54 protein-coding genes and 1 pseudogene (1 of these 55 running past the window's edge) are annotated in these 57,671 nt (G+C 43.0%); 40 read left to right on the plus strand and 15 right to left on the minus strand.

The window, feature by feature from the left end; translation table 11 throughout:
- The 3 genes from FWE23_02475 to FWE23_02485 form a co-directional block, all read right to left on the minus strand.
- On the minus strand, positions 1-812 hold an 812-nt coding region (locus FWE23_02475; GenBank protein ID MCL2844301.1), incomplete at its 3' end, for a DUF5683 domain-containing protein.
- A 19-nt stretch (positions 813-831) separates the two neighbouring features.
- The gene (aroB, locus tag FWE23_02480; GenBank protein ID MCL2844302.1) at positions 832-1,929 is read right to left on the minus strand and encodes a 3-dehydroquinate synthase; all 1,098 of its coding nucleotides are present in this window, start codon (positions 1,927-1,929) and stop codon (positions 832-834) included.
- Complete coding sequence (locus FWE23_02485; protein MCL2844303.1) at positions 1,926-2,873, minus strand: hypothetical protein; 948 nt, start codon at positions 2,871-2,873, stop codon at positions 1,926-1,928. The genes aroB and FWE23_02485 overlap by 4 nt, the downstream gene beginning before the upstream one ends.
- Positions 2,874-3,031: 158 nt before the next feature.
- On the opposite strand from FWE23_02485, the gene FWE23_02490 reads away from it, so the two are divergent.
- Positions 3,032-3,742, plus strand: a complete 711-nt coding sequence (locus FWE23_02490) for a YebC/PmpR family DNA-binding transcriptional regulator (GenBank protein ID MCL2844304.1) — start codon at positions 3,032-3,034, stop codon at positions 3,740-3,742.
- On the opposite strand, the gene FWE23_02495 is transcribed toward FWE23_02490, so the two are convergent.
- A complete protein-coding gene (locus tag FWE23_02495; GenBank protein ID MCL2844305.1) occupies positions 3,726-5,309 on the minus strand; it encodes a hypothetical protein in 1,584 nt (527 codons plus the stop codon). The two genes, FWE23_02490 and FWE23_02495, sit on opposite strands and share 17 nt — an antisense overlap.
- A gap of 183 nt (positions 5,310-5,492) precedes the next feature.
- Between FWE23_02495 and FWE23_02500 the strand changes: the two genes are divergently transcribed.
- The 5 genes from FWE23_02500 (at position 5,493) to FWE23_02520 (ending at position 11,286) form a co-directional block, all read left to right on the plus strand.
- Positions 5,493-6,512 (plus strand): InlB B-repeat-containing protein, encoded by a 1,020-nt coding sequence (locus tag FWE23_02500; protein ID MCL2844306.1) that lies wholly within the window; start codon positions 5,493-5,495, stop codon positions 6,510-6,512.
- Entirely contained in the window at positions 6,513-7,619 is a 1,107-nt protein-coding gene (locus tag FWE23_02505; GenBank protein ID MCL2844307.1) for an OmpA family protein, read from the plus strand. It begins immediately after the preceding gene.
- A gap of 133 nt (positions 7,620-7,752) precedes the next feature.
- Complete coding sequence (locus FWE23_02510; GenBank protein MCL2844308.1) at positions 7,753-9,684, plus strand: tetratricopeptide repeat protein; 1,932 nt, start codon at positions 7,753-7,755, stop codon at positions 9,682-9,684.
- A 2-nt stretch (positions 9,685-9,686) separates the two neighbouring features.
- Positions 9,687-10,085, plus strand: a complete 399-nt coding sequence (locus tag FWE23_02515; protein ID MCL2844309.1) for a hypothetical protein — start codon at positions 9,687-9,689, stop codon at positions 10,083-10,085.
- Entirely contained in the window at positions 10,048-11,286 is a 1,239-nt protein-coding gene (locus tag FWE23_02520; GenBank protein MCL2844310.1) for an ATP-binding protein, read from the plus strand. Before FWE23_02515 ends, FWE23_02520 begins: the two co-directional genes overlap by 38 nt.
- A gap of 67 nt (positions 11,287-11,353) precedes the next feature.
- Here FWE23_02520 and FWE23_02525 read toward each other — a convergent pair whose 3' ends face one another.
- Positions 11,354-11,941 (minus strand): hypothetical protein, encoded by a 588-nt coding sequence (locus FWE23_02525; protein MCL2844311.1) that lies wholly within the window; start codon positions 11,939-11,941, stop codon positions 11,354-11,356.
- 322 nt (positions 11,942-12,263) lie between these two features.
- Positions 12,264-13,103 (minus strand): virulence RhuM family protein, encoded by an 840-nt coding sequence (locus FWE23_02530; GenBank protein ID MCL2844312.1) that lies wholly within the window; start codon positions 13,101-13,103, stop codon positions 12,264-12,266.
- 192 nt (positions 13,104-13,295) lie between these two features.
- Between FWE23_02530 and FWE23_02535 the strand changes: the two genes are divergently transcribed.
- The 12 genes from FWE23_02535 to FWE23_02590 all read left to right on the plus strand — a co-directional run bounded on the left by FWE23_02535 (position 13,296) and on the right by FWE23_02590 (position 27,933).
- Complete coding sequence (locus tag FWE23_02535) at positions 13,296-14,072, plus strand: ATP-binding cassette domain-containing protein (GenBank protein MCL2844313.1); 777 nt, start codon at positions 13,296-13,298, stop codon at positions 14,070-14,072.
- On the plus strand, positions 14,072-16,603 hold the full coding sequence (locus FWE23_02540; protein MCL2844314.1) for a hypothetical protein: 2,532 nt from the start codon (positions 14,072-14,074) through the stop codon (positions 16,601-16,603). Before FWE23_02535 ends, FWE23_02540 begins: the two co-directional genes overlap by 1 nt.
- A 60-nt stretch (positions 16,604-16,663) precedes the next feature.
- Positions 16,664-17,842: a hypothetical protein gene (locus FWE23_02545; protein MCL2844315.1), complete on the plus strand. Its 1,179-nt coding sequence runs from the start codon at positions 16,664-16,666 to the stop codon at positions 17,840-17,842.
- Complete coding sequence (locus FWE23_02550; GenBank protein ID MCL2844316.1) at positions 17,826-18,770, plus strand: PfkB family carbohydrate kinase; 945 nt, start codon at positions 17,826-17,828, stop codon at positions 18,768-18,770. Before FWE23_02545 ends, FWE23_02550 begins: the two co-directional genes overlap by 17 nt.
- A 3-nt stretch (positions 18,771-18,773) precedes the next feature.
- Entirely contained in the window at positions 18,774-20,903 is a 2,130-nt protein-coding gene (priA, locus tag FWE23_02555; GenBank protein MCL2844317.1) for a primosomal protein N', read from the plus strand.
- Between the two features lie 335 nt (positions 20,904-21,238).
- Positions 21,239-22,873, plus strand: coding sequence for a hypothetical protein (locus tag FWE23_02560; GenBank protein MCL2844318.1), 1,635 nt, complete (start codon positions 21,239-21,241; stop codon positions 22,871-22,873).
- A gap of 18 nt (positions 22,874-22,891) precedes the next feature.
- Positions 22,892-25,051, plus strand: a complete 2,160-nt coding sequence (locus FWE23_02565; GenBank protein ID MCL2844319.1) for an InlB B-repeat-containing protein — start codon at positions 22,892-22,894, stop codon at positions 25,049-25,051.
- Between the two features lie 54 nt (positions 25,052-25,105).
- Positions 25,106-25,795, plus strand: a complete 690-nt coding sequence (locus FWE23_02570) for a M23 family metallopeptidase (GenBank protein MCL2844320.1) — start codon at positions 25,106-25,108, stop codon at positions 25,793-25,795.
- Positions 25,795-26,208 (plus strand): hypothetical protein, encoded by a 414-nt coding sequence (locus FWE23_02575; GenBank protein MCL2844321.1) that lies wholly within the window; start codon positions 25,795-25,797, stop codon positions 26,206-26,208. The genes FWE23_02570 and FWE23_02575 overlap by 1 nt, the downstream gene beginning before the upstream one ends.
- Before the next feature lie 38 nt (positions 26,209-26,246).
- Positions 26,247-26,852: a zeta toxin family protein gene (locus tag FWE23_02580; GenBank protein ID MCL2844322.1), complete on the plus strand. Its 606-nt coding sequence runs from the start codon at positions 26,247-26,249 to the stop codon at positions 26,850-26,852.
- Positions 26,836-27,027: a hypothetical protein gene (locus FWE23_02585; protein ID MCL2844323.1), complete on the plus strand. Its 192-nt coding sequence runs from the start codon at positions 26,836-26,838 to the stop codon at positions 27,025-27,027. Before FWE23_02580 ends, FWE23_02585 begins: the two co-directional genes overlap by 17 nt.
- Positions 27,028-27,087: 60 nt before the next feature.
- Positions 27,088-27,933, plus strand: coding sequence for a flippase-like domain-containing protein (locus tag FWE23_02590; protein MCL2844324.1), 846 nt, complete (start codon positions 27,088-27,090; stop codon positions 27,931-27,933).
- Here the strand turns inward: FWE23_02590 and FWE23_02595 are convergent.
- The gene (locus FWE23_02595) at positions 27,909-29,192 is read right to left on the minus strand and encodes a TolC family protein (protein MCL2844325.1); all 1,284 of its coding nucleotides are present in this window, start codon (positions 29,190-29,192) and stop codon (positions 27,909-27,911) included. The genes FWE23_02590 and FWE23_02595 overlap by 25 nt on opposite strands.
- 173 nt (positions 29,193-29,365) lie before the next feature.
- Here FWE23_02595 and wecB point away from each other — a divergent pair, with 173 nt between their 5' ends.
- The gene (wecB, locus tag FWE23_02600; GenBank protein ID MCL2844326.1) at positions 29,366-30,505 is read left to right on the plus strand and encodes a UDP-N-acetylglucosamine 2-epimerase (non-hydrolyzing); all 1,140 of its coding nucleotides are present in this window, start codon (positions 29,366-29,368) and stop codon (positions 30,503-30,505) included.
- On the opposite strand, the gene hisG is transcribed toward wecB, so the two are convergent.
- From hisG to FWE23_02615, 3 genes are all read right to left on the minus strand, one after another.
- A complete protein-coding gene (hisG, locus tag FWE23_02605) occupies positions 30,486-31,334 on the minus strand; it encodes an ATP phosphoribosyltransferase (GenBank protein ID MCL2844327.1) in 849 nt (282 codons plus the stop codon). The genes wecB and hisG overlap by 20 nt on opposite strands.
- 16 nt (positions 31,335-31,350) lie before the next feature.
- Entirely contained in the window at positions 31,351-31,614 is a 264-nt protein-coding gene (locus tag FWE23_02610; GenBank protein ID MCL2844328.1) for a phosphoribosyl-ATP diphosphatase, read from the minus strand.
- A 215-nt stretch (positions 31,615-31,829) separates the two neighbouring features.
- A complete protein-coding gene (locus tag FWE23_02615; GenBank protein ID MCL2844329.1) occupies positions 31,830-32,042 on the minus strand; it encodes a hypothetical protein in 213 nt (70 codons plus the stop codon).
- 239 nt (positions 32,043-32,281) lie between these two features.
- Here FWE23_02615 and FWE23_02620 point away from each other — a divergent pair, with 239 nt between their 5' ends.
- The 7 genes from FWE23_02620 (at position 32,282) to FWE23_02650 (ending at position 37,912) form a co-directional block, all read left to right on the plus strand.
- Complete coding sequence (locus FWE23_02620) at positions 32,282-33,046, plus strand: hypothetical protein (protein ID MCL2844330.1); 765 nt, start codon at positions 32,282-32,284, stop codon at positions 33,044-33,046.
- A gap of 176 nt (positions 33,047-33,222) precedes the next feature.
- The gene (locus FWE23_02625) at positions 33,223-34,044 is read left to right on the plus strand and encodes a hypothetical protein (protein MCL2844331.1); all 822 of its coding nucleotides are present in this window, start codon (positions 33,223-33,225) and stop codon (positions 34,042-34,044) included.
- A gap of 123 nt (positions 34,045-34,167) precedes the next feature.
- Positions 34,168-34,356, plus strand: coding sequence for a hypothetical protein (locus FWE23_02630; protein MCL2844332.1), 189 nt, complete (start codon positions 34,168-34,170; stop codon positions 34,354-34,356).
- A gap of 138 nt (positions 34,357-34,494) precedes the next feature.
- Entirely contained in the window at positions 34,495-35,742 is a 1,248-nt protein-coding gene (locus tag FWE23_02635; GenBank protein ID MCL2844333.1) for an NAD(P)/FAD-dependent oxidoreductase, read from the plus strand.
- Between the two features lie 7 nt (positions 35,743-35,749).
- Complete coding sequence (gene lgt, locus FWE23_02640; protein MCL2844334.1) at positions 35,750-36,694, plus strand: prolipoprotein diacylglyceryl transferase; 945 nt, start codon at positions 35,750-35,752, stop codon at positions 36,692-36,694.
- Positions 36,684-37,547, plus strand: a complete 864-nt coding sequence (gene purU, locus FWE23_02645) for a formyltetrahydrofolate deformylase (protein ID MCL2844335.1) — start codon at positions 36,684-36,686, stop codon at positions 37,545-37,547. The genes lgt and purU overlap by 11 nt, the downstream gene beginning before the upstream one ends.
- Before the next feature lie 14 nt (positions 37,548-37,561).
- The gene (locus tag FWE23_02650) at positions 37,562-37,912 is read left to right on the plus strand and encodes a phosphomannose isomerase type II C-terminal cupin domain (GenBank protein MCL2844336.1); all 351 of its coding nucleotides are present in this window, start codon (positions 37,562-37,564) and stop codon (positions 37,910-37,912) included.
- Positions 37,913-37,927: 15 nt separating this feature from the next.
- Here FWE23_02650 and FWE23_02655 read toward each other — a convergent pair whose 3' ends face one another.
- From FWE23_02655 to FWE23_02670, 4 genes are read right to left on the minus strand one after another with little or no spacing between them, the layout of a single operon-like run.
- Positions 37,928-40,123, minus strand: a complete 2,196-nt coding sequence (locus FWE23_02655; GenBank protein MCL2844337.1) for an ATP-dependent RecD-like DNA helicase — start codon at positions 40,121-40,123, stop codon at positions 37,928-37,930.
- Between the two features lie 2 nt (positions 40,124-40,125).
- Positions 40,126-40,584, minus strand: coding sequence for a chemotaxis protein CheX (locus FWE23_02660; protein ID MCL2844338.1), 459 nt, complete (start codon positions 40,582-40,584; stop codon positions 40,126-40,128).
- 47 nt (positions 40,585-40,631) lie between these two features.
- Positions 40,632-41,783, minus strand: coding sequence for a cysteine desulfurase (locus FWE23_02665; GenBank protein ID MCL2844339.1), 1,152 nt, complete (start codon positions 41,781-41,783; stop codon positions 40,632-40,634).
- A gap of 36 nt (positions 41,784-41,819) precedes the next feature.
- Positions 41,820-43,757: an EAL domain-containing protein gene (locus FWE23_02670; protein ID MCL2844340.1), complete on the minus strand. Its 1,938-nt coding sequence runs from the start codon at positions 43,755-43,757 to the stop codon at positions 41,820-41,822.
- A 108-nt stretch (positions 43,758-43,865) separates the two neighbouring features.
- Between FWE23_02670 and FWE23_02675 the strand changes: the two genes are divergently transcribed.
- The 12 genes and pseudogenes from FWE23_02675 to FWE23_02730 all read left to right on the plus strand — a co-directional run bounded on the left by FWE23_02675 (position 43,866) and on the right by FWE23_02730 (position 55,041).
- The gene (locus tag FWE23_02675) at positions 43,866-44,822 is read left to right on the plus strand and encodes a tetratricopeptide repeat protein (protein MCL2844341.1); all 957 of its coding nucleotides are present in this window, start codon (positions 43,866-43,868) and stop codon (positions 44,820-44,822) included.
- A gap of 141 nt (positions 44,823-44,963) precedes the next feature.
- The gene (locus tag FWE23_02680; GenBank protein ID MCL2844342.1) at positions 44,964-46,877 is read left to right on the plus strand and encodes an ABC transporter substrate-binding protein; all 1,914 of its coding nucleotides are present in this window, start codon (positions 44,964-44,966) and stop codon (positions 46,875-46,877) included.
- A gap of 3 nt (positions 46,878-46,880) precedes the next feature.
- Positions 46,881-48,530 carry an ABC transporter permease gene (locus FWE23_02685; GenBank protein ID MCL2844343.1) on the plus strand — a complete coding sequence of 550 codons (1,650 nt, stop codon included), beginning with the start codon at positions 46,881-46,883 and terminating at the stop codon, positions 48,528-48,530.
- A gap of 1 nt (position 48,531) precedes the next feature.
- On the plus strand, positions 48,532-49,365 hold the full coding sequence (locus FWE23_02690; protein MCL2844344.1) for an ABC transporter permease: 834 nt from the start codon (positions 48,532-48,534) through the stop codon (positions 49,363-49,365).
- Positions 49,366-49,374: 9 nt separating this feature from the next.
- Positions 49,375-50,349 carry an ABC transporter ATP-binding protein gene (locus FWE23_02695; GenBank protein MCL2844345.1) on the plus strand — a complete coding sequence of 325 codons (975 nt, stop codon included), beginning with the start codon at positions 49,375-49,377 and terminating at the stop codon, positions 50,347-50,349.
- A complete protein-coding gene (locus tag FWE23_02700) occupies positions 50,339-51,130 on the plus strand; it encodes a dipeptide/oligopeptide/nickel ABC transporter ATP-binding protein (GenBank protein ID MCL2844346.1) in 792 nt (263 codons plus the stop codon). The genes FWE23_02695 and FWE23_02700 overlap by 11 nt, the downstream gene beginning before the upstream one ends.
- 248 nt (positions 51,131-51,378) lie before the next feature.
- Positions 51,379-52,362 (plus strand): MoxR family ATPase, encoded by a 984-nt coding sequence (locus tag FWE23_02705; GenBank protein MCL2844347.1) that lies wholly within the window; start codon positions 51,379-51,381, stop codon positions 52,360-52,362.
- 95 nt (positions 52,363-52,457) lie between these two features.
- Entirely contained in the window at positions 52,458-52,709 is a 252-nt protein-coding gene (gene rpsP / locus FWE23_02710; protein MCL2844348.1) for a 30S ribosomal protein S16, read from the plus strand.
- A 7-nt stretch (positions 52,710-52,716) separates the two neighbouring features.
- Complete coding sequence (rimM, locus tag FWE23_02715; GenBank protein ID MCL2844349.1) at positions 52,717-53,247, plus strand: ribosome maturation factor RimM; 531 nt, start codon at positions 52,717-52,719, stop codon at positions 53,245-53,247.
- Complete coding sequence (trmD, locus tag FWE23_02720; GenBank protein ID MCL2844350.1) at positions 53,247-53,951, plus strand: tRNA (guanosine(37)-N1)-methyltransferase TrmD; 705 nt, start codon at positions 53,247-53,249, stop codon at positions 53,949-53,951. Before rimM ends, trmD begins: the two co-directional genes overlap by 1 nt.
- 21 nt (positions 53,952-53,972) lie before the next feature.
- Positions 53,973-54,320: pseudogene (rplS, locus tag FWE23_02725) on the plus strand (50S ribosomal protein L19).
- 265 nt (positions 54,321-54,585) lie between these two features.
- Positions 54,586-55,041 (plus strand): RNA pyrophosphohydrolase, encoded by a 456-nt coding sequence (locus tag FWE23_02730; protein ID MCL2844351.1) that lies wholly within the window; start codon positions 54,586-54,588, stop codon positions 55,039-55,041.
- Between the two features lie 25 nt (positions 55,042-55,066).
- On the opposite strand, the gene FWE23_02735 is transcribed toward FWE23_02730, so the two are convergent.
- Positions 55,067-56,332, minus strand: a complete 1,266-nt coding sequence (locus FWE23_02735; GenBank protein MCL2844352.1) for a diguanylate cyclase response regulator — start codon at positions 56,330-56,332, stop codon at positions 55,067-55,069.
- 89 nt (positions 56,333-56,421) lie between these two features.
- Between FWE23_02735 and FWE23_02740 the strand changes: the two genes are divergently transcribed.
- Positions 56,422-57,030, plus strand: coding sequence for an outer-membrane lipoprotein carrier protein LolA (locus FWE23_02740; protein MCL2844353.1), 609 nt, complete (start codon positions 56,422-56,424; stop codon positions 57,028-57,030).
- On the plus strand, positions 57,020-57,671 hold the 5' end (the start) of the coding sequence (locus FWE23_02745) for a hypothetical protein (protein MCL2844354.1). It continues 701 nt past the right edge of the window; the window shows 652 of its 1,353 coding nt (coding positions 1-652); the start codon lies at positions 57,020-57,022; its stop codon lies off the right edge, out of view. The genes FWE23_02740 and FWE23_02745 overlap by 11 nt, the downstream gene beginning before the upstream one ends.

Genomic DNA, 57,671 nt, shown 5'->3' on the forward strand with positions numbered 1-57,671 from the left:
ACAAAGGCGTCTGTCATCCCGTAGATGTATGAAATTACGAAATACCAGAAAAACATTGTTCGCCGCTGAGCCGCATTTCTGTGATTACTGCGCCAACGGTCAACTCTTTCGCCTGTCGGAAGTAAGGAAAAACTTTCGTCTTCGCTCAAATCTCGTGGAAATTGTTGCGCTTTGTGCATCAAATGCTGAAAACGAATTCCGCCGAAAACAAACGACGTCTGGGTTGCAAAAACAAGCCCTGCCTTAAACCATTCGCCGTTGTAAAACTGCCCCGCGCCTGTAAATGGAATTGCCGACAAAGCCATAGCGCGCCTCGGGTCGGGATTTTGCGCGCCTTGCATATTGGCAGCCGCGCCGAACGCGTCCAGCAAATTCCAAATTCCGACCGCGCCAAACATAAATGTTGCGTTGTGGTATCGGGCTTTTTCAAATAAATTATCGTATTGGGCAAGCGCGACCCTGTTTGCCAAAAGCATTGTATCGCGAGCAAAAGCGATTGTGTCTTCCTGCTGAATTCCGCGCGTTCGACGGTTGGCAAGCGTATCCTGAAGCGCGTAAATTCTATGATAACTCCTGCGATAATCCACCCACGCCCGATAGGCAATCCAGCCGATAATTCCTTCCGTTGACAAAAAGAAAGTCCCTCTGGCATAATTCCCCATTACCGCTTGCCCAAGCCCCGGAATAAGCGAAAGCGAGGTTATCAGAAACGGGTTATGCCTATCGGAAATTTCGGGCAAGGTATCGGTTTCGGCGGCAAAACTTACCGTCAAAGCGCAAAAAAGCGTGAAGATTATCGCTAATTTTTTCAATTTTTGCTCCGATTTTCAATTAAAATACCCAAGAGCCAAACTCCTCGTCGAGAACGGAAATTATGTTTTTCTTATCGACATTGTTAATTATTTCGGATTTTCCGCAAGCCACGGGAAGCACAAAAACGAGCTTTCCGTCCGCCTTTTTTTTGTCCGAAAACATCGCCCTATAAATAGCGCCCGAAGCGACTTTATGCGGAATGTTCGGTTTTTTCAGTATTTTTAGCGAAGCGCTCAAAACTTTTACGTCTTTCTTCTTCAGCAAACCCAATCTTTCGGCAAGTTTTACTTCGCAATCTATTCCCAGAACTACCGCTTCGCCGTGCAAAAGAGTGCCGAAGCCGTAAACTTTTTCAAAAGCGTGCGCAAAGGTGTGCCCAAAATTCAGCAATGCTCTCTGCCCTGTTTCCGTTTCGTCTTTGCCTACGATTTTCGCCTTTATTTCTATGGATTTTTGGATTGCTTCCACGCACAAATCTTTGTCTCTTGCGCAGATTTTTTCAAAATGGCAATCGTTGCCCCCGGTTATAAATTCAAACATTTTTTTGCCGCCGATATATCCGTATTTTGCAATTTCGCCGCAGCCCGCCAAATATTCGCGTTCGGGCAGGGTTTCCAAAAATTTTGTGTCTATCCAAACCATTTTCGGCTGATAAAAACTGCCGATTAAATTTTTTCCGCTGCTGTGATTTACCGCCGTTTTTCCGCCCACGCTACTGTCCACCATCGACAAAAGCGTTGTCGGCACTTGGATATAGTTTACGCCGCGCAAAAACATAGAAGCCGCAAAGCCCGCAATGTCGCCGACAACTCCGCCGCCAAACGCAATAACCGCCGCTTTTCGGTCGGGATTTTGCTTAAACATTTCGTCCATTATAAAATTGAGCGTTTTCATATTTTTGTATTTTTCGCCGTCGGGAATTACAACGACAGACGCGTCGGGCAGGTTTCGTTTCCAATCCGAAAGATGATTTTCGTAAAGTTTGGCGATTGTGTCGTTCGTTATAATTATGTATTTATTCGCAGGGCAATTACTCTTAACCGTCTCGTAAAAATTGGCGTTTTCGTTTATGAAAATCGGATAACTTCGCTTTGCCAAAGACACTTGCAACTTCATTTTTCTTCTCCTTTTTTGTAGTGTGAAACAGATAATTCAGGCGGGTAATCTTGCGGTTTTCGCTTCCATCTTTTGTGCATCCAAACCCATTGTTCGGGATATTTTTTAATGTATTCTCCGAGCCGCTCGTTATATTTTTCTAAATTCAAGATATAGGTTTCCATTTCGTTTTCGGTTTTAATTATGTCGGTTTTTTCGATATGAAAAACGTATTTATCGCCTTTTTCGCGAATTAAAAACGCCCAAATCATCGGGATTTTACATTTTATCGCCATTTTAACAGGGATAAACGGAGTCCACGCTTCTTCGCCCAAGAAATTCACAAAAACTCCTTCGTCCGTGGCGTCTTGGTCAAGCAGAATTCCAAAAATATAGCCTTCTTTTAAAAGTCGAAAAGCGCTCATTATTCCGCCGTTGCGGTCAAAATATTCCACGCCGTTTCTTTGGCGCATTTTTATGAAAATATCATACACTCTTTTGTCGAAAAGCTTTGTTCCTATCGCCATTGCCTTGTATCCGTATATTGCCAGCGCCTGCGATTTTACTTCAAACGCCGACAAATGGTTGCATAAACCTATCATACCTTTTTGAGAAGCGGAAAAAATCTCGCGCGCCGAGTTTTCGTCGTTGAAACGAACTATTTTGGAGAATTTCTCCTTTGAATATTCGGGCAATTTTATGCCGTCGAAAGCAGATTTTCCCGCATTTATAAAAACGCCGTTGATTATTTTGTTTATTTTTTTGTCGTCGTAGTCCTCAAAGACTCTTTTGAGATTTTGGCGCGCAATATTTCGCTCTTTTTTGAGGGCAAAACCCATAAGCAGTCCAATAATTGCAAAAATCCGTAATCCTAAAAAGCGCGGCGTTTTTTTTGAGACAAAAACTATCGTTAATATAACAATGTATGCTATATCGTGCCGCAGTTTTCTGAATTTTTTCGCCATAAACCGTCCTTTTTGGGCAACGGTTGCCCACCCTTTTTTTATTAAATTCTACGAAAAAATACTATTTGCCAAAATAAAAATGAGTGGAGACCATCGCCCAAATATTATTTTTACTGTGAAAAAACAGAAAATAAACCAAAATAAAAGGATTTTTTACTATGGGAAGAGCGTTTGAGTTTCGTAAAGAAAGAAAAATGAAAAGATGGGGCAAGATGTCAACTGTGTTCCCGAAATTATCGAAAGCAATTACACTTGCCGCAAAAGAGGGCGTTCCCGACCCCGAAATGAACGCAAAATTGCGCGCCGCCATCCTTAACGCCAAAGCGGAAAATATGCCCAAAGACAACATCGACGCCGCAATTAAAAGAGCGCAAGGAAAAGACGCCGACAGCATTACGGAAATTACATTTGAAGGCAAGGGCGCAAACGGCGTTCAGTATTTTATAGAATGCGCAACCGACAACAACACCCGCACGGTAGCAAATATAAAATCGTACTTCAACAAACACGGCGGACAACTTCTGCAAAACGGCGCGTTGGAATTTATGTTCAGCAGAAAAGCCGTCTTCGAAATTGAAAAACGCGCAGGTATCGACGTTGAAGCGATGGAACTGGAACTTATAGACTTCGGCTTGGAAGAATTGGAGCAAACAGACGACACAATTTACATTTACGGAGACTACACAGAATTCGGCAACCTCTCCAAAGGCTTGGAAAAACTCGGAATTGCCCCGAAAACCGCAACTTTGCAAAGAATTTCGACCAATCCCGTAGAGCTGAGCGACGAAGAAATGGAAAAAACCGAAGTCCTGTTAGACAAAATCGACGACGATGAAGACGTGGTGAATGTATTCACAAACATTGCGTGAGTAGCGCTTTAGCGCACTTTACTCCGTCGATACCGCTCGAAACAATGCCGCCTGCATACCCCGCGCCCTCGCCGCAAGGAAAAAGTCCTGCGGCGTTTTCGGATTGCAGAGTGTTGTCGTCTCGCAAAATTCGGACAGGCGACGAACTTCCCGTTTCTGCCGCGAAAATTGCCGCTTGTTCAAATGGGATTTTTCCCATTGAGCCAAGCATTTGAGGCACTGCAACTTTCAGCGTTTTTTGGACAACTTCGGGCAAAATTCCGTTTATGTCGGTCAATTTGTATCTGTGCGGCGATAATTCGTAGTCAAAAACATTATCTTTTTCGTATAAAAACGAGGCAAGATTTTGCGCGGGTAATGCGTAATTTCCACCGCCTTTATTGAATGTTTTCTTTTCGATATTTTCTAAAAAATCAAATGCGTTTTCAAAACTTTTCGGGCTGACGGGCACCAAAAACGCGGCGTTTCCGAAGCGTAAATTTCGCGTAGAATAACTCATTCCGTTCGCCGACACAAGTCCTTTTTGCGCCGAGCAGGCAATAACCCGACCGCCCGGGCACATACAAAAAGTGTAGCAAGGCAATGCTCCATCTTTCGCCTTAAATGTAAGCGAAAAAGAAGCCGCAGGAAGATTTGGAGCGTATTTTCCGTATTGAAGTCGGTTTATCAGTTCCTGCTCAAATTCTATACGAACGCCGACGGCAAACGGCTTTGGCTCTATTGCCAAGTAATTTTTCAGCGTTTTGTAGGTATCGCTAGCGGAATGTCCTATTGCCAAAATTAAATTTTTCGTCTCAAAAAAATCGTTGTTTACATAAATTCCCGCAAGTTTTTTATCGCTGATTTTTACGTCGGTTAATTGCGAGCTAAATTTTATTTCGCCGCCCAATTCCAAGATTTCTTCGCGCACGGATTTAAGAATTTTCGCCAAAATATCCGTGCCGATATGAGCGCGAGTGTCGGTCAAAATTGATTTGTCTGCACCGTGTCTGACAAGCATTTCTAAAAAAACTTGTCGATTTTCGACGTCTTTGCTTCGCGAAGTCAATTTTCCGTCCGAAAAAAGCCCGGCGCCGCCCTCGCCGAAGAGAACATTTGAATTTTCGTCCAAAATTCCGTCGTTCCAGAACGAATTCGCCGTTTTTTGTCGCTCGGAAATCGCTTCTCCCCTCTCGAAAATTATCGGTTTTGCGCCGTTTTTTGCCAAGATATACGCCGCTGAAATTCCCGCGGGACCAAATCCGACAACTGTGGGGCGGCTGATATTTTTTGAAATGGAAACGTTGCTGTTTTGAGACAAGGCGTGCCTTGTCTCAACTACGGTGGAGATGGCGTTTTCTATGGGGTTTACGAATTTAATGTTTGAGGCAAGCGGATTTTTCAGTGAAATTTCGGCGGAAATTACGTTTACGGGCGGCTTTTTTCGTGCGTCGATGGATTTGCTTGTAATTTTCACGTTTTCTATTTCGTGGGGGAGAATGCTCAAAGTTCGCGCTATTTTGTTGAGCAGCGATTTTTCGGTGTGGTCGGTTGAAATTCGTATTTGTTCTATTTTGTAGGTTGGCATAAAAAATCCTTTTTTTGCGTTTTTGTCGGCAAAATACTATTCGCCAACAAAAAAAAGATGAATCCGTCTATCCGTTGGCAAAATACAAAAAAAGTTTTTTCAGCTTTTTGGTTTGCACAAATATTATTTTTAATATGTTGAAAAACATAAAATTACATAATTTACGATAAAGGTTGCATTGCAATGAGTAAAAAAATTACCGCTGTTTTGTCTCTTATTTCCGCAATGATAATATTCACTGCTTGCTCGGAACTTTTTATTAAAGAGGCGACGCTTTTGCCTGAGCAGGTCGTAAAGTTCGACGCTCAAGGCGGAACTCAGCCGTCCGACATCGTTGTAAAATACGGCGAAACAATAAATCTTCCCAACACGCAAAGGACGAATTACACATTTCAGGGTTGGTTTAGTCAAAAAGAAAACGGTATTCGGCTCGGCGGCGTAGGCAATCGCGTAATCATATATTCCGACACCATATTTTATGCGCAATGGGTAGAAATTTCAATCGACGATCCGAACGATCCCAATGATCCCAATGATCCAAATGATCCAAATGATCCTAATGATCCAAATGATCCTAATGATCCTAATGATCCTAATGATCCTAATGATCCGAATGATCCGAATTCCGATAGGGATGGTCTTACGCCGCAGACGGCTTGGGTGGTTTACGACGTTGCTACGTTGCAAACGGTCGGCTCCGGAACGGGCGGATGGACGCTTTCTGCGTACTATATACAAATTGCGCACATAGATTTGAGCGGAGCAGAGAATTGGATTCCGATAGGCGCAAGCGGTTCGCCTTTTGTCGGCTCGTTTGACGGCGGCGGATACTCAATAACAGGGCTTTCTGTCAATAATCCGAGCGGCGAAAATCAGGGAATGTTCGGCGTTATAGGCGTTGGCGGCACGATAGAAAATTTGCGCCTCGAAAACGTAAATATTAACGGCAAAACTTTTGTCGGCGGTATTGCGGGGACTAATCGCGGCACGATAGAAAGCGTTTTTGTCTCAGGCAATATAAGCGGCGACAGCGACGTCGGGGGAATTGCGGGAAATAATGAAGGTAAAATTTTGAATTCTCAGAGCCAAGCCGTCATTTTTGTCAGAGGCGCGAGAGAAGCGGTAAGCGAAAACTGGCGCGGAATAGTGGGACGAAACAGCGGAATAGTCCGGAATTCGGAAAGCAAGGCAAGTGGAAACTAAATGACTAAAAACAAAAATATTCTTTTCACGGTTTTGATTTTGATGTTGACGGTTTTTCCTGTTTTCGCGCAAAATTCAAGTATTCGCCGCGTTCCTTTGGTGTTTACAATTCGTCCAGAATTTCAATATATAGAGCGGGCGGCGCAAACTCTCGGCGGCAATGTCGGTTTGGGGCTTCTTTCTTCGGGCGGCTTTTATTTTGTTGCGGAAGCGCGCGGCGGCGAAAATTATTTAGGCGGCGACTTAAATATCGGCGGACTTATACGCTCCTCAAAAAATCCGAATGTCAAAAACGTATTAGGTGTAAGCGGCGGGTTTGAGCAAATGGACATTATTGTAAGATTACACGACAAAAGAAACGTTTTTCTTGCCGAAATTATTGAAGAGAATTTTAGTTTCGGCGGCGTTTTTCATAAATTACTTCTCGGAAGCGACAGACGAGGTCATCATTTTGATATAACAAACAAAGTTTTGTTCGGCTACCGAAACGAGCATACGGCTTACCGCCACGACGAGACGACAGACCGCTTTTTCGCCGAAACGGATATGCGCTTTCGAGCCGTCTATTCATTGAGCGTCGGCTATACTTTTGCAGGAAGAATTCGCAGAACAAGAACGCCTCGGCAGGACTTGAACGAAATCATTTTACCTTTGCCGACGGAGCCGCAAGAAGAGCTCGTATATTTCTTGCCCGAAATATTTGAAGAAGAAGAGCCCGAAGAAGTCGAAGAGCCCGCAATTATCGTCCAAACAGCGGAAGCGACGGTAATCAAAACCGAGGTAATTCTCTTTGAATTCGGAACGTACCGCTTAACGCAGAGTACGGAAAGAGCGCTTTTTGAAATTTTAACGACCCTGATTAAAAATCCCGAAACGACCCTCGAAATATCGGGACATACCGACGATACGGGAAAGCGCGAAGGAAACATTTTGTTATCGCGAAACAGGGCGCTGACGATAGGGCTTTATTTTTGGAATCAGGGAATATCGCGCGACAGATTACGTCTCAGCGCTCACGGTCCCGACCGCCCCGCGGTCGAGAATGAATGCGAAGAAAGAAGAGTCCAAAACCGTCGTGTAGAAATCCGCGTTCTGTTGCAAAATTAAACGTAAAGTTGTAATTTTATATAATATTTCAATCAAAAATAACTTTTACCTTGCATTTTACCGAAAACACTTCGCGCATTTATTATTTTTATATTGTGAAATTGGCAATTTTGTCATTAGGAAACAAGGGAATATGAAAAAACTTAGATTATTTGTAGCGGTATTTTTGGCAATTATGTTTTTTTCTGCGGGAAGTTTTGCGCAGGGAGAAGTCCTTCATTATACATTGGGAAGAGAGTTTTTCGCAAACGCAAACTTTGACTTGGCTATGGACGCGTTTCGGCAGGTGCTGTCTTCTTTCCCTAATCACGCAGGCGCGCATTTGGGAATTGGCGACGTTAACAGAGCGCAGGGAAATCTTAGAGAAGCCGAATTAAGTTATCGTACCGCACTAAACCTAAATCCCGGCTGGACTGAAGCGCAGTTGAGATTAGCTCAACTTTTTGAAGACTTGGGGCGAATAGACGAAGCGCTTGTAATGTGGCAAGAAGCACAAGTCGGCACAGGCGACGACCAAAGGCGAATAATCGCTCAAAGAATTGACGCGCTCATAAACCGAAGAGCGCAAGAAGCGGCAACGTTCCAACAAGCACAAGCGCCCACGGCACAACAAAGACAACAGCAACAAAGAGCGGCAACGGCTCCACGCCCCGTAGTAATTACTCCCGCGGCAAGAACGCTTATGGATTCGGCGGTCTTTTTTTATCAGCGAGGTATCAGAAGCGCAAACAACGACGACCTCAACCGCTCGCTTGAATTTATCGCAAGAGCGCGCCGCGAAAGCCCCGGTTTTCCGCTTGCCTATTATTATGCAGGACTTATACGCCGACGGTTTGGACAAAACGAAATGGCTCGTGTAAATTTTGAACGCGCAATCCCCGATCCCGATCTGGGTTTTAACGCACACTTTTATTTGGGCAGAATTTTGGGCGATTTGGGAAGATTTCAGGAGGCAATAAACCATCTTGAGCAATACATAGAAAAAACCGATTTCGCCCCCGGTCAAGTTGAAGCGCGCAATTTAATCGAAAGATTTCGAAGAATGATAGAGGCGCAACTTCGCGAAAACCCGCCGATTGACATACGCGCCGTAATTCAAGCGGAAATAAGAGACGACATTAACCTTATTCCGCCGCAAGAAAATCTGAGCGAAATCGAAGTGCGGGTTGCCGATGGACTTACTATGGCGATTGTCGATACCATCAGCGACGAGGGGCAGGAATTGCTTGTCGGAATGCGCCATTTTTACAACCGAGAATACGACCGAGCAATCGAAGTTTTTCGCAGATTTATGGAAAATCACCCAAACAGACCGTCAGCTGGCGCGGCGCTTTATAATATTGCAATGTGCTTTTTCCGCCTCAATAATTGGGACAGAGCAAGCCGCGAATTCCAAAACTATATGAGCCGTTTTCCGAGAGGAAATATGTTTGAAAGCGCGATGTTCTTTTCAGCTGTATCTCTCAGACAACAACACAGAAATAACGACGCGCAACGAGTATTTAACGATTACATTCGACGTTTCAGAAACGGCGGCAGGTTTATAGGCAAGGCATACGAATTTTTGGGCGACATTTTAGCGGATTTAGACCAACAAGGCAAGGCGATTGAGGCATTCAGACAGGCAGACGCACTTGCGGCAAACGACGAAGACCGACTTCACGCAAGATTTAAAATGGCGGAAGCGTTTCGCAGGTTAACAAACTTTTCGGCGGCGGAAAGGGCGTATTTGTCCGTAATTGAGTTGGGAACACAAGCAAATTTAAACACGCACGTTGCAGAAGCGCATTATCGCTTGGCGGACTATTATTACAGAACAAGACGTTGGGAAGAAGCAAGAGAAATGTATGTTCGGGCGACAAGACGTTTCCCGCAACATTCCGACACGCCTTGGGGACTTTATCAGATAGCGAACGTTTTTTATCATACCAACAGATTTGCTGAGGCGATTGCCGCTTACGACGCTCTCCGAGACAGATTTCCCGATAATTTTTGGGCGAGAGAAGCGGAATTCAGGCGAAACGACGCAGTTTGGCAACACCAATACGGACGACGAGGAAATTAAGTGTGGCTAATCTTATTCAAACGGTGATAAAACTTACGTCTGTTTTTAATGAACAGCTCGAAATCTACAAAAAACTCACCAAATTAACCTCGTCGCTTTCGGGAGATATTGCGCGCACAAAAGGAAATTTAAACGGACTGACCTCAAAATTTGAAGAAGAAAACAAACTTATAGAAGAAATAGCCAAACTCAAAAATTCCGCAAGTGCAGACATCGAGACGTGGCTTGCACAAAAACACAACGCCAACTTTAACGAAGCAAAAATTTTGGACGAAGCGATAAAAAACGTTCAGGAAGAAATCGTGCGCTTTTTGGACGCCGAAAAAATTCTCAAAAAACAAATTGATTTTTACAGGACAAAAAATGAGCCAAGAGCCGACGACGCAAACGCAGCATTTTGACGAAGACACCTTTGCCGCCCTGCAAAGCACTTTCGAAAGCGTAATGCAACGCTGCGAGCAACTGACTTCCGCTTACGGCTCAATGGAAAAGCAATTTGAAAAACTTAACGTTGAATTAGACGAAAAAAATCAAAAATTAGAAGAAGCATACACAGTCCTGAACAGCATTTTGGGAACTATGCACAACGGCGTAATCGCAGTCGATACGGCGGGAATAATAACGCAATTTAACGCGGCGGCAGAACGTTCTACAGGCTATTCGGCGGCAAACGCGATAGGCGCAAATTTTGCCACATTTTTCGGAGAAAAAGGTTTTTCCGACAAAAACCTGCTCGACGTTCTGCGTTCGGGAAAAGGCTACGACCGCGACGAAAAAGCGCTGTGGAACAAAGACGGCTCGCCTGTTCCCGTGGTGTATCAGAGCTCGCTTTTAAGAGACGCGAACGAAAATCTTTTGGGGGCTGTAGAAATATTTAACGACATTTCAACGCTAAAGCAGCTCGAAAGCGAAAATCAGCAAAATCGCGTTTTGGCGGCGCTCGGAGAAATGGCGGCGACCCTTGCCCACGAAATAAAAAACCCGCTCGGCGCAATGGGAACTTGGGCAAGGCTTCTCGACAAAAGTTTTGATACTACCGACAAAAGAAAACAGACAATCGAAAAAATTATCGACGCGCTTTCACGTCTAAATAAAATAGTGTCGAGTATGCTGATTTTCGGGCGACAAAGCAAGTCGGAACTCCGCACTATCGACCTCATTCCAATGCTTTCGGAATTTACGGACAGTATGGAAATCGAGGTAGTTTTCGGGAACGGAACGCAGATAGAAGTCAAAAAAAATTGGGATTTAGCGCCGATTGTCGCTCAAATTGACCCTGAAAAATTCAGGCAGGTATTACTCAACATTGCGCTGAATGCAGTTCAGGCGATGGGTGAGACGGGAACGCTTATCGTCTCCTGCAAAAAAACAAGCCGAGGCGGCGGCAACTACGCAATTATTTCAATTTCCGACACAGGCAAGGGAATGACTGCGGAAGAATTGTCAAAAATATTCTCGCCTTTCCACACCACCAAAGAAAACGGAACGGGGCTTGGGCTTGCCATAGTAAAAAAACTCATAGATTTCCACAACGGCGTTATTGATGTAGAAAGCGAAGTAGGCAAAGGAACGACGTTTAATATTTTCTTGCCGTTGCGGTGAATAAACAAAAAAGAGCGAGAAATTTCCCGCCCTGATAAATCTTTGCAAAAACAATTTTTACACCTACTCACTCTGATTTCTGTTGCCGTTGTTGTTCTTCCCAACGGTGTCTCGCTTCTCTCTGTTGTACTTGCCATTCTTCTTCTCTGTCTCGGTCTCTGGCTCGCTCCCTCATTTCTTCCTCTCGCCTCAGTTGTTCGTCAACTCCGGCTCGCTGAATTTCAACTCTCTGCGAAGGTGGCGGCGGCGGACTCGTAAGTACTTGTCGCACTCCTTCGTTTTGATTATGTGTGGCATTTCTTTGATTTGCACTTCTTATTGGAATAGTACGCCCAACCTCCCACCGCGCTCTTTGATATACTGCCGTCCTTACAACTGCAGATGGCGCCATTACACCTGCCATAACACCTGTTGCCGCACCTATTATATCGGTCGCCACACTCGCATCTGCCGCAAGTAAAATACCTGATGCAAGCCCAAACAATACCGCGCCAGCCCACAATCCGTTTTTTTCCCTTTTTAATTCTCTCAAAACGCTACTTTCTACTTCCATAGCGCTTAATTCAATGTTAGAAAAAAAACCTCCAACTGTCTGCCCACACACAACACAAGCTGCAATCAATACTGCCGCCAACACTCTAACAATTTTCCCCATAAAACCCTCCTAAAAAAAGTTAAAGCAAGAACAACGGGAAAGGCTGTTCCGCCAATTATTCATTGATTTCGCGAAAAATACAGAATATGCTTATCTTTTTGATAAAAACACGACAGACAGAACAACCTAAAGACAGTTGCTTTGTCGTATTTTCCTTTCAAAAGGAATTAAAAGAAAAGCGGAGACAATCTCCACTATTCCGTATTTTTCGCACCCATAAAATACTATTTATTTGGGAGCGCTACGTTGGTTTGATGGTTTTTTGTGATTTTTTCTCTTTTTACTGTTTTTTGTGGAAAATTGGAGGAATTTGTGAAAAATCCTAAACACTATCCAATAATTTTTCTGCTTTTATATTTATTCTCGAAAATGCAAATAAATCTTTACCCAAATCTTTAAGCGAGGCGCCTATGTGATAAACCACGCCGTCAACTATCACAAATCGGTCGTGAAAAGTTGTCAATTTGTTGATTTTTATCGGCTCGTATTGAGAATTGTGCTTTTCTAAGTCCAGTTTCATCTGAGCGGTGATTTGTTTTGTGTAAATTTCAGCACTTACACCTTTGTTGCGTTTCGACAAAATAAGCAAAGATTTTTCATCTATGTAATTGTCTATCAAAATTATTGTTTTTGTCGCCGATTTTATTAAGTTTGTCGCGAATACGTAAGCGTCGAAAATTTGTCCTTGGCTGAATACGCCTTGAGTGGGGATAAGATGTGTGTTTATTTGCAGGTCTATTTCATTTACTCTACACTTCAAAGCTTCGACACTGTCTTCAATACGGTTCATTCGGTTGTTTATGGAGTAGCCTTTTAACAAATAATCTCTCAAAATTTTATTTGCCCAAATACGAAATTGTGTGCCGCGTAAAGATTTTACACGGTATCCTACAGAGATAATAGCATCGAGGTTATAATGCTTTGTACGATAATTCTTACCGTCTGCGGCAGTTGTCAAGTATTCCTTGACAACTGAATTTGGATCAAGTTCACCCTCTGCAACAGCATTATTTATGTGTAAACTTACATTTTGTTTCGTAGATTGAAACAATTCTACCATTTGCATCTGAGTTAACCAAACAGTTTCTTCTTCTAAGCGAACATTCATTTTTAAGTTGCCGTCATTAGTTTGATAGACGATAACTTCGGAATTATCGGACATTCTCTCTCTCCGCTCTATAGTTTGCAATAATGTTTTCTGCATTTGTGGGTATAAAGCAACTCCTTATTTTTTTCGATAATATAATTTTTTGTTGCGGCAAAGTGGGAGAAAAATAAAAAAATTACGAAAAAACAGCCTAATTTTGCATTTTCCCCGAATACTCGTCCGTATATTTAGTATTTTTCCGCTGAAATGTTAGAACTAAAAAACATAACAGTCGATTTTTCGCTTAAGAATTCACCGTTCAGCGCAGAGAAACAGAGTTTACGCGCTGTCGACGGCGTATCCCTGACCATAAACGACAACGAGGTTTTGGGATTGGTCGGAGAATCAGGCTGTGGAAAAACAACTCTCGGAAAAACCGCCATTCGTTTGCTTAAACCAACATCAGGGCAAATTATTTTGGACGGCGACGATATTACTCATTTGGGCTTTGGCGAGCTTAAAAAATACAGGCGAAAAATGCAGATAATTTTCCAAGACCCCGTAAGTTCGCTTAATCCGCGGCAAACAATTTTTGACGTTTTGGAAGAGCCGCTCAAAATTCATACAAAATTTAACGCAACAGAACGCGAGGCGGAAATAAAAAAACTTATTGATTGCGTGGGTATCGCTCAAAATGCGCTTAAACGCTATCCGCACCAGTTTTCGGGCGGGCAATGTCAGAGAATTGCTATTGCGCGCGCGCTTTCGGTAAAGCCGAAACTTATTGTGGCGGATGAGCCTGTATCTTCGCTTGACGTGTCAATTCAGGCGCAAATTATAAATCTTCTGCTTGAACTCAAAAAGGAATTCGGGCTGTCTTACTTGTTTGTTTCGCACGATTTGGCTGTCATAAATCACATTGCCGACAGAGTTGCGGTTATGTTTAAAGGAAAAATTGTGGAAGAAGGCGATTGCACAGAAATCGTGAATAATCCGCAAAATGAATATACAAAAACATTGCTCGAAGCAGTGCCGAGGTTGTAATGGCGAAAAAAATTATACTTTTTATATTCGTAATTGCGTTTTTGGTGTTTTCGCTGACCCAACCCCTCGATTATTGGGCGGACGAGGTGGAATTTTCGGCGCGGGACAGCGTAATTACGCTTATGGGCAATTCAAAAATAGTTTACGGAAGCATAACTTTGACTGCCGATACCATAACTTATTTTACGAACACAAGAGATATGATTGCCACAGGAAATCCCGTTTTAATAGACGGAAGCGATACGCTCAGAGGCACAACAATAAGATATAACACCCAAACAAGATTGGGACGAGTAAGGCACGGACTTTTAGCGTCAAACGAAGACGCCACGTATTTTGCTCAAGATTTAGTCCGTACCGATACGGCAATTTACGGTCATCGCTGTCTATACACAACCTGCGCCTTTCCTGAGCAACCGCACTCGCATTTTTATGCCGAAAAAATAAGAATTATCCCCAACGACCGCGCAGTCGCCCGCCCGTTTGTTTTGGTTATCGGCGACGCTCCTATGGTGGCGCTCCCTTATTTTATTCTCCCGCTGAACCAGAACAGGCAAAGCGGTTGGCTTCCTATCAGATGGGGTGTAAATTTGAACGGACGCGGCAACGTCGATAATGTCGGATACTATTGGGCTATAAACGATTACTTGGATTTTATGCTTGCGGGAAAAGTTGATAATTTCGAGACATTCTTAACGAAAGCCGAAACAAGGTACCACATAAAAGACGTGTTGCGCGGACATATTTACACCGATTTTTCCATAACCGACCAATTTTTGGGACACCATAATCGATGGTCGCTTAATTTCAGCCACGACCAAAATCTGCTTCCCGACAGAAGTTTCAGGCTGACCGGAAGAGGGAGTATGGTGTCGGACAGACGCTACTTCACCGACTTTTCAGACGACACTACAAATATCTTAAACCAGAATTTGTCAAGCAATTTGGCGCTCACCAAACGCTTCGACGAAATAGGCGGACACGCGTCTCTTACGTGGAACCGCAACCAAAATTTACAGAGAGAAACGATAGAACAAGACCTGCCTACAGTGAATTTTTCGTTGAGCAATCGCCCGCTTTTACCTTTTTTGAGCAATAATGAAAGCGATAACAACAACGCCGCCAATCAAAATAATCAAAGAATAAATCCGCTTGCCAATCTTTCGTGGAGTTATAGTTATCGGGCAAATCAACGAATTTGGGAAGGCAAATCAACGGAATTTGTGGCTGTCGATTCTATTTTTCACGAGCCGGCACAAGTGGATTTTCAAAACATACACAGAGGAATGTCGCATTCGATACCTATAAATATGCCGTTTAATATATTCAGGCATATAAGAATTACGCCGAATTTTACTGTAAATCAGGCAGTTTTCGACTCCTACATCGACACGCTAACTTTCACGGACAATATACTTGTAAGAGTATTCGACACAATTTCGATCGACAGCATAAATAACATCGAATACGCAGGCAGAGACAAACAAATAATCGAAAACCCTCATTGGCTTTTCAGAGACACGACAATAGTACTCGTTGCTCGCGACACAATACCGCGAGAAATACGCCGAAACGACACTATTTTCTATCGCGACCCAGCTTTCGACATAAACAAAGCGCATCAGGTCTGGTGGAATACAGGAATAACATTATCAACCGAATTGTTTGGTATTTTCCCGATAAGATTTGGGCGAATGGAGGGAATTCGGCACACTCTTTCGCCGAGCGTAGGCTATGTCTTTACCCCCGAAACCGACTTGGATGTTCGCTTTCCGTCAATCGGGATAAGTTCGCCGACAGGAACTCCGCGCAGGCAGGAAATAAGGTTTGGAATAAACAATTTCTTTGAAACAAAAATCGCAGGTCCTCCGACAGAAGACGGAGGAAGACCAACTTCGAGGAAAATAAACTTGTTAAACGCCAATATTTCGGGCTCATATAACTTTGAGGCAGACAGTCAAAAACTAAGCAATATTTCGCTTACGGCGGGTATTCCTGCGCCTCGTGTTAATTTGTCATATTCGGGTGTTTTTCATCCTTACGATATGAATAACAATCTTGACAGGCTACGCCCGCTTTCACACAGCATAAACATAACTCCGCGGCTTCCGACCCTGCGCGGCAATTTTTGGAGCGGCGATATGATAATCCACAACGGTTTTGAAGAATTCGGCTATTTGGACAATGTTTTCAAAACAAGTAGCAGGGATTGGAACATAAACATAACCCCCCGTTATACTTACTCAATGAGCCGTCCCGACATTGCCTCGGAATTTCGCCACACAAAACACTACAATATGTCCGCCGGATTTGGAACAGCGCTTTCGGAAAGATGGAGAATGAACTGGAGCGGCACGTGGAGCTTCACCGAAAACAAATTCATAAATCAGGGCGTATCAATTACGGCGGACTTGGAATGCTGGGATTTGCGCCTCGATTGGCACCCAAGCGGCGTAAACGAGGGACGGATTTTCTTTGTCGCTTCCTTAAAAAGGCACAGAGATTTGAGATGGGAACAAAGAGAGAGATAGATTATTTGACGTGAACGCTTGCGGCAAAAAGTATATTTGTGCAAAAAAAAGGAGAAAAATATGTCTTGGACGAAAGAGCAAATCGCAAAATCGGTGTTCAATTTCGGAAATTCGGATAAACAAACGCAGGAAAAAATCGCTGAATTCTTGCAAAACAATATTTCTTTTGACGAATACTCGAGGCAGGTCGCAAAAAAAGAAAAAGCGATTGCCAATATGAAAAATGCAAAAAATTCATTGACTGGGATTGGAGTAAAGTATCCTCAACATTTGGACTTTTCGCAGGTTGCCGTGGATTTGCAGGATATGAAAAACTGCGCTTTTCTGATAATGGCGGGCGGCGAAGGCGAGCGTTTGCGCGTTTCGCTTAAAGAAAAAGGATATTCCGACGACGATTTAAAAGATTTCACAAAGGCAACGTTTCCTATCCCGAATACCGCTTACAAATTCGGCGCGCTCGAAGTAAACCTGCGCTTAATCGCAAAAATTAACTGCGAAATTCCCGTGATACTAACAACGGGACCTGTCGGCTCGGATACTCAGATTTTAATTCCGAAAATCCTGAAAGAGAATGCAAATTTCGGCGTAAAAAACCTTGAAATTATTGCTCAAAACGAGCGTTTGCATTTGACTTCCGACAACAAAATCGTGTTTGAAAACGGAAAACCTATAACAAACCCCGACGAAACGGGCGGACCGATTGCAAAATTAAAGGAAAGCGGAATTTTGGAAAATCTCGAAAAAAAAGGCGTTCAAAAAATTATCGTTTTGCAGGGAACTGCCGTTTATTCTAAAGAAATTTTGCCGATAATCGCGTCTGCGGGAAAGAATTTTGACGGAATGGGGATTGGAATTCAGCGCGAAAATTTTCCCGAAAAAGACCCTTACGGCACATTCGTTTTGGCAGGCGAAAACCTCAGAATTATAGAAAAAGAAGTGCGCACGCCAGATACATATAATATCAAAAACGAAAGCGGAAAATATTTGCCTTACAACACGGGATTTTATGCGTTCGACATAAATTTACTCAAAAATATCGTTTTGCCCGACTATGCCACGCCGCCAAAAATTATTTTGAGCGAAATTGAGCCGTCGCCGAAAGTCGGATACGCCGCTACCGACATTATCGCTTTTGCGAAAAAACCTGCGGTGCTTACGATTTCGAACGATGATTTTTGCGTAATAAAAAATGCCGACGATATAGATGTTTTGGGAGAGTTTTGTGGAAAAAAAATATGACCTGATGGTTTTTGGAGAGCCGATGATACAGTATGCCATAGAAAACGGCGACGTATCGACGGCGGAATTGAAAAATCCGAGCGTTGGCGGCAGCGATATTTTTGTCGCGGCAACCGTTGCGGCGCACGGATTTTCGAGCGGACTATATTCGGTTATAGGCAAAGACCCTTATGAAAACCTAATCCGCAGTTCGCTCGAAAAGCACAAAATCAACATGGAATATTGTTCGTCGGCAGTCGGATTTAACGGCATCGAAATCGTATGCGACAAAGACAACGACAGGCGCGAATTTTTCTATAATCGTCCTGCTGCATTTGAGGACGCGGACGCCGTTTGTCCGAGAGTAAACAAAGAACTCATAGAAGACTGCAAAATGATTTACGCATCATCAGCCTTTACGCTTTCGTCGCCAAATGCAAGGTCGCTGGTTTTTGAAAGTTTCCACCACGCACACTATAACGGAGTTTCGGTAGCATTTGACCCGAATATTCGTCTGCACAGACATCAACTGCCACAGCTTCGCGAAACAATCTGGATGCTTTTGCCGTTTATAGATATTTTTTCGATAACAGCGGCAAGCGGTGAAATGCAGGCTATTTTCGGAAAAGAAAACCCGGTTGACGTTATGTACGATTTGCTCGAAAAAGACGTGCAGTACGCCATTATCAGAAACGGCGGCGAAAGTGTGATTTGCGGATATAAAGACGAAAGAACGAGAAAAAACGCGCCTCCCAAATTTGTCGATGTCAATAAACTTGAAAACGGATATTTTTCGTATTCGGGCGCAGTCTTTAACGGAGCATTTTGTTCGGCGATTTTGAATGAAGCTACGCCCGCAGAAGCTGCAGAATACGCCGCTCGTTGCGCAACGCAAAAATGCCGCTTAGGCAATACTTTAGATAAATTCATTTCTGCCGGCAATAAATAAAAGATGTTCGCCGAAATAGTTTTTCCTATAGCTGTTGACGGTGTATTTGACTATATTGTTCCCGAAAATTTTCAGCAAAAAATAAAAGTCGGAATGAGCGTAAAAGTTCCTTTCCGAAACCAAAAAATGTATGGGCTCGTAATCCGGCTGAAAAACAGTTCGCAAATAGAAAAATTGAAAGAAATAGAGAGCATAAGGCAAAGCGCAGGCGGAGGCGAAAGCGAATATATTATAAAATTTTATCAGTGGATAGCCACGTTTTACCAGTGTTCTTTCGGCAAAGTATTAAAGCCCGCACTAAACAAAAATATCGTTAATAAAAACGAAAAAGAAATAACGCTTTACTATGTAAAAAATATGCCGCAAGAAGCGGGCTTTACTGCAACTCAAATAAAAGAAATGTTGAATTTAAGCGATTACGCACTCAAAAAAAAGGTAAAAACAGGCGAAATAGAAGCAAAAAAAGAAAAGGTTTACCGCGAAGCAGGCGTATCGGCTTTGGATTTTGCCGATAAAAAAATAACACTTTCGCAAGAACAGCAAAATGCAGTCCATAAAATACTGAACACGCAAGAATTTAAGCCGTTTTTACTCTTTGGAATTACAGGTAGCGGAAAAACGCACATATACACAGAAGTAGCAAAAAAAATACTGAGCGATGGAAAATCCGTAATAATTTTAGTCCCCGAAATTTCGCTGACTCCCCAGACAATTGCGCGCTTCGAGAGAGAATTGGGAACGGCTTGCGCGGTAATTCACAGTCGAATGTCGGCGGGAGAACGGCGCGACGCAATAGAAAGCATTATGCAAGGCGAGCGTAAATTATTGATAGGCGTGCGAAGCGCAATTTTGGTACCGATGGACAACGTCGGACTTATTGTGGTCGATGAAGAACACGATGCGTCCTACAAACAGACCGACCCTGAGCCGCGATACAACGCCCGCGACACCGCAATTATGAGAGCAAAATTGCAAAACGCAAAAATTATTTTGGGTAGCGCAACGCCATCTTTCGAGAGTTTTTACAACTGCCAAATCGGAAAATTCGAGCGAATAGACCTGCTTAATCGACATATCGGCGCAAAACTTCCCGATGTAAAAATTGTAAATATGCTCAAAAACACAAAAGGCGGAAAAAGAGCGATAATTTCAGACGAATTGCGCGAAAATATACAAAAATGCCTTGACGAAAACAAGCAGATTATCCTCTTTTTGAACAGACGCGGTTATTCGGTAAATCTAGTTTGCAATGGTTGCGGACAGGTAAAATTCTGCCCTCGTTGCTCGGTCGGTTTGGTGTATCACAGAAACGGCGACAAACTTTGTTGCCACATTTGCGGACACTACGAAAACCCGAACTACAAATGTGAAAGTTGCGGAAACGAGACTGTTAAATACGATGGGTTCGGCATACAAAAAGTAGAAGACGAACTGAAAATGCTTTTTGCCGAGGCAAAAATTTTGCGAATGGACGCCGATACCACTTCAAGCAAAAGCGGACACGCAAAAATCATTGAAGATTTTGCCGAACGCAAATACAACATTTTGCTGGGAACACAAATGGTGGCAAAGGGTCTGGATTTCGCGGGCGTTAAACTCGTAGGCGTTTTACAAGCGGACATCGGACTGAGCGTTCCCGATTTTCGCGCAGGAGAGAAAATGTTCCAATTACTGACACAAGTTGCAGGTCGCGCAGGACGAGCGGACGACGACGGACTTGTGATAATTCAAACATTTTCGCCCGAAGAGCCGTCAATAAAATTCGCACAGAAACACGATTATACGGGCTATTTTGACGCGACAATAGACAGCCGCAAAAGAGTAGGTTTTCCGCCGTTTGTAAAAATTGCAAAAATAAAAATTACCGGCGAAACCGAAGAAAATGCTAAAAACTTTTCTAATAAAATCGCCGAGTTTTTGCATAAAAACACCAAAGAAATAAAGATTTTAGGTCCCGTTGAATCCTCTGTCTTCAAAGTAGAAAACAGATTTAATTTTGTAATGCTAATTAAATCGCCGAGCTACAAAACGCTTTGTGAAGCGCTTGAAATTTTACGCAAAAACCTGCCGCAAAAGAGTAAAAACGCAAATGTATCATATAAAATAGACCTTGACCCGACGAATTTGTGGTAGAGGGAACGCGATTGGCGTAATCAAAAATAGCCCTGCATAATAGAAAATTCACCAAATCCCAAATACTTCCGAAAACCACCGCAAACAAAATGTATTTTCCCTACGTCTGAAATACCGAGAGGTAGGATTTTTTCTGCTTTTCGTTTATGTTATTCTCTATTGATAATTAGAGAAGATGGGCTGTCCGTCTGGGCTGTTCTGTCAGCCTTCTCTAATTAAAACATAGGCGTATTCGGTATTTCAGACAAAATATATGAATTTCGGCAGAACAGCCTTTCCGCTGTTTATTGCTTGAATTGTTTAACTTTGCCGCGAAAGCGGCGGGAAGGTTGTTTATGACAAAAGCATTTGCGCTATACATTTTTATTGTTTGCTTATTGCCCGTTTCGATATTTGGGCGGATTGCCGAATTTGCCGAATTTACTGTGCCGCATACATACATAGCAAGCGGTGGCTACAGTTTACACGAAGCGCGAGCTGCCGCAATTGAAGAAGCGCAAGGCGATCTTTTGCGACAGTTAGGTGTTTTGGTAGAAGCACAACAAAGAATGGTGCGACGAGACGTGGACGGAATTTCGCAAGAGGATTTTATCGAAGAAGCAAAAACCTATACTCTCGGCAGAGTTCAGACGAATATTCTTCCGAATACCGAGAATTTTGCTATGAACTCCGACGGCGCAATGGTTTTTTCCGCAACTTTCCGAATGCTTGTCGATACGGCTGATTTATTTCAGCACTTGAACAGTATTTTGGCGCAACGCCAACAAGCGCGGGCGGACAGTATTGCATTGATTGAGCGAGCAAGGGCGGATAGTATTGCGCTTATTGAACGAGTGCGCGCCGACAGTATAGCCAGAGCGCAGAGGATTTCGGAATTGGAGCAAGCGGTCATAATAACAAGACGATCTTTAGAGCAAGAGCAAGGAAATGAAAGACGGTTAAGAATAGAGCGAGATAGATTGGAGCGCGAACTACAAGAAGCCGCAGAACAAAGAAGTTCTGCTCGACAAGCATTTGAGAACGCTCGAAATGCGCCAACCTCTCATACCGATATAGGAGCGCAAAGAACAGAAAACGAAAGACAACTCCTAAACAGGGCAAGCGAAAATTACAATAGAATATCGGCAGAATTTAGAACAGCAAATGAAAATTGGCAATCCGCAACGCGAAGAGTAGAAATTGCCCAAAATGATTTCAGTATCGCCGAAAACAATTTAAGGCAAGAAACAGGAAGAACCGTTGCCGATATACCAACACCGACTACACAAACTACAAGGCAAACGAGAAGCGTTTGGAACGAACTCGACGCGGCAAGAGCGCAACAACAACGCCCCGAACAACGCGCCTTTGAAGACCTCGACAGAAGAAGAACAGCGGGAGAATTTGACGCACGTGCGGAATTGCAAAATTTTGCAGACCGTCATCGCCCAACAGCGCCGCCACCTGCCGAAGCGAAAACAAATAATCGTCTGTTCTTGCTTTCAATTCGTCCCGAATTTACGATAAATAACACAGTAATGAGCGGAGGCGGCATACTCGAATTTGGACTAATTACTCAAAATGGTCTTTATTTCAGCGGTGAATTTAACGGCGGCGCAGAATTAAGTAATCACTTGCTTTATTTTAGCGGGTTAGTTAATGTAGGCGGCGCGGTTAATCAAAACGGCGTTGTAAAAAATGCTTTGGGAGTGAGCGCAGGGTATCGCAATATTCAAAATTCTTTTTGTTTTAGAATAGACGGGCGAGTTTACGATACCACAACAGGAGACAATATCAGTTTTGGCGGAGTTTTTTGGAAATTTATGTTTGGCAGAAATCACAATTTTGACATAACAAACAGATTTTTGCTCGGAACAAAAAATAACCCCGTAAGTTTCGATGTAGGAAACAATCGCTTCATTTACGAAAGCGAATTTAATGCGACTTACTTGCTGAGTATCGGCTACACTTTAACAAAATCGCGAAGATAAGAAAGGTAGGAAATTATTATGAAAAAAAATTTGATTTTATTAGCGTTTTTTGCTGTTGTTTTGTTTGTGATTTCTTGCAGCGATAATTTCGGTTCAGACGGCGTAGATTTTTATCGTGTTTCTTTTGATGTGCGAGGCGGAGTAGAGAATTTTGAAACTAAAATTGTAAAAAGTGGCGAAAATATAATTTTGCCGACATCGGTACGCGAGGGTTTCAATTTTGACGGGTGGTTTTCTAATGCTTTGGAAGGACAAAAACTTGGCGATGGCGGAGATAAATATACTATTACTCAAAGAATAACGCTTTTTGCGCAATGGACAATCAAAACATACAATATTATATGGAACATAAACGGCGGCAGTCCAAGCCCAACGCAAACAACAATACAGCACGGCGGCAATATAAGCGCACCTGTCGCAATGACAAGAAACGGTTTTGCGTTTGGCGGGTGGTATAGAGATTCCGATTTTAACACGGCGGCAGAATTTCCGATAGAAAATATCACATCGGACGCAAGATTTTATGCAAGATGGATAGAGATTTTCACCGTTAATTTTAACGCAAACGGCGGAATTGTAAATCTTTTATCACAACCGGTAAATTCGGGAACATCTATAACTTTGCCGATACCGACAAGAGATGGATTTGTGTTTAACGGTTGGTTTACAGCAATGACAGGCGGAACGGAAGTAAATTCACCTTTTACGGTAAACGCAAACACTACGCTTTTTGCTCGATGGACGATACAAAATTATACAATAACATTTAATTCACAAGGCGGCTCAAACGTATCTCCGATTACACGAGCAGTAGGTTCAAGTATAACTTTACCGTCTCCAACAAGAAACGGTTTTACTTTCGATGGCTGGTTTACCGAGGCAAGCGATGGAACGCGTATAGCTTCTCCGCACACAATAACGGAAGACATTACCGTTTTTGCGCAATGGACAGCGATACCGACATTTACAATCACTTTTAATTCACAAGGTGGAGCAGAACACGCACCGATAACAAGAGAAGTAAATACTAATATAAATCTGCCAAATCCTACGCGCGCCGGCTTTACTTTTAATGGTTGGTTTACAGAAGCAAGCGGTGAAACGCGCATCTTTTCACCGCATACAATAACCGAAAACATTACTCTTTTCGCCCAATGGACAGCGATACCAACTTTTACGATTACTTTTAATTCTCAAGGTGGAACAGAATATTCGCCAATAACAAGAGAAGTAAATACAAGAATAACTTTGCCAAATCCGACACGAGACGGATATACATTTATGGGCTGGTATAGCATAGAGACAGGCGGAATAAGATACGGCGGCGGAACCGACAACTTTACCATTACCGAAGATTTAATAATGTTTGCTCAATGGGCAAAAAATTTCACAATCACCTTTAACTCGCAAGAAGGCTCTAATGTGGCTTCGATTACACGCGCTGAAAACACTTCGATAACTTTGTCTAATTCAACTCGTAGCGGATTTACATTTAACGGTTGGTTTACAGAAGCAAGCGGCGGAACGAGAGTTTCTTCACCGCATACAATAATCGAAAACATTACTCTTTTTGCGCAATGGACTATAAACTTCACTATTACATTTAACTCGCAAGGTGGAACAAATGCCGGTTCTATAACACGAGCAAGCGGAACACAAATAACATTACCTACACCGACACGAAGCGGTCATATACTCAGTGGCTGGTTTTCAACGCCATCGGGTGGAACAAGATTTGGAAGCGGCGGAAGTTTTTATACTGTCAATGGAGATATTACGATGTTCGCCCAATGGAATCCTGAACGAGATAGCAGATTGGTAAACGCTACTGGTGAAGCGTGGGTACAAAGTGGCACTATAGAGCCTATATCTGGCAGTATCAGTAATTGGGCGCAGGGGTTTGTCTTTTTTGCGGATGGTAGATTTTTGCAAATTGCGTTTAATCGATCTGCAGGAGGCTGGGTAATTAGAAGCAGTGGTTCTTGGCGAACATTCAACAATCAAATAATACTTAGCGCTCAATTGAATGGCGGATACTTTGGCGGTGATGTTGTTAATTACAGATGGATATCGGCAAATGTGGTTGAACTACAAGATGTTGACCAGACTATACCACTATGGGCGCGCACTTGGAATCACACAAGAATAAAAATCCCTGGGGTTATTTTTGAGCAATAATAACTGCGGATTGGATGCACAAAACGTATTTTACCTCAAAAACAAGGAGAAAAATTGAAATCACTGCTGACAATTTGCATAATATTAACAGGAGCGTATTTTTGGTTCTCTCATATAGGCAGAATAAACGACGTGCTTGACATCGCCGATGATATTCTTATTCAAACAAAATCGTTCTTGCAATCGCTACGGCAAGAAGCAGAACAACCGCGAACACCCGACAATAGAAGCGCACAACCAATCAATAGCGAACAAGCGGCGCAGATTGTCAGAACGCAAAGCGGCGATTTTTCTATGCCGTATCGAGGGCGCATAACTTCGCGTTTCGGAATGCGGCGCGACCCGTTTTCGGGACGGCAAAGAATGCATCGCGGCGTGGACATTAGCGGCAATACGGGCGATACGGTGCGAAGTATATTTGACGGCACTGTGCAAAGAACAGGCTACCAACGAAACGGGGCAGGAAATTATGTAGTTGTGCGCCATAACGACGGGGTAGAAACACATTATTTTCATCTTGCCCATAAATTGGCACAGCCTAATCAACACGTTTCAGCTGGTCAAGCGTTAGGATTGCTCGGTAATTCAGGACGTTCTACATCGCCGCATTTGCACTTTGAAATCAGACATCGCGGAGCGGCAATAAATCCCGAACAGATTATAGATTTTGCTAATGCTCGATTACGAAATTTGCCTCAAAATCAACCTGTGCAAAACGAACAAATAACCGAAAAGGAGAAATGATGGAATTCATTTTAAGTGTTTTCACCACATCTCAGTGGATTATAGTAATTGCTCTACTCGTCGCAGTTGCCGTATTTGTCTTCAAAATCGGAAATTGGCGGGGACGAAAACAAGAAATCGAAAGCGAAATAAAAAAGAGAATTAACAGCCAACGAGCAACTATAAAAGGGCAAGTTTCCGAACAAATCGCGCCGTTATTGCCTAATTTTCCTTACGATATTTCGGAATGTCGTTTTATGGGAAAGCCCATAGATTTTATTGTTTTTAAGGGAATAAGCGACAACAATATCAGCGAAATCGTTTTTGTTGAGGTAAAAAGCGGAAAAAACAAAACCTTAAATCAAAACGAAAAAACTTTGCGCGACGCCGTTAAAAATAAAAAAGTAAAATGGGTTCAGTATAATTTTGAGTGATGGCAAAACGTATTTTATACTCCTAAGAAGGAGAAAAAATGAATTTGGAACAAACACAGCAAAAATCGTTGTATATAATTGCCGGTTGCAACGGAGCAGGGAAAACTACCGCAAGTTTTACCGTTCTTCCCAAAATCCTTGATTGCAAAGAATTTGTGAATGCAGACGAAATAGCCAAAGGAATATCTCCGTTTAATCCGTCGTCCGTCGCAACAACAGCAGGCAAAATTATGCTGAAACGAATAAAAGAACTCCTTGCAAAAAACGAAACATTTTCTATTGAAACAACTCTTGCCTCAAAACTCTTCACAAAAACAATAAAAACCGCGCAAGATAACGGATATTTGACAACCTTACTATTTTTCTGGCTTCAAAGCGTAGAAACCGCTAAAAACAGGGTAGCGCAAAGAGTAAAATCGGGCGGACACAATATCGAAAACGACGTAATTGAAAGAAGATACCTCGGCGGAATAAAAAATCTGTTTGAATTATACATTCCCATAGTGGATAAATTGTATATTTATGACAACACAGACGGAATTTCGGAGTGTATTGCTAAAAAAATGTCTAAAACAGGCGAGGTAATCGTGGTAAATCGAGAAAAACACAACCTTTTGGAGGCGTATTATGACACAAACAAATGATATTTGTCAAGATGTTTTGCAAGAAAAAATATCTTACGGTTTAGACCTTTCGTTCAACAAATTGATTGATGAAAAAAGACGAAATGGCGAAGATTTTGTTTTTATGCGAGACGGAAAAGTCGTTTTGGTGAATGCTAACGATGTCGCCTATCGAGAAATAAAAGAGCCTGTGTAGGTCGTCTCTCTTTCTCATTTGCGCAAAACGTATTTTTGCGCAAGGAAAGGAAGCAAATCCATGAAAAAGAATGAAATCATAATCCTCGCCGCCAAAATAGCCGCAACTGTTTTTTTGTTTTATTTTGTAAATAAAACCGTGAATTTTAATGAATTTCCTCAAATCGGCAATCTCGGTTTGGTGTTTTTTATTGCGGTTTCGTTCGGTTTTTTACAGCAATTTCTGCTTTTTTTACGATGGTTTTTCTCGCTCAAAGCGGCGGATATTTCTTGCAGTATAAAATCCGTTGTAAAATCGTATTTTATCGGACAGTTTTTAGGAACGGTTTCTCCTGCCCGAAGCGGCGATTTGGCAAAAATATTTTATTTGGAAAACACTCCAAAAAAACGCGGACTTTATGCTGTTTTAATTGACGGAATTGTCGCATTAACTACGCTTTTTTTAGTAGGACTTTGGAAAAACTACCCGCAAAACTCCCCCGATATTATTCTTATTGCAGACAAAATACTGAGCGTTGCAGGCTTTTTGGGCGTTGTTGCGACTATCGCAATTTTAATAATTTGGCGCAAGAAAAAACCATACAAAATATTGCTTGCCGCATTTTTCCAACACGTTGTTTTAGTTGTCCAAGGTGCGATTTTGTTTAGTATTTTGCTTCCGATTTCGTTTACAGAAGCGTCTTTTGCTGTTGCGAGTGCGTATTGCCTTATGCCGCTTATTCCGATTACCGTTGCGGCGATTGGCGTTAGAGAATTTTCGTTTGCGTTATTTATTTCGGCGTTTATTTCTTATGAAAATATAGAGCAAACTGTTTTTGTAGCGTCATACATCTTGCTTCTTTGCAACAGTATTATTTTTATGTTGCCGGGGATTTACTTGTTTTATTCAAATCGCAAACCTAAATAAATATCTAAAAGTTTTTGTGAAAGCATAAGCGAAAATCTCGCCTGCGTGAGTTCGGATTGCGCCAAAAGAAAATTATTCTGTTGCGAGGCGTAATCTATCGCGGTAATATTTCCGATATTTCGCATTTCATCGACTGTCTGCATATTTTCGGCTTCGGCTTCAAATCGCTCGAGGGCGGTGGCAAAACGCGACTGCGACGCTGTGATGTCCGCCACAAGTTGCTCGATTTCGGAGCGGACGTTTCGCTCTGTTCGCTCAAGCGTTATTTTGGCGCGATTAAGATTGCTTTGCGCGACTGCGACATTCGTTCTTGCAGAGCGATTGTCAATTATAGGCACCCTCAGGTTCAAACTAACATTCGGCGAAACGCCCTCTCGTAATTGCCTGTCGCCCGAATGCGGCGTACTTGTTCTCATTCCTGTCGAAACACCCGCGCCCGCCGAAAGCGTCGGTGATTTTTGCGCTCGAGCAAGCGCAAGCGATATTTCGGCAATTTCTACCGCAACTTCCGCTGACGATATTGAGAAGAAAATATCTCTGTTATCCTCAAAAATTTGCGATGGCGACAAACCCGAACGTGTTTCAAAATCCGTATTGGGGTGAATTATGCTGAAATCGCTTTCAAAATCTAATTCGAGCAGGCGTTTCATCTCTAAAACTGCGTTATTAAAGCTATTTTGCGCGATTGTCAGCGAATGTTGGCTTTGTGCAAGCTGTGCTCGGCTTCGGGTTAATGCGAGTTGCGTTGCCTTGCCGATTTCCTGAAGATTTTGCTGAAACTCCATTTGTTTTTGCGAAAGTGCAACCGCGCCTTTTGTGTTTTGCAGTATCTCCTGCGCCTGTAAAAGAGAGATGAATGCGCGAGTTATAGAGGAAATAATGTTTTGTTTTTCCGTTTCAAGCGAGATTTCGGAGGAGGTAAGCGTTTTTTCGGCGGAAAAAAGGCGATTTCTTCTGCGACGACCATCCAAAATTACCACGCTCGACGAAATTCCGACGCTTATGCTTGCAACCGGGTCGCGGTCATTTACAAAAGGCGTTGCGGAAACACCGCTCGATGCGCTTGCCGACAAATCAGGGAAAAAGTCTCCGTACGCACCGTATAATCTGGCGCTGTCGGCGATTAAATTTTGGATTTGCAGACGAATTGCGGCATTGTTGGCAAGCGCGTGTTCTACGCATTCTTCAAGCGTCCACTGCCGCGCGTAAACCCAAAAAGGAATAATGAAAATCCAGATGGCAAACAAATATTTATTCATAAAAATAAAACTCTCTTTTGTAAATTTCCCTGTTTTGATATTTTCAGAACGCGGATTGTTACCGATTAACTGTTTTTCATTAAAAAAGAAAGAAAAAGGAGGAAACTCTCGTCGCTTGCTACCGCCAAAATAGTATTTTTGCCTTAAATTACAATTAAAAGGTAAGCAGAATTATGAAAAAAATACTATTCGTTTTCGGAACACGCCCTGAAGCAGTAAAAATGGCGCCGATTATTTTGGAGTTGAAAAAGCGAAAAAACGTCGAACTTAAAATCTGCGTCAGCGGACAACACCGCGAACTGCTCGACAGCGTGCTTGACGTTTTTGATATTAAGCCAGATTTCGACCTTAATATTATGAAACACGGACAGGATTTGTCGGATATTTCATCGCGGGTAATGCTTGGGCTCAGAGATGTATTCAAGGAATTTGCGGCAGATATTGTCGCTGTTCACGGCGACACCACAACCGCATTTGTTTCGGCTCTTGCGGCGTATTACCAAAAAATAAAAGTTGCACATATTGAGGCGGGGCTTCGCACAAACGATATTTATTCACCGTTTCCCGAAGAGGGCAACCGAAAAATGATTGACGCCGTAAGCTCGTTCCTTTTTGCGCCAACCGAAAGGAGCAAGGCTTCATTGCTTGCGGAAAATATCGACAAAGATAAAATTTTTGTCGTCGGAAATTCGGTAGTTGACGCACTTTTGGAAATGCGAAAAAGAATAAATTCAAGCGAAAATTTGCAGGATTACATTGTCGAAAACATAGAAAAAAAGGGCTATCCTTTCGACAACGAACGAAAAATTGTCCTTATTACCACGCACAGGCGCGAAAACATCGGCGATAACTTGGTTGAAATTTACAACGCAATAAAAATCCTTGCCGAAACACATCAAAATACTGATTTTTTGATAACTCTGCACCCAAATCCCGTGCTTATTAAGACCATAGAACCGATAATCGGCGGCACTGCCAACATAAGAATTATGCGCGATGTCGATTATTATTCGTTTATGTATCTGATGGAAAAATCATATATAATTATGACCGATTCGGGCGGCATACAAGAAGAAGCGCCGAGTTTCGGAGTGCCTGTTTTTATTTTACGAAGCGCCACCGAACGCCCCGAAGGCGTTGAAAGCGGCGTTGCAAAAATACTTGGCGCCGACAAGAATTTCATTGTTTCGCAAGTATCCGCCGTCTTATGCGACGAAAATCTGCGAAACTCAATGACTTGCGAAAAAAGTCCTTACGGCGACGGGAACACAAGCGTGCGAATTGCTGATATTCTTACAACCGACAAACCTTAATTTCGCTGACAATAATTCCTTTTGCGCCGATTTCGTGCAAGTCGTCCAAAAGTTTGTTTACGCCTTTTGACTTCGCCATTGATTTTATCGCAAACCAGCCGTCTTGACTTAGCGGCATAACGGTCGGCGACTCAATCCCCGGAGTAAGTTTTTTTGCGGCTTCCATATTTTCCTTGAAAATGTCGTACTCTATCATAACATATTGATTTGCGATAATCACGCTTTCGATACGCTTTACAAATATTTTTGCCGCGGGGTTATCTAATTTGCTTTTGTCGCGCGCAATAACAAGCGCCTCTGACTGCATAATCGGCTCACCAACCGTTTTAAGTCCTGCTTCTACAAGCGTTCGCCCGCTTTCTACAACGTCTGCGATAACGTCCGCAACGCCCAATTGTATGGAAATTTCTACCGCGCCGTCAAGTTTTATTATTTGCGCTTCAAAGCCGCGTTTTTTCATATCCTGCTCTACTATTTCGGGATACGAGGTAGCAATTCTTTTGCCGTTAAGTTGGTCGGGAGTAAGTGTGCTGTCTTTGGGAACGGCGTAAAAAAATCGCGAATTTCCGAAGTTCAGCGGCAGAATTTCTTCGTATTTCGCCTTGCTGTCCATCGACAAATCGCGCCCTGTTATTCCTAAGTCAATAATTCCGTTGCCGATATAAACCGCTATGTCGCGCGGACGTAAAAAGTAGAAATCTATCTCGTGTTCGCTGTCGCGGACGACCAATTCTTTCCCGAAAACCTGACATTTGTAGCCCGCTCTTTTTATTATGTCAAGCGCCGTTTCGTTCAGCGCGCCTTTGTTCGGGATTGCTATTTTAAGCATTTTTGCCTCTCTTTTCTTATAAATATTTATAAATGTCGTTTAAGGTAAGCCCCTTTGCAAGCATCATAACCTGAATATGATAAATCAACTGCGACATTTCTTCGGCGGTTTTTTCGTTTCCTTCGTATTCGCTCGCCATCCAAACTTCCGCCGCTTCTTCCACTATCTTTTTTCCGATAAAATGAACGCCCTTATCAAACTCCTTCACAGTAGAAGAATTCGGGTCTTTTTTCTCAATTTTTTCTTTCAGTTCTTCAAACAAACTTTCAAACGTTTTCATTTTTGCTCCTTTTTGCAGGTAAAATACTATATGCGCAAACAAAAAATGGCGTTTTTACCACTTCAAAGCGATACAGCCTTTAAGTCGCCAATCACGCAGGCATCAAACCGCCGCCAATGTTTATGCCGCGAACGTTTTGTCTATACTCTATTATTGAAAGCGTGCCGCCAACAAGCGCGACAAGCAAAATAGCAAAACCTAAAAAGAAAATAGCATTATCCATTTTTACCGCCTTTCAGTGAAAGATAATCACACAAATAACCAAAAACCAAACTAAAAACTGCAAACACGATAGCTGCAATAAAACCAACATCTGAAATAGCTGCAACATCACCGATTTTAAACACACCGCCAAAAACAACTATCGCAATTGAAGCCCTAAAACCGTCAAACATCAAATCCGATGTCCGTTCTGTAAAATTTTTCAATTTTAACTCCTCATTTTAAGCAAACACCAACAAAAATACTATTTCGCCACTGCGCCGCACAAAAACAAAAAACAAAAACAACAAATTTTCACTTTTTTCATTTTTCTGCTAAAGTTTTCAGAAAACCTGCCGATAACAATGATGGGGAAGTTAAGCCCGCGCTCAAATTCTTGGGGAAGAAACGAGAGCGGGAGACTTTTAACAGGAAGTTAAAAAAACACATTAACAGGGAGGTCATTATGATTTCAAGTATCTCAACGGCAAACAATATGTCTCAACTTTTTAGGCAACAATCGCAACAGTTATCCAATGTTATGGGGCAAGTTGCAAGCGGACGAAGATTCGCGAGACCAAGTGATGATTTTGTAAGTTTTATGAGAATTAATCGGAGAGAATCCGATGTTTCGGGACGGCAAACTATGCAAGACGAATTGGTTATCGGAAGACAGCAAGCGCAAATAGTAAGAGGAGTTGCTGGCGAAGCATTGGAACTTCTCGGAGAATTTAGAGGATTAATAGAGCAACGCGCAAATGTTCCAACTGCAGATAGCGCGGCACTTAATACACGATTGAATGTTCTAGGAACGCAAATTGGCAATTTGATTACCAACAACAACAATACTGGTGGTATAGCTGATATAATGGCGACAAGAAACATAAGTACGGGTGCAGGAGCCACACAACAAATTGCTATGACTTTCACTACTCCAACTGGAACGGCTCTTACAGATGCAACCACTTTAGCGGATGTTGATACAGCAATTGCTGCTTGGGGAACCGTATCAGCACAAGCTGGAGCATTCGACACTGTTATTGGTCGTCAAATGACGATTAACTCGAACATTATGGCAGCAAATAGAGAAGCAGCGGAAGCTATCGGCGCAGTTGATGAAATGTCAGCAATGGCTCAAATGGCTTCGCTTGCAGTTCGTCAGCAGGCGACTGTTGCTATGGCGTCTCAGGCGAATATTTCGCAGACGGCTATGCTCAGATTGTTCGCTTAATTTAATTAGGATTTTTTGTAAAGTTCGCAATGCGTTGGGGAACGTGTTGCGGACTTAAAAGGACGAATTTTCGCGCTTGGGGAAGTGCGGGATTTCGGGTGTGCTACGCACACAAAACTGTTTTCTATCGCTAAACTTGGGGAAGTTTGCGGCAGATACACACAAGGGAGGTTATTATGAATACAATTTCAGGCGGAACTACGTTCGGCAATATAGCCGCGTTCGTCCAAAATAATCACAGAGCAATGCTCGGACAAATGAGTACCGTTGCCTCGGGACTTAATATTACACGCCCTGCGGACGGAGCGGTGGACTTCTTTCGCGGACAAACACTCGGCGCTCAAGCAAGACAGCTTGACGGAATTCGTCGGGAATTTCAACAGGCGTCAGCGCTTTTGGACGTCGCAGAAGGAAGTATGGCGGAAATTCACAACGACCTAACAAGTATGCGTGATTTGATAAGACGATATTTCTCGACAAACATAAGCGATAACGAAAAAACACAAATCTCACAGCAAATCGAAGACCTGAAAATGCTTGTTCTGCACACGGTTGAGCATACTGTTTTCGGCGGACGACGCCTGCTCGAAGACAGTAGCGCCAATCCACTCATCAAAATAAGAAATAACCCCAACGACATCACTCAGACTTGGACTGTTTCTTTTACAGGAAACCAAATAGTAGATATGTCGGACTTTGATTTTTCAACATTCGCAACCCGCGAAGACGCGCTTGACGCAATTAACGACAAAATCGGACAAGCCGCAAATTTTATGGGGCATTTGGCAGGAACCCGGTTTGGTCTTAACGCGCAATACAACCTCGGCACACTAAAGCAAAACACGTCTTTGGAGCAAAAACAAAATACTTTGGGAGCAAACGATATAGACGAAATGATGAGCCTTACCCGAAGACAAATTCTGCAACAAGGAGCAGTTTCAATGCTAACCCAAGGAAACGTAATGCGCGGCAGTGTTCTGAATTTACTTAGATTTTAATGCGCCGTGCGAACACGCGCATTTTTTTTCCTATGAAAAACATTAAATTTCTGCAAAAAGAGTAGTGAATATCGCCTGACCATCGCCCAAATAGTATTTTCTATGACGAGAAAGGAAAATTCTATGAAATTTCATAAAGGAAGAAAAGAAGCATTAAGCAATTATTTCTTTAATATAAGCGCACTTGCTTTTGTCGGCTCAGTTATTACTGTTGCTGTTGACGGAGACGGCAGTATTTTTAATATCGGCTGGGGATTGGCTTTAACAGCTGCTCTACTTATTATAGGATTTATTTTGAAAGGAACTGAGTAATGGAAATGATGATATTGGGCGGTGGAGTTATTATTACGGGACTCGCATTGCTTTTTACTTTTGGCAGAGAGAAAGAAGAGCCTAAAGGTAATTTTATTGGCGGATTGGCTACGGTGCGATAAAGGCAAACTTGAGGAAATGAGCAAAGATACCAAAAAATACGATGTTATAATCATAGGTGCGGGACCTGCGGGGATTACGGCGGCGCTTTTTGCAAAAAAGCAAGGGCGCTCGGTTTTGCTGTTGGATAAAGACAGTTTTCCGCGCGAAAAAATTTGCGGCGACGGGCTTTCCACCCGAACATTAGTCATCCTCAAAGAATTGGGACTTTACGAAAAATTCCTCGCTGATTGCCCCGTAAACAAAATAGACGGCGTCATATTCTCTGCCCCGAACGGCACAATTCTTCCGATAAATTACAAAAATTTGGGACGAACACAAGGCGTTGAAGGCTACACTCTGAACCGCATTTATTTCGATAACTTTCTTATAAACGAAGCAAGAGAAGCAGGCATAGAAGTTTTGGAAAACTTTGAGGCAAAAAAATTTCTGCTCAATTCCAAAAATGAGGTAAGTGGTGTAATTACAAATAAAAAAGACAGTAAAAAAGATATAGATTTTGAAGCAAAAATAGTTGTTTGCGCCTGTGGAATTTTCCCGAGAATTCTAAAATCCGTAAATTATGCTCACCCAAGCGGCAAAAAGTGCGTTGTCGGAATACGCAGACACTTTAAGCAAGTGGATTGTGTAGGAAATATGATAGAAATGCACTTCGTAAAAAGCATAGTGGAAGGATATTTCTGGATATTCCCCGAAGCAAACGACATTGCAAACGTGGGCTTCATAATCCCCGACAAAATCAGACGAAAACGCAAAATAAATCTCGAAAAAGAACTGGAAAACATTATATCATCGCCCCGATTTTCCGACAGATTTAAGATTGCAGAACCGCTTACGGAGCCAAGCGCGGCGTATCTGAATTTGGGCGGCACAAAAGTTTTTCCTCCAAAAGGCGGACTTTTAATTATCGGCGATGCAATGGGACTTACCGAGCATTTTACGGGCGAAGGTGTAGGCAACGCAATGTTTTCGGCACAAAAAGCGGCACAGGTAATAGAAGCGGCGTTTGAAAATGGCAATTTTGGAGCAAGAACAATGGCAATGTTTCATAAAATCTGCGTAAAACCGTTGCTTAGAGAATTTCGCGTTTCGGCAATAGTAAATAAAATGAAAAGCGTTTGGCTTCTAAATTTTGTAATCGGAATTGCCGCGCAAAACAGCGAAACAATGGAGAAAATAGCCGCCGCCGTCGCTTCACAGAAAGAACGAAAACGCTTGCTTAACCCTATCTTTTACCTAAAACTGCTACTACGCAGAAAGAAATGAGGAAAATATGGATTTTATTACATTTTGGCAAACTCTTCCACTTAGATTAGACCCGACTTTTATTACGCTTTTCGGAGAGACAATTATTCGGTTCGGCAGTGAGCCGTCGGGCGCGGGCTTTGCTGTGCGCTATTACGGGCTTATGTATATAATGGCGTTTTTAACCGGAATTTCGCTGTTAAAATCAATGTGTCGCCGCGGTGAAGTTGCGGGTGTTCATTCAAATGAGATGGAAAATTTGTGTATGTGGGGAATTATAGGGCTTTTGGTTGGAGCAAGGCTCGGCTTCGTTGTTTTTTATAACTGGGGGCATTTTTCGCAAAATCTAAACCAAATTTTCATTCCTTTTGCAAACGGGCAATTCATAGGGCTTGCGGGAATGTCGTACCACGGCGGGGTTATCGGCGGGCTATTATTCGGCACAATTTATATGATAATGAGAAAACTTGATTTCAGAGAATGTGTAAACGCAATATTTTTGGCAGTGCCGCTCGGACAGGGTATCGGACGTTTCGGCAACTTTATGAACGGCGAATTATACGGACGTATAACCACGTCGCCGATTGGTATGTATTTTCCCGACGACCCGACAAATTTACGCTACCCCTCGCAACTTTTTCAGATGTTCGGCGAAGGTTTCGCGCTATTTTTAATACTGCTTTTACTTCGCAAACTTTGGGCGCCGTCCAAAAAAATTATGATGCCGCTGTATTTTATAGGCTATGGAATAATCCGCTTTTTCATAGAGTTTTTCCGCGAACCCGACGCACACATCGGACTAAACGCACTTGGGCTTTCGCGCGGACAAATGTTGTGCGTGGCAATGGTAATTATCGGAGTTGTAATAATTCCGTTCTTCTTAAAAAAGACGAAAACAATTAACATCGCCAAAGTTAAGAATACATCCGATAAAAAACGCAAAGAGGGAGGCGACAGTCGCTATGAAATATAAGAATACCGCAGTCCTTTTAATTTCCTGCAATGACACAGACGGAATTGTCGCCGATATTACCGCGCTTTTGGCACGCTTGGGGGCAAATATCGTCTATCTTGACCAACATACCGACCGCGAAAATAAAAAATTCTTTATGCGGGTTGAGTGGGATTTGGAAAATTTTTCGGTAGCATTAGACGACTTCAAAACGATTTTCAAAAACGATTCGGCGAGAAAATTTAATATGTCGTGGGAACTGCACAAATCAGCCGACAAACAAAGAATGGCAATATTCGTTTCAAAATACGCACATTGCTTTTTCGACATAATTTCCCGTGTAAAAACGAAAGAATTTGAGGTGGATATTCCGCTCATAATAAGCAATCACGAAGATTTGCGCGAAGAAGCGGAATGCTTTGGTATCCCCTATTTTTACTTGCCTGTCAACAAAGAGAATTACGAAGAGCAAACCGAAAAGCAAATGCAAATTTTGCAGGAACACAACATTGATTTTATCGTTTTAGCGCGATATATGCAAATAATTCCACCGAAAATGATTGAGAAATATCCAAACCGCATAATCAATATTCACCATTCGTTTTTACCCGGATTTCCGGGAGCAAAGCCTTACCATCAGGCGTTTGAGCGGGGTGTGAAAATTATCGGCGCAACGGGTCATTACGTAAACGAAGAATTAGACGCGGGACCGATTATAGAACAAGACATTCAGCGGATAACGCACAAATATTCTGTGGATGATATGATTACCACTGGACAAGACATAGAGCGGCGCGTTCTGGCAAGAGCAGTCGGCGCGCACATACAAAGAAAAGTATTAACCGATAAAAACCGCACAGTAGTATTTTCGTAAAAAAAGGAGAAAAAATGACACTTTACAAAGAAGAACGTCCTTGGGGGCATTACGAAGTTTTGCAAGACACACAGAACTTTAAGGTAAAAAAAATACAGGTAGAAGCGGGGAAAAGACTGTCGCTTCAATCGCACGGAAAACGCGACGAACTTTGGACGATAGTCGGCGGAGAGGGCTTTATGGATTTGGATAACCTAAAACTCAACGTTCGATACGGCGACACAATTGACATCCGCAGAGGACAAAAACACAGAATTATGAACACGGGAAGCGAGCCGCTTGTTTACATAGAAGTGCAAACAGGCGAATATTTCGGCGAAGACGACATTATGCGCTATCAAGACGATTTCGGGCGGGCAGACTAACCGCTCGTGAAGTAATCACTCCGCGTCGAAGCTGATTTCGTATGCGGAGGTTTCTTCTATTTTCACTTTTTTATCGATATTTTCCACTATAAAATCACTTAAATGTGAGCGGCGTTTGTTTTGCGAAAAATTTTGCACAGCTATGGAGAGCGCCTTGTAAGTCCCCACGAAAACACAGAATTTTTTCGCGCGTGTAAGCGCAGTGTATATCAGTTTTCTTTTTAACATTGTGTAATGCAGAGTTGTTAGCGGAATAACAATCGCACTAAATTCCGAGCCTTGACTTTTGTGTATTGTTATACAATAGGCAAGCGTTAATTCCTGAGTTTCGAGCGGCTCGTATTCCACTACTTGCCCGTCGCCGAAATCGACCGCCAATCCGTCGGAAACTTGTATTACCTCGCCTATGTCGCCGTTAAAAACTTCTTTGTCGTAGTTGTTTTTTGTTTGCATTACCTTGTCGCCGACAGCAAAACTGCGCTCGCCGAAACTCTGCAGATATTGATGCGGATTAAGTTTTTTCTGCAATTCTTTGTTTAATTCTACCGTACCAACCTCGCCTTTGTGCATTGGAGTTATTACCTGAATATCGTTTTTGGGGTCGTAGCCGTAAGAATTTACTAAGCGCCTGCAAACAAGGTCGATGGTAGTCTCAAATATTTCTGCAGGCGTTTCTTTTACAATAAAAAAGCAATTGTCGGTTTGCGCATTTTGAAAACTCGGGATTTTTCCGTAGCATATTTCGTGCGCCGCGGTTATTATTCTGCTGTTTTGCGCTTGCCTAAACACTTTTTTAAGCATAACGTTTACTATTTTGCCCGAATCAATTATGCTTTCAAGCACCGCACCCGCCCCAACCGACGGCAACTGATTTATGTCGCCGACAAGAATTATGTGCGCATCACTCGGTACGGCGCGTAAAAAAGCGGTGAAAAGTCGCAAATCCACCATTGACATTTCGTCGATAATAAAAACGTCGCCCGAAAGCGGATTGCCTTCGTTTCGGGTAAATTTGCCTTTGCCCTCAATAACCTTGTACTCCAAAAGCCTGTGAATTGTCTTTGCCGCCTCGCCTATAACCTCGCTCATTCTTTTAGCGGCGCGACCTGTCGGAGCAGACAAGACGACAGATTTCCCCTTTTCTCTGAAATAGCGAACTATCATTTTAAGGGTTGTGGTTTTTCCTGTTCCCGGTCCGCCTGTAAGCACAAACATTTTCGACAAAACCGCGCCTGCTACCGCCGATAATTGCTCGGCATTGGCTACTATGCCTTGCTTTTCGCACTCTTTTTGCGCCCACGCCACTACCTCTTTGCCGCCTTCTTTACATTCGGTTTTTTGTTCGGCTCTTTTGCGAATAAGGCGAGCGCATTCGGTTTCTATGCACCACAAAATTTTGCTGTAAATATCGCCTTCGTATTCAATGGCTATTTTTTCGTTAATCAGGTGGTCAAGAGTAAAAAGAACTTGACTTTCGTCGCTTTTTACCAATTCGGCGGTTTTTGCCAAAACTTCCTGTTTGGGCAAATATACGTCGCCCTCGTCTTCGGCTTTTTGCAGGGTGTGCATAATTGCGGCTCGCGTTCGACGATAATCGTCGGTGAAGCCTATTGCCTGCGCGATTTTGTCTGCTTTCAAAAAGCCCACGCCGCGCATATCTTCAATTAAGGTGTATGGATTTTGCGAAATCACCGCCTTTGCGTTTGCTCCGTACAATTTGTATAAGCGATACACAAAAGACATCGCAATTCCGTATGGATGCAGAAATCTTGTTAGTTCCACGAGCGCGCGTTTATCAGACCACGCTTCGATTATTTTATGCACGGTTTTTTGTGTGATTTTCGGGATTTCACTCAATCGTTCGGGGGTGTTATCCAAAATGTTTATGGTGTCTTCGCCAAAGAAGTCCACAATTCGCTCTGCGGTTTTTTCGCGAATGCCTTTTATTATCCCCGACGACAAAAGCGTTTTTATTTGCTCGGCGCCGCTTACCTTTATATACTCAAAACGCTCTACCTTAAACTGTTCGCCCCATTTGTCGTTGTATTCAAATTTCCCTGTGGCGCTGATTTTTTCGCCTGTGTGAAGCATAGAAAGCGTACCGATTAGTTTTATATGCCCCGTTTTTTCACAATGCCCGCTGACAACCGCAAACCCTGTTTCTTCGCTGCTGAAAGTTATGGAACCAATTGTAAAGTCGATTTTTTCCACTATTATTTTGTTACCAACACCACTTCCATAATAAATTTCCCGTATTTACTCTCAAATGGAACAATAATACACGGAACTCCGCTGGGCGTTGTAATAAAGTGTTCACCTCTGATAACGCTCGGAAGCGATATTTGAAGCGCATATTCGACTAAGTCTTTTTTTGCATATCCTGCTATAATATTTACGATTTCACCGACACCGTCCGCCAAATCGGGACTGTTTTTTTCAATCGTGCCGCCAACCATCGCCGAAATTGTTTTTATAGCGACATCGTAAGAATATGCTATAGAGATCATTCCTTGTGCTTTACCCGAAAGCCCTATCGTGGTAGATACGTCGTAGTTCGGGTACGGTTGTTTTTTAAGTGCGGGCGCGCCCGGCTTTACAGCGTCATCAAAAAGCATTCGTTTGTACGTGTCAATCGTCGCGGCGATAAACGGGTTTATAATAGCAGCATTCACAATAACTCTCCTTAAAATTCATTTCTCCGCACTAAAATAATATATTCTCACAACGAAATTCGACTTTCGCGAATTTTTTGCACAATTTCTGACATTTCTTTCAGAAACAGATTTATTTCTTCGATTTTTGTATCTTTACCGAGCCCCACCCGAATGGTTCTTGCCGCCTCTCTTGCGCTAAGTCCCACTGCCGTTAAAACACTGCTTGCAAACACTTTTTGAGACGAACACGCCGAACCCTTCGAAATAAAAATTCCCTTGTTATCGAGCCGAAGAACAATGATTTCATTTTCGATGTCGGGGAGCGTTATGCTCAATGTGCCGCTCAGTGTTTTTCCTTCTTCTTGCGCACCGTTAAATTTTATTTCACCGATTGTTGCAGTTAATTTTTCTTTTAATGTTTGACGCAACGCCCAAATTTCCTTTTCTTCTTTGCCGAAGTTTGCCTTGCATTTTTCTACCGCTTCGGCAAAACCCGACGCCAAAATCTGATTACCTGTCCCCGAACGAAAGCCGCCCTCTTGACCACCGCCCATAATCAGCGGAAAAAAAGGCGTATTTTCACGCACGAACAGTCCGCCAATCCCGCGCGGTCCGTAAACCTTGTGGCTTGTGAATGTTAAAAAGTCCGCGGCAATATCGCGCATCGAAATCGGCAATTTCCCGAACGCCTGAACTGCGTCGAAATGCAAAAGCGCGTCGTGTTTTTTTGTGATTTCGGCAATTTTTGCAACATCTTGGATTGTGCCGATTTCGTTGTTTGCCCAAATTATGCTGACTAACGTTTGTTTGTCGCAATTTTGAGCCAAAAAATCCAAATCTGCAAAGCCCTGTTTATCTACGGGTATTCGGACAACTTCAACCTGCTTCTCGCTTAAAAAATCGGCATATTCGTCGATTGAGGGGTGCTCGACAGAAGAAATTACTAATTTTTTGAGTTTTTTGTTGGTGAGCATCTGCCACAAGACCGTGTTATTGCTTTCGGTGCCGCCGCTTGTAAAAATTATTTCGTGTTGCTTTGCCTGCAAAAAATCGGCTATTATTTCGCGGGAATTTTCGAGTAAACTTGCTGCTTTTTGCCCTGCAATATGTGAACTTGCGGGGTTTGCAAATATTTTTTGATGCGCAAGCATTTTGGCTGATACGTCTTCGTCAAGCGGAGTCGCCGCGTTGTAATCAAGATATAAATTCAAAGACATTTTTTGCCGTTGCCGCCTGAATTCGAGTTTTATGGGTTATTCGTATTTAAGATTATCGACTACCGAAAAACTGCCTGCTATTCCGAGACTGTTCGGGTCTCCGTCCGCGTTGTCGTCGGTGAAACGGAACTTTCGTATGTATTCTATGCAGTCAAAACTCGGCAACGCTTTGGAATAATACCAACCTTGAATTTCTTCGGCGCCCAGATTTTTCAGAAGGCGAATTTGCACTTCGTCCTCTACGCCCTCGGTAACAGTGCGCATTCCGAGTTCTTTTGCAAGCAAAATCAAAAATCTGAACAATTTGCGCTCATTTCGTCCGCGCATTAAGCCATCGGTAAAACTTTTGTCGATTTTAAGCTCGTCAAAACTGTATTTGTGAAGATAGTTAAGCGAAGAATAGCCCGTACCAAAGTCGTCAAGCGAAAGGTTAAAGCCCTCGTTTTTGAGCCCTTGAAGTATTGCCTGCGCACCGCTTTTCAGCATTGTTCCTTCGGTTATTTCCAAATAAACCACAGACGGGTCAACGCCAAAGTTTTTAGCCCTGTTGAGTATTTTTTCCTTAAAATTAGACTCCAACAACTGTGTTGGCGAAATGTTTATAGAAATATTTATGCTATCATTATTGCAAATTTTATGCACTTGTTTTATATGATAAAACGCCGACTCCAAAACATATTCGCCCAAAGCAAGTATGTGTCCGCTTTTTTCGGCGATTTCTACAAATTCGTTTGGCGGTATGTAGCCGACGCTTGGGTGAGTCCAACGCGCAAGCGCTTCCATCCCTGTCACTTCTTTGTCCACAAGAGATACTTTCGGTTGATAATAAACCTGCAATTCGCCGTTGAGACAAGCTGTAAAAAGGTCTTTTTGTATTGTGGAAAGCCTGTTTTTGTCGTCAAGATATTCTCGCATAAAGAATACGTTTTTCACGTTGTTTTTGTTGGACTTGGATTTTTCAAGCGAAATTTCGGCATAACTCAAAATTTGCGGTATGTCCTCCGCCTGAGTGGGAAAACATACTATTCCGCTCAAAAGCGACAGTGTATTACCGTCGGGCAGATTATGCAATTCAAAATATCTGTTGTCAATATCCTTTTCAAATTCTTCTAATTGCGCCGTCAGGACAAGGGCGTTTTCGGCGGTGGAAATAAAAACGAACTTACCTTTTGCAATGCGCGAGTGTGCAAAACTTTTCTGCACCAAAACCAATCTTGAGGCAACCGTTTTGAGGAACTTATCGGCGCTTGAGTTTTGAATGCTTTCACTGCCGTCGTCGCTGAATTGCTCGTTAAATTTATCGAAAGCAAATAAAACCGTATAAAACTGTTTTCCGTTTGAAATCGCCTTTTTGAGTTCTTTTATGAAACCGTTGGCATTCAAAAGCCCTGTCTGCTCGTCGGTGTTTTTTCTGATTTCGTTGTTTAAGGAGTCTGCTTCAAAGTATTTTGAAATAACAAAGCCGCCTGCCGAAACAAATATCAGAAGAATTGCGTGAAATTTGCCTAATATTTGCGCCGAAAAATCGTTAACAGCCCAAGGGACAAAAATCGCAACCAAAGTTATCCCTGCATAAAAAAGTCCGACTTTTGACGAACATAAAAAATAACCGAGAGCTATCTGTAAAATATAATACGCTGAAAAAGCATCCCCGTACGCATTAAGTAAACAACTATTGAAAAACTTAGCGACGACAAGAGTAAAAATAGGTACAAATAAAAACAAACACCTGAAATATCTGGCTTTGTAATAAGAGACGTAAATTCCGCCCAATGCCAAAAATATAACCGTCGCAAAGCCCAATGCATTAAATACATACATTTGACTAACAAGCAAAAAGCCTGTTATTGCGGCAATGAATATGATAAAACACAAAGCAATTCGAGATAAATGCAATTTAAAATTCATCAGAGGGATTGCTTGAATTTCCTCATCATTGTCGGACACTAATTTTTTCCAAAGTTTCCTATTCATTCTAAAAACCTCTCCCCACACTTGCCAAAAATTATTTTTATTCCATAGAAAACATAAGCTAACAGTATTCAAAATACTTTTATGCCAAACATACAAAGGGAGGTTTTTGTGAAAAAAAGAGTATTTTCTTTATTTTTTTCTTTTTCATTGTTCTGCACATTCGCATTCTCGGGGGAACTGCACATCGATTTGAATAATCTCGACCCTCTAACATCTGCGATTTTCAGAGGTGTGGAAGAAGCGTTCAACGTAAATGAAAAAGGGCTTGACGCTTTGCAAAGCGGCGATTTTGAAGAAGCCGAGCGCCTTTTCATACAAGCGGGCACAATAATTCCTATATATAGCGAGGCGCGAAACAACCTCGGCGTTGTTTATTTCAGTACGGGACGCGAACAAGAGGCAGCGCGAATTTGGAGAAATATCACTATGACCGACCCCGACTATCCTCTGGCGTGGTTCAATCTGGGACTTTTCAATTTCAGAGCGGGAAACACTATGGAGGCGGAACGCTTGTTTGAAATCGCCTACTTGACAGACCCTGCAAACGAAGATATTTGGGAATTTTACGCATACATATTAGTCCTAAACAACCAAATCGAAAAAGCCATATCTATATTAGAAAGAAAAATTCCATCGCAAACAGCGTTAGAAATGCTTGAGGAAATACAGACGGCACGCGCGCAAGAAATGGCGACAGCCGAAGAACGCCGCGCTTTAACAGCAGAGGAACTCTTTAATATTGCATTAGAATACCACTTGGCGGGAGATTTGCAAACAGCCGTCAAGCTCTACGAAGAAGTTTTGGCGAAAGACCGAAGATTTCACAGAGCTTGGAACAATCTGGGCGCGATATTCGGCTCAAGAGGCGAAATAGAAAGGGCGATTTCCGCATATAAGAATGCAACGGGAAGACGTTCCGACACAGCAGACGGCTATGTAAATCTGGTAAATATTTATTCTGCAACAGGCGATACGCGAAATGCCCGAAGATGGCTCAGACGAGGACTTAGACGGGCGCCGCAAAACGAATATCTTCTAATTTTCCAACAACAATTACAAGGATAATTAAACAATGCGGCAATTTTACAAAGATTTGGCAAAAAATACAAAAAAACACGAAATAATCCGCAAAAGCGTTCTGCATAAATTATATTCTTTGCGTTAATGACGGAAACTTTCAAAACTTGAAGGGAGTTATAATACAATATGAAACGACTACATCCGCTGATTTTTGCCTTAGCAACGGCTTTGCTGATTACATCTTGCAAAACTGAAAGCGGCTCGACAGCAACAACACTGTCCGACGCGCTTGCTCAAGCGTGGAACTTTACGGAAACCGACGACTCGGCAATGAACGAAAGAGAAGCGGCAATAGCGCGCTTACCGAGAGAAAGAACGCTCTTTTTGGTGGGCTTTCAATGGGGAACGCCTTTCTCGTTCAATCCGCTGGGAAGCTGGCCCGACTTTCCTATTCGCCCCGAATTTAATTTGATGTACGAGCAACTGACCGTATTCAACTCAATGACCAACGAAATTGAGCCGTTAATCGGAAGAATTGACGAATCAAACAACGATTTTGTTTCGGTAATACTTAACCCCGCGGCAAGATGGAGCGACGGAAGACGCCTCACTTCGGCGGACGTTCTTTTTACCTATAATCTTAACCTTACAAATTCGGACGCGCCTTGCAGTTATATTTTAGGCGTAATAAGTCATTTGACTGTCGATACCGTAATGACAACCGTCAGAAACGAAAACGGCGACTCAATAAACGTTGTAATGGAAGAGCGCGTATTTGTTTGGGTGGACAAAGAAGACAGAAACAATCCGCTTTCGGTTTTGGATTTGATTTCAACCGTGCCGATTTGGCCCCAACACGTTTTTGAACCGCTGTTGAGAGCCGCGGGCGGAAGAATTGCCGACGTTGTCCGCGACCCGATGAGCAGACCGCAGGTTGTAAGCGGACCCTACAACTACTTTATGCACTCAAATGAGAAAATCGTTATAAGAAGAAGAGACGATTATTGGGGTAATGACGCGCTCAGAGGCGGCAGATTGCCCGCTCCCGAATTTATTATCCACCCGATTTTCAAAGGAAACGAGCACGCCTCAACAGCTTTGAGACGGGGCGATTTGGATATTTCGTCGAACTTTATACCCAGAGTTTGGAGACACAAAACCGTGCATACTTGGTTTGACGGTCCTCCGTTCTACAAACCGGGCGCTATTCCGATGTTTATCATAAATACGACCCAGTTCCCGCTTAATAACAAGCATTTCAGACGGGCGATGGCTTTTGCCATAAATTACGAAGACGTCAGAAATTTGGCGGTTTCGGGATATTCGACCGAAATACAGTCGGGTTTGATTATGCCTTTTTCGGCGGAAGCGCAATTCTTCGATGAAGACGACGTTCAAAGATACGGCGCAACAAGATTTGACCCCGAAGCGGCAAAAAGAGAACTTGAACTCGGCGGTTTCACACCCGTATGGGACAGAAGAGGCAACCTCTCTCACGTTTTGGACGCAAACGGCGACACTGTTCCGCCAATCGGCATAATGTCGCCTTCGGGCTGGACGGACTTCGAGTCGGTCGTTCGGATTGCAGTTGACGGTATGCGCGCGGTCGGTATAGACGTTCGCCCCAATTTTGTGGACGCGTCGCGCTACTTTTCCGTAAAAGAAACGGGCGACTTCGATTTGCTTTTTGACACGCCTGCTTCAATGCGGTCAAAATCAACGCCTTGGGCGCGTTTTGAAGTGGTTATGAGCACCCGAAACTTCAGACCGATTGGTCAGAGAATGCAAAACAACGCAGGACGTTGGAACGACCCAAGTCTGCCGAACCACATTCCGCAAGTCGATTCGCTTCTTCAGGCAATTCCTTTAATGAATTGCGAAGCAGAACTAAAAGAAGCTTATACAAAACTGAACCGCATATTTATGCAAGAACAGCCGACTATCCCCGTGGTTTACAGACCGGAAGAGTTTTATTCGTTTTCCACAAGATGGTGGACGAACTTTCCGACCGAGAGTAATCCTTACGCACCGCCGAGAATGCCGGTTGCGTCTGCGGGAACGCGTATGCTTTGGGAAATTGTTCCGACAGGAGGTAGATAATATATGCTTAAGAATTATCCGACGCTCAGATTTATCTTGCAGAGAGGAATTTGGTATTTCCTGACCTTTTTGGTCGCGGTAACCATAAACTTCTTTTTGCCGCGTTTCGGCGCAGACCCGATAGATTTGATAATGAGCCAACAGAGGGCGGTAGGAAGACAGGCGGAGCAGAGACGCACCGCCTATATGAAACAGTTCGGCTTGGTAGAACAAAGAAGAGTAGCCGTAACCGTTTCGGGTGAATTTTTGGTTGACGCGAATAATCAGCCGTTAAATTTGGAAACACTTGTAAGAAGCGGAGTTTTGTTTCCCGATACGCTTGCGCAATTATGGAATTCCACATTTACGATTACAAACCTTCCCGCTCTGCAAAGCGCGTTAAGGCTGATGAACGAAAAACGAGGCTTTGGTCTTCCAGGTTGGATAGACCTTTGGGGCGGTTGTCCTGAAAGCGAACCCGACCAAGACGGAAATTTCCCTTGTTTGTCGGCAACCGGACTTGAAAACTTTATGAGAACCGAATTAAGCGCGACCGACATTCTTTCGCTCCCCGGTATTACAATAAACAGAGGAGTTATGGTTTACACGGGCGACGCGGAAAGATTGCGCGACCAACTCGGCGGTTTTGCACTCATAAACGAGGCGTATCTTGTAAGAGACGGCGACGGCAATTTTAATCTGTATCAGTGGGACGGCGACGTTCAACAACCAAGATACATAAGAGTTTCAAGCGGTTCTAACGACGATATTATGGGAACTCTCAGTTTCTTGGCGGGAAGCGAAGTGCTTTACGAAAAACTTCCCGAAGAAGCAAACGACAAAATTTTGTCTTCAGTAGTGCCAATTCGTCGCTCGCTGTTTGGGCAGTATATACAATATTTGGTAATGCTCTCCCGCGGAGATATGGGAACGTCCCTCATTCGCTACCCGCAATCGGTCGGCGAAATTGTAGCGAGCGCAGTTCCTTGGACTATCGCGCTTCAATTCCCCGCAATACTTTTCGGCTGGATTGTCGGAAACGTTTTGGGTGTGTTGGCGGCGTATAAACGCGGAATGTTCGACAAAATACTTTTCCCTTGCGCGCTTTTAACAAACTCTATTCCGATGTTTGCATTCGGTATGCTTTTGGTATATGTTTTTGCGGAAGGATTTGGAATTTTCCCGTCAAGCGGAGGTTATGCAATGGGAGTCATACCGAGTTTCTCCATAGCGTTTATCTCTTCGGCGGCATTCCATTACGTGCTCCCCTTCCTTTCACTTTTCCCGATTTTTGCGAGCGGTCAAGCGACAGGTATGAGAACTATGGGTATTTACGAACTTGGAACAGGCTACGTAAAATACGCAAAAACTTTGGGTGTTTCGGAAAACAGAATTTTGATGTATATCTTCAGAAATGCAATGCTTCCTCAATTAACAGGTTTGGCTTTGGGCTTGGGAACGATGGTGGGCGGCGCGCTCATTACCGAAATGATTTTCTCATATCCCGGACTTGGCTCAACGCTTTTGAGCGCAGTGCAAAACAACGACTACCCGCTTATTCAAGGCGGCGCGTTGCTTGTGATGATAACAGTTCTTATTGCAAACTTAATAGTGGACTTGCTCATTGGGTTCTTCGACCCGAGAGTAAAAGCCGGATTGTCGTCGGGGGTGTAAAATGAAACTACTTAAAAACTTACTGAAAGAGCCGGCATTTGTATTTGGCGTAGGGCTATTCTTTCTGACTATTTTGATAGCGTTGCTCGGACCGCTTTTTGCGAGTATGGATATGGCGTCAAGGCATTTGCCATACTCTCCGCCGAGCGAAGGAATTGCATTGGGCTCCGACCATTTGGGGCGCGATATGGTTTCTATGCTTATTGCAGGGCTTCAAAGTTCGCTGTTTGTCGGCTTTTTGGCGGGAATTATCGCAACGACAATCGGAACATTCTTGGGCGTTTACGCAGGATTTAAGGGCGGCTTTATCGACGACTTTATCAATATGGTGACCAACCTTTTCTTGGTAATACCGTCGTTTGTAGTGCTTCTTTTGATTTCTTCTTCACTCGAAGACGGACGTTCGTTGCAACTGATTGCGGTTATAATCGGCTTTACGATTTGGCCCTGGACTGCTCGTTCGGTGCGGGCGCAAACTTCGTCGCTGAAGAGTTCGGAGCATATAAATCTGGCAAGAGTAAACGGTGCAAATACTTTCTGCATCCTTACAAAACACATTTTGCCTTATTTGCTTTCGTACGTGTTTATGGTCTTTATCATTCAGGTCGCTTCCGGAATTTTGCAGGAAGCTTCTATAAGTATGCTCGGACTTGGACCTTACGACAGCGTGTCGCTCGGAATAATTATGAACGACGCAATGCGAAACGAAGCGTTGGGAGATGGAGCGTGGTGGGCGTTTGTTCCGGCAAGCGTACTCATTACTTCAATAGTATTTGCACTTTACGCACTTAACACTTCGATGGAAGGTGTGTTTAACCCCGCTTTACGGAAATAGGAGAAAATTATGCCAATATTTGAAGCAAAAAACTTATCCCTTCACTATCTTACCCGTTTCGGCTCTAAAGTCCACGCGGCGGTAGATATTTCTTTTGAATTAAAGGAAGGCGAAATTCTTGGTATTGCAGGCGAGTCGGGCTGCGGAAAAACAACGCTTGTAAGCGGACTTTCGGGAATGTGTATCCCGCCTCTGCATTACACGTCGGGCGAACTTTTCGTAAACGGTCAGCCGCTTTTGGAACGCTCGCTCGAAGACATCCGCGAAAACGTCCTTGCGCGCGAAATTTCGATGATACCTCAAGGTGCGTACAACGCGCTTAATCCGACAAGAAAAATTAAGGATTTGGCGATGGACGTTCTCAAAAGCCACGAAAAAGGCAAAGTGAGCAAGAAAGAAATGTATCAGAGAATTCACAATCGCTTTGAACTTTTGGGGCTTGACACCGAAAAAGTGCTTAATTCTTACTCGGTAACCTTAACCCCCGGTGAAAAACAGCGCTCGGTAATAGGAATTTCGACCCTGCTTAACCCGAAAATGGTTATTGCGGACGAGCCGACTTCCGCGCTCGACGTCACAACGCAAAAGCAAGTTATCGGCGTTATTTTCGACTTGTTAGAGAAAAAAGTTTTCTCAACAATGATATTCATAACGCACGAATTACCGCTTCTTCGCCACGTTGCGGACAGAATTGCGGTAATGTACGCGGGCGAAATCGTAGAGTTGGGAACAAGCGAGCAGTTGGTATTCTCGCCGAAGCACCCATACACGCAAGCGCTTATGAGCGCAATGCTTTCGGCGGAAGAGGGCGCGAGAAAACGCAAACCCGAAGCAATCGAAGGCGCTCCCCCAAGTCTTGCCGACAAAATTGAGGGTTGCCGTTTTGCGCCGCGTTGCAAATACGCGACCGACAGTTGCAGAAAGAATAAACAGGAAATTCGTATCGTTGATAATCGTCAAGTGAGGTGTGAATATGCCAAATAAAAATATATTTGAAGCAAAAAATCTCGTTAAGGAATTCGGGCAAGGTAAAACGCGTAATACTGTGCTAAAAGGACTGAATTTTGAAATCGGAGACGGCGAAATTGTAACCATCGTAGGCGGTTCCGCCTGTGGAAAGTCTGTAATAGCAAAGCATCTTTTGGGATTTTTACAACCGACAAAAGGCGAATTACTTTACAAAGGTAAAAAAATAACCAATCAGCGCGACCATTGGCAAACAGTTCAGCCGATTTTCCAAGACCCGTTTTCGGCGTTCAATCAGTTTTTCTCTATTCGCTCGCAGTTAGAAGATTCGTTCAAGGTTTTATATAACAAACCAAGCAAAGCGGAAATAAAAGACAAGGTTGACGAAGCGCTTTTGGCGGTAAACGTTATGCCGAGCGACCTTAAAGAGAAATTCCCCTTTGAACTTTCGGGCGGACAAATGCAGAGAATGCTTCTTGCAAGAATTTTTGCCTTAAAACCGCAAGTTCTTATTGCCGACGAAGCGACTTCGATGGTGGACGCGTGCGTACGCGCAAATATTTTGGACTATCTTATGAAACTCAAAGAAGAGTTGAATATGACCATAGTATTTATCACGCACGATATTGGTTTGGCGTATTACGTTTCCGACAGAATTTTCGTAATGCACGACGGACAAATAGTCGAACACGGTACCCCCGACGATGTTGCGCTTAACCCCAAAAGCCCGCAGACAATACAGCTTTTGGAGGATATTCCCGATATTCACAAAGACTGGGTAGTGCGAAAGAGAGCGTAATTGTTTTATATAGCAAACAAGGATACCCAATCAGGTATCCTTGTTTTTTTTATTTTCAGCTAAATTCCGCATTCTTTTCTCCTCGAAAAAAGTTTCGGTTATATCCGAAATTTATGTTATTTTACAAACAAAAATCGGTTATATCCGATTTTTTCATTAAAATGCTTTATTTTTCGCATTTTTCAAATAATTCCCCTCTCCAGTAAAAACAAATATTATTTTTACCGCAAAATTAAGGAGAAAACTGTATGGATATTACACAACTTAATGAACAAATTCGCGAGAAGAGCGCTTTTACAACGTTAATTCGTCAAGAAATGGCGAAGGTAATTGTCGGGCAAAAAGATATGGTGGACAAAATGCTTGTGGCTCTGCTTTCGGGCGGGCATATTTTGCTTGAAGGTCTGCCGGGACTTGCCAAAACGCTGACAATTTCTACCCTTGCAAAAATTATAGACACTGATTTCAAGAGAATTCAGTTTACACCCGATTTGCTTCCTGCGGATTTGATAGGAACATTGGTTTTCAATCAGAAAACCAGCGATTTTGTGGCGAAAAAAGGACCGATTTTTTCTAACTTTATTTTAGCGGACGAAATTAACCGCGCTCCCGCAAAGGTGCAATCCGCCCTTTTGGAAGCAATGCAGGAAAAACAAATAACCATCGGCGACACCACGTACAAACTATCGGAGCCGTTTTTGGTTATGGCGACCCAAAACCCCATCGAACAGGAAGGGACTTATCCCCTGCCAGAGGCGCAAGTCGATAGATTTATGCTTAAAGTTAAGGTTGATTATCCGACCCGCGAGGAAGAATTGGAGATTTTGTCTCGGATGGGCGGCGGCAATATTCCGGAGGTCTCGAAAGTTGCGACTGCGAAAGAAATAATCGGCGCGCGCGAGGCGATAAAAGAGATTTATATGGACAAAAAAGTGGAAGAATATATCGTTGATTTGGTGTTTGCGAGCCGCGAACCCGAAAAAGCGGGAATTAAGGATTTGGCGGGACTTATTGAGTATGGAGCAAGTCCGCGCGCGACTTTGGCGCTGACAAAAACCGCAAAAGCGAACGCGTTTATTAACGGACGAGGCTACACAACGCCCGAAGACGTTAAGGCTGTCGGTTTTGATGTTTTAAGGCACAGAATTGCCCCGACTTACGAGGCGGACGCCGAAAATGTGAGCTCGGAAGATATTGTTCGCAAGATTTTTGATTCGGTCTTAGTGCCGTAATTTACGAATTTACAAAAATATCTTGCGCGCGGTGGTTGGCATATAATATTTTATGCCGTGATTTTTGAGAAAAGTAAATAAAAATACAAGGAGTTATTGTGGTACGTATTCGTCTTGCACGCGGCGGAAAAAAGAAAAAGCCGTTTTACAGAATAGTCGCAGCCGACAGCCGTGCGCCTCGCGACGGTCGTTTCCTTGAGGTTTTGGGATATTACAATCCCGTTAGCGAGCCCAAGGATTTGAAATTGAACATCGAAAGAGTGGATTATTGGGTTTCAGCGGGCGCGCAAATGTCGCAAACTGCTGAAAATTTGCGCAAAAAAGCATTGGAAGCTAAATCGGCGTAAGACTGTTATGCGCGTAAATTCGGACGATTTTGTAGCCGTTGCGACAATAGGCAGGCCGTTCGGGCTAAATGGCGGCGCTTCTTTGTTCGTTATCGGAGAGACCTTGCTTGACGCCGATTTGCCGATGAAACTTTGGGTCGCAAACGTCGAAAAAGAAGCAAAAGAAATTACTCTTCTCGAAATAAGCGGCGGCGGAAGCAATCTGCGCTGTTTTTTTGAGGGAGTAGAAGACAGAGACGAAGCGGATTTGTTGAAAAACCAAACGCTTTATCTGGAAAAAGAACGCTTGCCGAAGTTAGACGACGGCGAGTATTATTTTAGGGATTTGGTCGGACTTTCGATAGAAAGCGAGACGGGCGAAGTTTTAGGCTCGGTGAAAGAAGTTTTTAACTATCCGACAACCGACGCGTTTGATGTTAAGCTTTTAAACGGAAAAACGATAACTATTCCCTTCAATAAAGAGATTGTAAAAAAAGTGATTGTCGGCGATAAAAAAATAGTGGTGGATAGCGACAGAATAAGCGAGCTGACTTTTTAATGTTCTTTGATGTGCTGACTTTGTTTCCGAATATGTTTGACGGAATTTTGAGCGAAAGTATTTTGGCTCGCGCGATAAAAAAAGATTTGATTACAGTAAAGACCGACAACATTCGCGATTACACTACCGACAAACATAACACCGCCGACGACGAAGCTTACGGCGGAGAGCCCGGAATGGTGATGAAACCCGAACCGACCGTAGCGGCGATAAAAGCGGCTAAAGAAAGACATAACGGCAAAAATTTTCGCATAATTTATATGTCGCCGCACGGAAAAGTTATCGACCACGAAAAGGTTGTGGAACTTTCCAAGCTTGACGGAGCGGTGATTTTGTGCGGACACTACAAGGGAATTGACCAGCGAGTTATAGACAAGTATGTGGACGAGGAATTATCGCTTGGCGATTTTGTGCTTTCGGGCGGAGAAATTCCTGCAATGGCTTTGATAGACGCGGTAAGCCGAATGATTGGCGGAGTGTTGGGGAACGGCGCAAGCGCAGGCAAGGATTCGCATTTCGACGGACTTTTGAGCGCGCCTTGCTACACGAGACCCGAAATTTTTGAAGAAATGAGCGTGCCGAGCGTTTTGATTTCGGGAAACCACGCAAACATTGCAAAGTGGCACGAAGAGGAAGCAAAGAGAATTACCAAAGAGAGGCGAGCCGACCTTTGGCAGAAATACGAAAGTAAAAGTAAAATATAAAAGTACCTTTGGAGGGGAAAAGTGGATTTAATTAAACAGATTGAAAAGGGCTACATCAGAGAAGCCGCAAAAACAAATTTTTCAGCGGGAGATACGATTACTGTAAACTACCGCATTCAAGAGGGTAGCAAAACCCGTATTCAGAAATACACGGGCGTGGTAATTCAGAAGAAAAACGGCTCCGGTATGAGCGCAACGTTTACAGTTCGCAAAGCGTCGGCAAACAGCGTTTTTGTCGAAAGAATTTTTGCTCTCAACTCACCGCTTATTGAAGCTATTGTTGTTGAAACAAGAGGAAAAGTTCGTCGCGCGAGAATTTACTATTTGAGAGAAAGAACAGGAAAATCCGCGAGAATTAAAGAATTGAAATCCGACAAAGTTTTGGCGGCGGCAATCGCAGAAAAAGCAGAAGCGGCACCCGCGGAAAAAATAGAAACGGTTGCAACGGCGCCTGTAGTAGAAACACCGACGGTTGAAACGCCTGTCGCTGTTGCGGAAACTGAAGCAGAAGCGACAAAAACGGAAGAAAAAGCAACTACCGAAGCTTAATTAAAAACTTGAGTTGCATAATTTTTGAAGAAACGTCGCGAATTTGTCGAGGCGTTTCTTTTTTCTTTTGAGAAAGGTGTTTATTATGAATACAAGCGATTATCGTCCAAATGTTTGCATAGTTGTTCAGCACCCCGAAAACGGAAAATTGCTTCTGTGCCACAGATGCGGTTTTTTGCCGGGAGAGGGTTGGCAGTTCCCGCAAGGCGGCATAAACGAAGCGTTTCCTCTTGAGCAGGAAATGCGCAGAGAACTCAAAGAAGAAGCGGGAACGGATGAAGTCGATATTATAGCGATTTCTCACGGCGAGTATTTTTACGATTTCCCCGAACACGTTTACAAAAAACGCGGCGGCTTTAAAGGGCAAAGGCAAAAATGGGTGCTTGTTCGTCTTCGCGACGAAAAATTCGTAAATGTGCATACCTCAAAACCCGAATTTGATACTTACGAATGGGTTTCACCGAAAATTGCTCTTATGCGCACGGTCGAATTTAAGCAAAGCATATATCACCAAGCGCTTACAGAATTAAATGTTTTGTAATTTAAGTTTTGCCCGACGAAATTAATTAGCGAGAGATAATATCGTCGTTGCCGATTACGCGGTTTTTTCCGTTTTTCTTGGCAATGTAAAGTCGTCTGTCAGCAATTTCGAGCATTCCTTTTAACGTTGGCGCGATTTCATAACAGCATCCGACAGAAATCGTAAATTTAATTTTCTTATCTTCATATTTAAGCTCCGTATCTTCTACGGATTTTCTTATGCGGTTTAGTGTTGCGAGCGCGTCTTCGCCGCTTGTTCCCGAAAGAAGAATGCAAAATTCTTCGCCGCCGAAACGCGCTACCAAATCCGATTGACGAATTTGCTCTTTAACTTTACCGCATAAAGCCACGATAGTCGCGTCGCCCGCGGAATGTCCATAAGTATCATTGATAGATTTGAAATTATCTATGTCGATTATAGCCAAAGCGATAGAAATATTGCCGCGCTTGAAATTAGCAAAAATATTTTCGCTTATATCATAAAAACTGCGACGGTTAAGAGTATTTGTAAGGGAATCGAAGCGCGCCATATCCTCCATTTGAAAGTAGGAAACCACATAGCGAAGAATTGTTCTTATTCTCATCTGAAAATATTCCAACGCTCCCGATGTGGCAAATTCTTTTTTAATGCAGTCCAGCACGCCCGAATGAAGCAGTTCGAGAGCTTCGTCAGTCTGTGTATTTTCGTTTATCAGGGCGATTATCGGGAAATCCGACTTGCCGTACTCTTCTCTTTGCTTGCGTATAAAGGTAAGCGCGTCTTCATTATCGCCGCTAATAAAAATTGTTCTTATTTTTTCGTCGCGCTCAAGAATATTACTTGCCGCCGCCACGTTTGTCGCCTCAACAACGCCCACTCCCAAAGCCGCAAGGTTTCGCGCCACCAATTTTCGCACAGCGCTGTCGTCCTCTATTAAAAGCACTTTTATATGCGAAACGGACGAAATATGACGAATAAGATTAAGAATATAAGCAATATTTTTGCCGCCGTATCCGACAACCGTATCAACCAAATTATTATACAGAAGCAAATGTTTGCCTTGGATTGGAATATGATTGGTAACAAGGATTGTGGGAATTTTTGCCAGCGGCGCATAGGTATTCATAGAAAGCCGCATTGAAAGCACGAGCGCGCGAATACTATTTGGCGACTCTGTCTTCGCCGAGCCCAACGCCTCCTCAACGCTGTCGAAACAGCACACGTCCATTTGCAAATTGTCTTTAATTGCGGTTGCCAGATTTTGTGCATTCTGCTTATCATTTTCAATAATATATATCTTTTCTCGTATCAAATTTGCCTCTTTTTTAATATTTTGTAAGTAAATATAATATATTGTACAGTGAAATAATGTATTTTTACACATTAATGGAGGAAAATAATATGAAACGAAGTAAAAACGCTTATATTTTTCAAAAAATCACATTGACAATCATATTCTTGTTTGGCATCACTTTTGCGCAGTCGAACTTTTTGTCGATATTGGATAAATATTTGAATTCGCCTGTAGAAATTGAATTTGAGCAGAGAACTTTTTGGCACGTTCGTGAAAGAGAATCGCGAAATCGAGGAAACATTATTTTGGGAACAAACGACAGATTTAACATAACATCGGGCAGAATGCAATTTGTCAGCGACGGAACTACGTATTGGGAATTCAACAATCGTCAAAGACAAGTAATTGTCCGCCGAATTACGCCGAATTTGCCCCTGACAATTCCAACGCAAATTTTAAGATTACTCAGAAACGCCCGGTTAACGCAGGGAAGCGCGCCGCAATCGATTTTATGGCAAGACGACGAAACGCGCAGAAACGGATTTGAGCGAGTAGAAGTTTTTTATGACGACAACCTTATTACTCGAATAATTTTAACCGACAGTGACCAGAATGTCAGCACCTACACATTCAACAGAACAACTTTTTTGACAACAATAAACGACAACGTCTTTGTATTTGAAATTCCGAGAGGGGCGCAAGTTCATGAGGATTAAAAAAATTGCGGCGCTTATCTTTTTCTGCGTTTTTTTTCTTTCGGCGCGCGGACTTTTGGACAGCGAAATTTTTAATGTAGAGCTAAGCGATAACCAGATTGTAGCCGTATCTCAATCAGGAGTAAGTTGGAAAACGATAAGCGACGGGGAATGGAACAGATTGGAATGCGACTTGCCCTTAGACCAAAGATTTCTTTTTTGGCTGTCAAACAACATCGTAATTGGCGATGGCAATCATAATTTTGCAGTCAGATTAAACGTAAAACACGGAAATACAATTTCTTTTCTGCACTCGGGAACAATCAGAGACACTATTATTTCCGGAAAAAACAATCTGCTTGGCTATAACGGATTTTTTTATGACAACAGATTTTTCTTTGCGATTGGAGACGGCGGAGTTGCTGTTTTGGGAAATGATGGTTTTGAAATAAAACCTGCTCCCGAAAATATCTCGGTAAATTCTATAAGTAATGATTACCAAAGCTCAAGTTTTCTTGCAGTCTCGCCCGACGGCAAAATTTGGGAATGGGGAAATCCCGAAAATTTAGGCACATTAAATTTAGCGGAAGGTGAGCAAGTGATTAAATTTGTTAAAGATTTTGACAATACCTCGATTTTGATTTTGACCACCAATCCCGCTA

The organism is Chitinivibrionia bacterium (genome assembly GCA_009779925.1).
GTDB lineage: Bacteria > Fibrobacterota > Chitinivibrionia > Chitinivibrionales > Chitinivibrionaceae > WRFX01.

Bases quoted from the DNA above. Each gene is read 5' to 3' on its own strand.
- aroB (MCL2844302.1), bottom strand. From the start codon at position 1,929: ATGAAGTTGCAAGTGTCTTTGGCAAAGCGAAGTTATCCGATTTTCATA.
- FWE23_02485 (MCL2844303.1), bottom strand. From the start codon at position 2,873: ATGGCGAAAAAATTCAGAAAACTGCGGCACGATATAGCATACATTGTT.
- FWE23_02490 (MCL2844304.1), top strand. From the start codon at position 3,032: ATGGGAAGAGCGTTTGAGTTTCGTAAAGAAAGAAAAATGAAAAGATGG.
- FWE23_02495 (MCL2844305.1), bottom strand. From the start codon at position 5,309: ATGCCAACCTACAAAATAGAACAAATACGAATTTCAACCGACCACACC.
- FWE23_02500 (MCL2844306.1), top strand. From the start codon at position 5,493: ATGAGTAAAAAAATTACCGCTGTTTTGTCTCTTATTTCCGCAATGATA.
- FWE23_02505 (MCL2844307.1), top strand. From the start codon at position 6,513: ATGACTAAAAACAAAAATATTCTTTTCACGGTTTTGATTTTGATGTTG.
- FWE23_02510 (MCL2844308.1), top strand. From the start codon at position 7,753: ATGAAAAAACTTAGATTATTTGTAGCGGTATTTTTGGCAATTATGTTT.
- FWE23_02520 (MCL2844310.1), top strand. From the start codon at position 10,048: ATGAGCCAAGAGCCGACGACGCAAACGCAGCATTTTGACGAAGACACC.
- FWE23_02525 (MCL2844311.1), bottom strand. From the start codon at position 11,941: ATGGGGAAAATTGTTAGAGTGTTGGCGGCAGTATTGATTGCAGCTTGT.
- FWE23_02530 (MCL2844312.1), bottom strand. From the start codon at position 13,103: ATGTCCGATAATTCCGAAGTTATCGTCTATCAAACTAATGACGGCAAC.
- FWE23_02535 (MCL2844313.1), top strand. From the start codon at position 13,296: ATGTTAGAACTAAAAAACATAACAGTCGATTTTTCGCTTAAGAATTCA.
- FWE23_02540 (MCL2844314.1), top strand. From the start codon at position 14,072: ATGGCGAAAAAAATTATACTTTTTATATTCGTAATTGCGTTTTTGGTG.
- FWE23_02545 (MCL2844315.1), top strand. From the start codon at position 16,664: ATGTCTTGGACGAAAGAGCAAATCGCAAAATCGGTGTTCAATTTCGGA.
- priA (MCL2844317.1), top strand. From the start codon at position 18,774: ATGTTCGCCGAAATAGTTTTTCCTATAGCTGTTGACGGTGTATTTGAC.
- FWE23_02560 (MCL2844318.1), top strand. From the start codon at position 21,239: ATGACAAAAGCATTTGCGCTATACATTTTTATTGTTTGCTTATTGCCC.
- FWE23_02565 (MCL2844319.1), top strand. From the start codon at position 22,892: ATGAAAAAAAATTTGATTTTATTAGCGTTTTTTGCTGTTGTTTTGTTT.
- FWE23_02575 (MCL2844321.1), top strand. From the start codon at position 25,795: ATGGAATTCATTTTAAGTGTTTTCACCACATCTCAGTGGATTATAGTA.
- FWE23_02580 (MCL2844322.1), top strand. From the start codon at position 26,247: ATGAATTTGGAACAAACACAGCAAAAATCGTTGTATATAATTGCCGGT.
- FWE23_02585 (MCL2844323.1), top strand. From the start codon at position 26,836: ATGACACAAACAAATGATATTTGTCAAGATGTTTTGCAAGAAAAAATA.
- FWE23_02590 (MCL2844324.1), top strand. From the start codon at position 27,088: ATGAAAAAGAATGAAATCATAATCCTCGCCGCCAAAATAGCCGCAACT.
- FWE23_02595 (MCL2844325.1), bottom strand. From the start codon at position 29,192: ATGAATAAATATTTGTTTGCCATCTGGATTTTCATTATTCCTTTTTGG.
- wecB (MCL2844326.1), top strand. From the start codon at position 29,366: ATGAAAAAAATACTATTCGTTTTCGGAACACGCCCTGAAGCAGTAAAA.
- hisG (MCL2844327.1), bottom strand. From the start codon at position 31,334: ATGCTTAAAATAGCAATCCCGAACAAAGGCGCGCTGAACGAAACGGCG.
- FWE23_02610 (MCL2844328.1), bottom strand. From the start codon at position 31,614: ATGAAAACGTTTGAAAGTTTGTTTGAAGAACTGAAAGAAAAAATTGAG.
- FWE23_02620 (MCL2844330.1), top strand. From the start codon at position 32,282: ATGATTTCAAGTATCTCAACGGCAAACAATATGTCTCAACTTTTTAGG.
- FWE23_02625 (MCL2844331.1), top strand. From the start codon at position 33,223: ATGAATACAATTTCAGGCGGAACTACGTTCGGCAATATAGCCGCGTTC.
- FWE23_02630 (MCL2844332.1), top strand. From the start codon at position 34,168: ATGAAATTTCATAAAGGAAGAAAAGAAGCATTAAGCAATTATTTCTTT.
- FWE23_02635 (MCL2844333.1), top strand. From the start codon at position 34,495: ATGAGCAAAGATACCAAAAAATACGATGTTATAATCATAGGTGCGGGA.
- lgt (MCL2844334.1), top strand. From the start codon at position 35,750: ATGGATTTTATTACATTTTGGCAAACTCTTCCACTTAGATTAGACCCG.
- purU (MCL2844335.1), top strand. From the start codon at position 36,684: ATGAAATATAAGAATACCGCAGTCCTTTTAATTTCCTGCAATGACACA.
- FWE23_02650 (MCL2844336.1), top strand. From the start codon at position 37,562: ATGACACTTTACAAAGAAGAACGTCCTTGGGGGCATTACGAAGTTTTG.
- FWE23_02665 (MCL2844339.1), bottom strand. From the start codon at position 41,783: ATGTCTTTGAATTTATATCTTGATTACAACGCGGCGACTCCGCTTGAC.
- FWE23_02670 (MCL2844340.1), bottom strand. From the start codon at position 43,757: ATGAATAGGAAACTTTGGAAAAAATTAGTGTCCGACAATGATGAGGAA.
- FWE23_02680 (MCL2844342.1), top strand. From the start codon at position 44,964: ATGAAACGACTACATCCGCTGATTTTTGCCTTAGCAACGGCTTTGCTG.
- FWE23_02685 (MCL2844343.1), top strand. From the start codon at position 46,881: ATGCTTAAGAATTATCCGACGCTCAGATTTATCTTGCAGAGAGGAATT.
- FWE23_02690 (MCL2844344.1), top strand. From the start codon at position 48,532: ATGAAACTACTTAAAAACTTACTGAAAGAGCCGGCATTTGTATTTGGC.
- FWE23_02695 (MCL2844345.1), top strand. From the start codon at position 49,375: ATGCCAATATTTGAAGCAAAAAACTTATCCCTTCACTATCTTACCCGT.
- FWE23_02700 (MCL2844346.1), top strand. From the start codon at position 50,339: ATGCCAAATAAAAATATATTTGAAGCAAAAAATCTCGTTAAGGAATTC.
- FWE23_02705 (MCL2844347.1), top strand. From the start codon at position 51,379: ATGGATATTACACAACTTAATGAACAAATTCGCGAGAAGAGCGCTTTT.
- rimM (MCL2844349.1), top strand. From the start codon at position 52,717: ATGCGCGTAAATTCGGACGATTTTGTAGCCGTTGCGACAATAGGCAGG.
- trmD (MCL2844350.1), top strand. From the start codon at position 53,247: ATGTTCTTTGATGTGCTGACTTTGTTTCCGAATATGTTTGACGGAATT.
- FWE23_02730 (MCL2844351.1), top strand. From the start codon at position 54,586: ATGAATACAAGCGATTATCGTCCAAATGTTTGCATAGTTGTTCAGCAC.
- FWE23_02740 (MCL2844353.1), top strand. From the start codon at position 56,422: ATGAAACGAAGTAAAAACGCTTATATTTTTCAAAAAATCACATTGACA.